At 55.5% G+C, this 57,671-nt stretch carries 40 protein-coding genes and 1 rRNA gene (1 of these 41 running past the window's edge); 26 read left to right on the top strand and 15 right to left on the bottom strand.

Features of this window, described 5'->3' with window-relative positions; translation table 11 throughout:
- The 4 genes from nuoD to JT718_RS07085 all read right to left on the bottom strand — a co-directional run.
- Positions 1–885 carry the 5' portion of an NADH dehydrogenase (quinone) subunit D gene (nuoD, locus tag JT718_RS07100; RefSeq protein WP_205501543.1) on the bottom strand. Its footprint begins 330 nt before the window's first position, so only the first 885 of its 1,215 coding nucleotides appear in the window; the start codon lies at positions 883–885; its stop codon lies beyond the left edge, outside the window.
- A gap of 72 nt (positions 886–957) precedes the next feature.
- Complete coding sequence (locus tag JT718_RS07095) at positions 958–1,464, bottom strand: NADH-quinone oxidoreductase subunit C (protein WP_205501542.1); 507 nt, start codon at positions 1,462–1,464, stop codon at positions 958–960.
- A gap of 3 nt (positions 1,465–1,467) precedes the next feature.
- Positions 1,468–2,022 (bottom strand): NADH-quinone oxidoreductase subunit B, encoded by a 555-nt coding sequence (locus tag JT718_RS07090; RefSeq protein ID WP_205501541.1) that lies wholly within the window; start codon positions 2,020–2,022, stop codon positions 1,468–1,470.
- Positions 2,023–2,124: 102 nt separating this feature from the next.
- Positions 2,125–2,508 carry an NADH-quinone oxidoreductase subunit A gene (locus JT718_RS07085; protein WP_205501540.1) on the bottom strand — a complete coding sequence of 128 codons (384 nt, stop codon included), beginning with the start codon at positions 2,506–2,508 and terminating at the stop codon, positions 2,125–2,127.
- 475 nt (positions 2,509–2,983) lie between these two features.
- Here JT718_RS07085 and JT718_RS07080 point away from each other — a divergent pair, with 475 nt between their 5' ends.
- From JT718_RS07080 to mscL, 9 genes are all read left to right on the top strand, one after another.
- Positions 2,984–3,535: a hypothetical protein gene (locus JT718_RS07080; protein ID WP_205501539.1), complete on the top strand. Its 552-nt coding sequence runs from the start codon at positions 2,984–2,986 to the stop codon at positions 3,533–3,535.
- A gap of 130 nt (positions 3,536–3,665) precedes the next feature.
- Positions 3,666–4,112, top strand: coding sequence for a nucleoside deaminase (locus JT718_RS07075; protein ID WP_317195492.1), 447 nt, complete (start codon positions 3,666–3,668; stop codon positions 4,110–4,112).
- Between the two features lie 78 nt (positions 4,113–4,190).
- The gene (locus JT718_RS07070; RefSeq protein WP_205501538.1) at positions 4,191–4,802 is read left to right on the top strand and encodes a superoxide dismutase; all 612 of its coding nucleotides are present in this window, start codon (positions 4,191–4,193) and stop codon (positions 4,800–4,802) included.
- Between the two features lie 572 nt (positions 4,803–5,374).
- Complete coding sequence (locus JT718_RS07065) at positions 5,375–7,810, top strand: DUF2339 domain-containing protein (protein WP_240336979.1); 2,436 nt, start codon at positions 5,375–5,377, stop codon at positions 7,808–7,810.
- Positions 7,800–9,044: a hypothetical protein gene (locus tag JT718_RS07060; protein WP_205501537.1), complete on the top strand. Its 1,245-nt coding sequence runs from the start codon at positions 7,800–7,802 to the stop codon at positions 9,042–9,044. Before JT718_RS07065 ends, JT718_RS07060 begins: the two co-directional genes overlap by 11 nt.
- A 6-nt stretch (positions 9,045–9,050) precedes the next feature.
- The gene (locus tag JT718_RS07055; RefSeq protein WP_205501536.1) at positions 9,051–9,725 is read left to right on the top strand and encodes a hypothetical protein; all 675 of its coding nucleotides are present in this window, start codon (positions 9,051–9,053) and stop codon (positions 9,723–9,725) included.
- A 174-nt stretch (positions 9,726–9,899) separates the two neighbouring features.
- On the top strand, positions 9,900–13,028 hold the full coding sequence (locus JT718_RS07050) for a VPS10 domain-containing protein (RefSeq protein ID WP_205501725.1): 3,129 nt from the start codon (positions 9,900–9,902) through the stop codon (positions 13,026–13,028).
- 167 nt (positions 13,029–13,195) lie between these two features.
- Complete coding sequence (locus JT718_RS07045; RefSeq protein ID WP_205501535.1) at positions 13,196–14,737, top strand: N-acetylmuramoyl-L-alanine amidase; 1,542 nt, start codon at positions 13,196–13,198, stop codon at positions 14,735–14,737.
- A 290-nt stretch (positions 14,738–15,027) separates the two neighbouring features.
- On the top strand, positions 15,028–15,447 hold the full coding sequence (mscL, locus tag JT718_RS07040) for a large-conductance mechanosensitive channel protein MscL (RefSeq protein ID WP_205501534.1): 420 nt from the start codon (positions 15,028–15,030) through the stop codon (positions 15,445–15,447).
- Positions 15,448–15,540: 93 nt separating this feature from the next.
- On the opposite strand, the gene rlmN is transcribed toward mscL, so the two are convergent.
- The 3 genes from rlmN to JT718_RS07025 all read right to left on the bottom strand — a co-directional run bounded on the left by rlmN (position 15,541) and on the right by JT718_RS07025 (position 18,650).
- Positions 15,541–16,623, bottom strand: a complete 1,083-nt coding sequence (gene rlmN, locus JT718_RS07035) for a dual-specificity RNA methyltransferase RlmN (protein WP_205501533.1) — start codon at positions 16,621–16,623, stop codon at positions 15,541–15,543.
- Positions 16,624–16,644: 21 nt separating this feature from the next.
- The gene (locus JT718_RS07030) at positions 16,645–17,073 is read right to left on the bottom strand and encodes an acyl-CoA thioesterase (protein WP_205501532.1); all 429 of its coding nucleotides are present in this window, start codon (positions 17,071–17,073) and stop codon (positions 16,645–16,647) included.
- 161 nt (positions 17,074–17,234) lie between these two features.
- A complete protein-coding gene (locus tag JT718_RS07025; protein WP_205501531.1) occupies positions 17,235–18,650 on the bottom strand; it encodes a T9SS type A sorting domain-containing protein in 1,416 nt (471 codons plus the stop codon).
- A gap of 295 nt (positions 18,651–18,945) precedes the next feature.
- Here JT718_RS07025 and JT718_RS07020 point away from each other — a divergent pair, with 295 nt between their 5' ends.
- On the top strand, positions 18,946–19,854 hold the full coding sequence (locus tag JT718_RS07020; protein WP_205501530.1) for a S66 peptidase family protein: 909 nt from the start codon (positions 18,946–18,948) through the stop codon (positions 19,852–19,854).
- A gap of 81 nt (positions 19,855–19,935) precedes the next feature.
- Here JT718_RS07020 and JT718_RS07015 read toward each other — a convergent pair whose 3' ends face one another.
- The 3 genes from JT718_RS07015 to JT718_RS07005 form a co-directional block, all read right to left on the bottom strand.
- Positions 19,936–20,949, bottom strand: a complete 1,014-nt coding sequence (locus tag JT718_RS07015; protein ID WP_205501529.1) for a M28 family peptidase — start codon at positions 20,947–20,949, stop codon at positions 19,936–19,938.
- Positions 20,939–22,432, bottom strand: coding sequence for a cysteine--tRNA ligase (cysS, locus tag JT718_RS07010; RefSeq protein ID WP_205501528.1), 1,494 nt, complete (start codon positions 22,430–22,432; stop codon positions 20,939–20,941). Before cysS ends, JT718_RS07015 begins: the two co-directional genes overlap by 11 nt.
- Positions 22,433–23,097: 665 nt before the next feature.
- Positions 23,098–24,201, bottom strand: a complete 1,104-nt coding sequence (locus JT718_RS07005; protein WP_205501527.1) for an endonuclease/exonuclease/phosphatase family protein — start codon at positions 24,199–24,201, stop codon at positions 23,098–23,100.
- A 237-nt stretch (positions 24,202–24,438) separates the two neighbouring features.
- Here JT718_RS07005 and JT718_RS20710 point away from each other — a divergent pair, with 237 nt between their 5' ends.
- The 9 genes from JT718_RS20710 to JT718_RS06960 all read left to right on the top strand — a co-directional run bounded on the left by JT718_RS20710 (position 24,439) and on the right by JT718_RS06960 (position 40,335).
- Positions 24,439–24,798 (top strand): Sec-independent protein translocase subunit TatA/TatB, encoded by a 360-nt coding sequence (locus JT718_RS20710; RefSeq protein ID WP_205501526.1) that lies wholly within the window; start codon positions 24,439–24,441, stop codon positions 24,796–24,798.
- A 3-nt stretch (positions 24,799–24,801) separates the two neighbouring features.
- Positions 24,802–26,238 (top strand): Asp-tRNA(Asn)/Glu-tRNA(Gln) amidotransferase subunit GatA, encoded by a 1,437-nt coding sequence (gatA, locus tag JT718_RS06995; RefSeq protein WP_205501525.1) that lies wholly within the window; start codon positions 24,802–24,804, stop codon positions 26,236–26,238.
- Entirely contained in the window at positions 26,238–27,797 is a 1,560-nt protein-coding gene (locus JT718_RS06990) for a lytic transglycosylase domain-containing protein (protein WP_205501524.1), read from the top strand. Before gatA ends, JT718_RS06990 begins: the two co-directional genes overlap by 1 nt.
- A 220-nt stretch (positions 27,798–28,017) precedes the next feature.
- Positions 28,018–30,288, top strand: coding sequence for an NADP-dependent malic enzyme (locus tag JT718_RS06985; RefSeq protein WP_205501523.1), 2,271 nt, complete (start codon positions 28,018–28,020; stop codon positions 30,286–30,288).
- A 160-nt stretch (positions 30,289–30,448) separates the two neighbouring features.
- A complete protein-coding gene (gene ruvA / locus JT718_RS06980) occupies positions 30,449–31,039 on the top strand; it encodes a Holliday junction branch migration protein RuvA (protein ID WP_205501522.1) in 591 nt (196 codons plus the stop codon).
- 75 nt (positions 31,040–31,114) lie between these two features.
- The gene (gene sov, locus JT718_RS06975; RefSeq protein ID WP_205501521.1) at positions 31,115–38,194 is read left to right on the top strand and encodes a T9SS outer membrane translocon Sov/SprA; all 7,080 of its coding nucleotides are present in this window, start codon (positions 31,115–31,117) and stop codon (positions 38,192–38,194) included.
- Positions 38,195–38,252: 58 nt separating this feature from the next.
- Entirely contained in the window at positions 38,253–38,633 is a 381-nt protein-coding gene (gene gcvH, locus JT718_RS06970) for a glycine cleavage system protein GcvH (protein WP_205501520.1), read from the top strand.
- 7 nt (positions 38,634–38,640) lie between these two features.
- Positions 38,641–39,021 (top strand): VanZ family protein, encoded by a 381-nt coding sequence (locus JT718_RS06965; protein ID WP_205501519.1) that lies wholly within the window; start codon positions 38,641–38,643, stop codon positions 39,019–39,021.
- A 36-nt stretch (positions 39,022–39,057) separates the two neighbouring features.
- Positions 39,058–40,335: a M28 family metallopeptidase gene (locus tag JT718_RS06960; protein WP_205501518.1), complete on the top strand. Its 1,278-nt coding sequence runs from the start codon at positions 39,058–39,060 to the stop codon at positions 40,333–40,335.
- A 432-nt stretch (positions 40,336–40,767) separates the two neighbouring features.
- On the opposite strand, the gene JT718_RS06955 is transcribed toward JT718_RS06960, so the two are convergent.
- Both JT718_RS06955 and JT718_RS06950 read right to left on the bottom strand, forming a co-directional pair.
- Positions 40,768–42,879, bottom strand: a complete 2,112-nt coding sequence (locus JT718_RS06955; protein WP_205501517.1) for a T9SS-dependent choice-of-anchor J family protein — start codon at positions 42,877–42,879, stop codon at positions 40,768–40,770.
- Positions 42,880–42,933: 54 nt separating this feature from the next.
- Positions 42,934–43,818 carry a YicC/YloC family endoribonuclease gene (locus JT718_RS06950; RefSeq protein WP_205501516.1) on the bottom strand — a complete coding sequence of 295 codons (885 nt, stop codon included), beginning with the start codon at positions 43,816–43,818 and terminating at the stop codon, positions 42,934–42,936.
- Positions 43,819–43,926: 108 nt separating this feature from the next.
- Between JT718_RS06950 and purQ the strand changes: the two genes are divergently transcribed.
- Positions 43,927–44,619 carry a phosphoribosylformylglycinamidine synthase subunit PurQ gene (gene purQ / locus JT718_RS06945; RefSeq protein ID WP_205501515.1) on the top strand — a complete coding sequence of 231 codons (693 nt, stop codon included), beginning with the start codon at positions 43,927–43,929 and terminating at the stop codon, positions 44,617–44,619.
- 243 nt (positions 44,620–44,862) lie between these two features.
- On the opposite strand, the gene JT718_RS06940 is transcribed toward purQ, so the two are convergent.
- Positions 44,863–48,078: a hypothetical protein gene (locus tag JT718_RS06940; protein ID WP_240336976.1), complete on the bottom strand. Its 3,216-nt coding sequence runs from the start codon at positions 48,076–48,078 to the stop codon at positions 44,863–44,865.
- A complete protein-coding gene (locus tag JT718_RS20470) occupies positions 48,075–49,151 on the bottom strand; it encodes an NAD(P)/FAD-dependent oxidoreductase (RefSeq protein WP_240336975.1) in 1,077 nt (358 codons plus the stop codon). Before JT718_RS20470 ends, JT718_RS06940 begins: the two co-directional genes overlap by 4 nt.
- A 65-nt stretch (positions 49,152–49,216) precedes the next feature.
- Between JT718_RS20470 and JT718_RS06935 the strand changes: the two genes are divergently transcribed.
- From JT718_RS06935 to JT718_RS06910, 6 genes are all read left to right on the top strand, one after another.
- On the top strand, positions 49,217–49,867 hold the full coding sequence (locus JT718_RS06935) for an MBL fold metallo-hydrolase (RefSeq protein ID WP_205501514.1): 651 nt from the start codon (positions 49,217–49,219) through the stop codon (positions 49,865–49,867).
- 40 nt (positions 49,868–49,907) lie between these two features.
- Positions 49,908–50,609 carry a CDP-diacylglycerol--serine O-phosphatidyltransferase gene (gene pssA / locus JT718_RS06930; RefSeq protein ID WP_205501513.1) on the top strand — a complete coding sequence of 234 codons (702 nt, stop codon included), beginning with the start codon at positions 49,908–49,910 and terminating at the stop codon, positions 50,607–50,609.
- Entirely contained in the window at positions 50,606–50,857 is a 252-nt protein-coding gene (gene purS / locus JT718_RS06925) for a phosphoribosylformylglycinamidine synthase subunit PurS (protein ID WP_205501512.1), read from the top strand. The genes pssA and purS overlap by 4 nt, the downstream gene beginning before the upstream one ends.
- A 91-nt stretch (positions 50,858–50,948) precedes the next feature.
- Positions 50,949–54,803, top strand: a complete 3,855-nt coding sequence (porU, locus tag JT718_RS06920) for a type IX secretion system sortase PorU (RefSeq protein ID WP_205501511.1) — start codon at positions 50,949–50,951, stop codon at positions 54,801–54,803.
- A 27-nt stretch (positions 54,804–54,830) separates the two neighbouring features.
- Positions 54,831–55,997: a type IX secretion system outer membrane channel protein PorV gene (porV, locus tag JT718_RS06915; RefSeq protein ID WP_205501510.1), complete on the top strand. Its 1,167-nt coding sequence runs from the start codon at positions 54,831–54,833 to the stop codon at positions 55,995–55,997.
- Between the two features lie 7 nt (positions 55,998–56,004).
- Entirely contained in the window at positions 56,005–57,291 is a 1,287-nt protein-coding gene (locus tag JT718_RS06910; RefSeq protein WP_205501509.1) for a M16 family metallopeptidase, read from the top strand.
- A gap of 281 nt (positions 57,292–57,572) precedes the next feature.
- On the opposite strand, the gene rrf is transcribed toward JT718_RS06910, so the two are convergent.
- Positions 57,573–57,671: ribosomal RNA gene (gene rrf, locus JT718_RS06905) — 5S ribosomal RNA — on the bottom strand; the annotation flags it as partial.

Genomic DNA, 57,671 nt, shown 5'->3' with positions numbered 1-57,671 from the left:
ACCTTCGGGCAGGTTGTCAATGGCCTGCTGCACGATGCGTAAGCTTTGCCAGATCTCCTCGTTGCGCACCATGAAACGGTCATACGTGTCGCCCTTGGTGCCTACCGGAATCTCAAAGTCGAAGTCCTGGTAAGAGGAGTAAGGGTTCATGACGCGCACGTCATAGTCTACGCCAGCGGCTCTCAGGTTAGGGCCGGTGAAGCCGTAGTTCAAAGCACGCTCAGCGGTGATAGGCCCAACGCCTTCCACGCGGTCAATGAAGATGCGGTTACGGTTGAACATGGTCTCAAACTCCTGCATTACTTTAGGGAAGTCGCGCAGAAAGTCTTTGATTTTCTGGATGGCCGAAGGAGACAGATCGCGTTCCATGCCGCCTACTCTACCCATGTTGGTAGTTAAGCGGGCACCGCAGATCTCTTCATAGATATCGTAGATTTTCTCACGTTCCTGGAAAACGTACAAGAAACCGGAGAAAGCTCCGGTATCCACGCCCAGGATGGAGTTACAGATCAGGTGGTCGGCAATACGGGCCAGTTCCATCACAATCACCCGGATGTATTCGGCACGCTTGGGAACCGTCACGCCCAACAATTTCTCCACTGTCATCCACCAGCCCATGTTGTTGATGGGCGAGGAGCAGTAGTTCATGCGGTCTGTGAGCGGGGTGATCTGGTAGAAGTTACGGCGCTCCGCAATTTTCTCGAAGGCGCGGTGGATATACCCAATGGTGGGCACGCCCGATACGATCTTCTCGCCATCCATTTGCAGGATGTTCTGGAAGATGCCGTGCGTGGCGGGGTGCGTGGGACCTAAGTTCAGGGTGGTTAACTCCTGAATGAAGGTATCCGTGGTATTTATCTCAGTGGTTTGTTTGGCTAACTCCATCTTGGCGCTTAAAAGTAAGCAGAAACGCCGGCGGCCTTGCCCGTAAAGCAAAGCCGTTGGCGTTTCCCGTGTTTATCTTCCGAAGAAGGTATTGATCTTGTCTTCGCGGGTCTGGTCTTCCAGCGGGAACTCCTTGCGCATTGGGAACACTTCCATCTCCTCCACATTGAGAATGCGGATAAGGTTAGGATGGCCTTCAAAGCGGATTCCGTAGAAGTCCCAGGTCTCACGCTCCATCCAGTTGGCCGTCGCGTACAGGTTGGTGGCCGTTGGCAACACGGCATCGTCTTCTGGGAAGAAGATTTTGATGCGTAGCCTGATGTTGTTCACCAGACTGTGTACGTGGTAAATCACCCCTAACTCCTGACCTTTGTTGTCTGGGTAATGAATCCCGCACATAGTGGTCAGGAACTGCATCTGCAGCACCTCATCGTCATAGAGGGCCTGCAGCATGGGAATGATGTTCTCCCGGGTGGTGGTAACGGTGACAAGCCCGTAAGGCTCCTGGATATCGAACACCTGATCACCAAACTTCTCCTGAAGCCGTTGAATCAGCAGTTCGTTCGTAATGTCGGCCATGCCTTATTTAATGTTGTAAGAAGCTAATAGTTCCTGATACTCCGGTGAGTTCCGGCGACGCAGCGATTCGTTTTCGGCCAGGTCTTGGATGCGCATCAAGCCTTGCAGAATCTGCTCTGGGCGGGGCGGGCAACCGGGCACGTACACGTCTACCGGCACTACGCGGTCAATTCCCTGCAGCACGCTGTAAGAGTCAAAGATACCGCCGCTGGTAGCGCAGGCACCCACGGCCATTACCCAGCGCGGCTCGGCCATCTGCTCATACACCTGTTTTACTACCGGACCCATTTTCTTGGCAATGGTACCCATCACCATCAGCAAATCGGCCTGGCGGGGCGAGAAGCTGGGGCGCTCAGACCCGAAGCGGGAGATGTCATAGTGCGCACCCATGGTGGCCATGTACTCAATACCGCAGCAAGAGGTGGCAAACGGCAACGGCCACAAGGAGTGCTTGCGGGCCAGACCTACTACTTTCTCAAAAGAAGTGGCAAAAAAGCCAGCACCTTCCATGCCCTCAGGGGCCTCCACCAGTTGAATATCGCTTTTGTTATCGCTCATGTTGGTTTTCGCTTTGTTTTCAGAAAAACAGGCCAGAATCAGCCTCTTCCTGAACACATTACCGCTTGTAAAAGTTTGCCGTTTTGGCGGCGAAGTACAATTCTACTCCCACTTAAGAACCCCTTTCCGGATCACGTAGTAGAACCCGGTCAAAAGTAGTCCCATGAAGAGCAGCATCCAGATAAAGCCATCTATGCCCAGGGCCCGGAAGTTCACCGCCCAAGGGTACAGGAAGATCACTTCCACGTCAAACAACACGAACAGAATGGCAATCAGGAAATACTTGATGGAGATGGGGGTACGGGCATCACCTTTCGACTCAATACCACACTCCCAGGAGGCATTTTTCACCTTGCTTTTGCGTTTGGGGCCAATGAGGTGGGTCACCACCATAGAGAACACCACAAAACCCAGGGCCGCCGCAAACTGAATCACAATAGGCAGGTAATCGCTGGGCAAGTATTGTGCAGGGGCAGTTGTTTCCATAGAAATTAAAGATTTGGGACAAAATTAGGCAACTCTACCTAACATTCAAACTAAAAAGCAGATTGCCGGACGTTTGCATTATCCTGGGTAGCCGCTCTCTGCTCAAACGAACAACCGTTCTGCTTATTTTACAAATTCTACGCTATGCAAACGTTTATTTTTAAATTAGTAGAAATTTATTAGGCATTTTGGTAATAATTCGTAACATTTAAATACTAATGCAGTTGAGTAGTAAAATTACACTCAATCAAGCGGAAGGTTGTTCCCTCCAACCTTGCCCCTTGAATTAGTTTAAAGTAAGTTTTCTTCACTGTGATAAAAGCCCTGCTATTTTAGCTGGGCTTTTTCCGTTTACCGGATCACTTGGAAAACACAGGCGCTCCCCTACCTTTGCACCCTGCCGGAACCAATCGGCCCGTTTTTTGCATTGAGCCGACGAGAGAGAACAGACCTTTCCTTTTAAGTATACTACCCAATGAAACCCAAGTACTCTATTGCGTTCCTGCTGCCGCTCCTGTTTCTGCTGGCTTTTGCGCCAAAGCTGAAGAAAGTAACCGTGGCCAAGAACGTGACGCTTTCCATTCCGCAGAACTTTGAAGTGATGCCCGATGACGGGATCGCCCGCGAATACCCCGCGGCCCGTAAACCGTTGGGCGTGTTCACCAGCCCCGACGGAAACGTGGACATCAGCGTAAACCAGCGCCCCAGCACCTTCCCCGCCGACGACATTACCATTCTGCTGCCGTTCTACAAGGCGTCTATCCAGCGGATGTTCACCGAGGTGCAGTTCCTGCGCGAGGAAAAGCAGACTATCAACGGCCGCGATTTCCTGGTGTATGAGTTTGTCTCCACCGTGCGCGATGAGCGCCGCAACAGCAACATGGCACCCGTGCGCAAGTACACGCTCATCCAGTACACGTTCCTGAAAGACCAAATGCTCATCTTCAGCTTCAACGCGCCGGTGCAACTGCAGAAAGACTGGCAGGAAACTGCCCGCGCAGTGATGGCCAGCGCCACCGTGAAATAACTTTTATCAGATTAAGATTGCCTTTGTTTCGGGCCTGTTTTCCAGAAAACAGGCCCGAAACCTTTTCTACCCAACCACAGAATAAGGACGGCAGTAAACAATTGTCGGCCTTTTCTTTTAACTTCATCCTGTGCTAAGCATCCATTCAGACGAACATTTCATGCGCGAGGCCTACAAGCAAGCGCTTTACGCCCTGGAAGAAGGCGAAATTCCAATTGGCGCCGTGGTGGTGTGCCAAAACAAAATCATTGCGCGCGCCTACAACCAGACCGAGAAACTGAACGACGTGACGGCCCACGCCGAGATGCTCGCCTTCACTGCCGCCGCCAACCATTTAGGCAACAAATACCTGCACGACTGCACCTTGTATGTAACCGTGGAACCCTGCGTCATGTGCGCCGGCGCCAGCTACTGGAGCCAGTTAAAGCGCATTGTCTACGCCACCAATGACGAGAAACGCGGCTACCGCCGAACCGGCGTGAACCTGCTGCATCCCAAGACCGAGCTGGTGACCGGCATCATGGCCCATGAGTGCGCGCAATTGATGACTGAGTTTTTCCGGGCGAAAAGAATTTAATCTTAACTTTGGCGCGTTCCGGGCAGTATGTATGTAGGAACAGCAATTGTATCTTCTAACCTAAAATCGAATAAAACTATGGCATTTGAACTTCCGCAACTTCCGTATGCGTACGATGCGCTGGAGCCGCACATCGACCGTCAGACCATGGAAATCCACCATACCAAGCACCACCAGGCCTATCTGACCAACCTGAACAACGCCATTGCCGGCTCTGAGAAAGAAGGTCAGTCTATAGAGGAGATCCTGCGCGATGCGGCCAAAACTCCGGCTATCCGTAACAACGGCGGCGGGTACTACAACCACAACCTGTTCTGGACCATCCTGAGCCCGAACGGCGGCGGAAATCCAACCGGCCCGGTAGCTGAGGCGATTGACAAAGCGTTCGGTTCGTATGACGCGTTCAAAGAAGAGTTCACCAAAGCCGCTACTACGCGTTTCGGGTCTGGCTGGGCCTGGCTGTGCGCCCTGGAAGGCGGCAACGTAGCCATCTGCTCTACCCAAAACCAGGACAACCCATTGATGGAAGGTGTTGACACGTGCGGCGGCGTTCCAATTCTGGGTCTGGACGTATGGGAGCACGCCTACTATCTGAAATACCAGAACCGCAGACCAGAGTACATCTCTGCGTTCTTCAACGTTATCAACTGGGATGAAGTAAACCGCCGCTACGCAGAAGCCAACGGTTAATCCTGTAAAGATTTCAAATCTGCCGAAAGGGTCTCGCTGTTACGGGTGAGGCCCTTTTTTATGAGCAGGATTTTCTGGATTTGAAGGATTTTCAGGATTGCTGGTTGTTGATTGTTGATTGTTGATTGTTGTACAAATCTTAAAAGCGCTGGCGCGAGTTTGCAACTCGTGCCTACAGATGATGGGTAGTCTCCTGACTACCCTCGCTGCCCCGCAGCGAAATAAGCATTGCTGATTTACTATGGCGCGGAAGTTACTTCCGTGACTTGCGAGATTGATGAAAGTCACGGAAGTAACTTCCGCGCCATACAAAGGGTTATAGCTGAGCACCCTACTTTCCAAAGCCGGTGATGCGACCACTATGATGCGAACTGTGTCCATGGCTATCGCAGCCGGAACTATGGCCGGGGCCGCCATCAACAAAGAATTGATTGAGGAGCGTTTTTAGGTTGTTTTCATAAAACCAGGCCAAATACAACCCGAGGGACATTCTCTAAACCCTTCCAAGAACAAGCCACTCACTATTTTACAAGATAATTTGTAATATAGAGCCTACACAATAACTGGGCTCTATGGAGGTATTTCTGCTTTTGGTGTTGGTGGTACTGGCAATCTGGTTTGGCACCCGAATCTCCAACCACTTGCAGCAGCACCGCCGCGACATGCAGGAAGTGCGGGATGAACTCACCCGCTTGCGGGAACAGGTTAGCAGGTCTACGGTTCGTCCGCCTATTGATGCCGCCGAAGCCGCCGCTCGCCGGGATGTCGCTACCCTATCTGCCCCAGCTCCTGAGCCGGCCAAAGCTCAGTCTACGCCTCCTCCGGTGGTGCCTGATACCAAACCTGTGGAGGCTCCAACTTCATTCCCGATACCTGAGCCTGTTCCGGTGGCCGCCTTCACTTCTGCGGCAGAATCACCGTCTTTTCAGGAAAAAGCCTCCAAAACACCTTCTTTCTTCTCGCGCAAGCTGGATTGGGAGAAATTCATTGGCGAGAACCTCATCAACAAGCTGGGGATTGCCATTCTGGTGCTGGGCATCGGGTTCTTCGTGAAATACGCCATTGACCAGGATTGGATCAACGAAGTGGGCCGGGTAGCCATTGGGTTGCTGGCGGGCGGGGCCTTGATGGGCGTGGCGCATTGGTTACGGAAAGAATACAAAGCCTTCAGTTCGGTGCTGATTGGCGGCGGCATGGCCGTGCTGTACTTCACTATTGCCATCGCGTTTCATGAGTACCAAATTTTCAGCCAGACGGTGGCGTTTGTGCTAATGGTAGTTATTACGGGCTTCACCATTTTCCTGTCCATTGCCTATGACCGCATGGAACTGGCGGTGCTGGCGCTGATTGGTGGTTTCGGGAGTCCGTTCATGGTGAGCACCGGCGAGGGCAATTACATAGTGCTGTTCGTGTTTATTCTGCTGCTGAACGTGGGCATTCTGGTGCTGGCGTACTTCAAGAAGTGGAACCTGCTCAACTTCATCGCCTACGTGTTCACCATCATTCTGTACGGCGGCTGGTTCAGCACCCGGGTGGTAGAGACTCCCAATGCGCCGTACGCCGGAGCCCTGGTTTTCGCCACGCTGTTTTACCTGGTGTTTTTCCTGATGAACATCATTTACAACGTAAAGGAGCGACGGAAATTCACAGGCATGGAGATCATGATGCTGCTGAGCAACACGTTTCTGTACTACGGCGTGGGCATGTACGTGATGTCTCAGGTTGCCGGGGGAAGCTATCGGGGTCTGTTCACCATTTTGCTGGGGGTGTTCAATTTCGCGTTTGCGTTTGGCTTGTACCGCAGCAACCGCGTAGACCGCAACCTGGTGTACCTGCTCATTGGCCTGGTGCTTACCTTCCTGAGTTTATCAGCACCCATTCAGCTGGAGGGCAACTATATCACCCTTTTCTGGGCGTTAGAGGCAGTGCTTTTGCTGTGGCTCTCGCAACGGTCGGGCATTCAGCTGATGAAATATGCCTCAGTGCTGGTACTGGCCTTGATGCTGGGCAGCCTGATGATGGATTGGCTGGATTATTCTATCGCCCGCGAAGGACTGCCGCTGCTGATCAACAAGCTGTTTATTACCGGAATAGTATCTGTGGCCGCACTGGCAGGTACCTGGAGCCTCCTGAGCCGCGAACTGCCAACCGATGTTCAGGCACCAAACAGGTTCTTCCAGATTTACCGAACATTGGTGGGCATCGCCTTGGTGCTGTTTCTGTACCTAGTGCTTTTACTGGAACTGCAGCACCAACTGGCGCATTCCACTTTAAGCGGAGATGTACAGGTGCTGGCAATAGGCTTTTACCATTACCTGTTCTTACTGGGTCTGCTCTGGTGGAGTGGCCGTCTGGTCAACCCCATTTACACCCGCATTGCCATGGTTTTATCTGTAGTGGCGCTGTTGGGGTACATGACCAATCTGCAGACTTCTACCACCTACATCCGCAACGGTTATCTGTTTAACGGCACCCAGACGTTAGGAGCGTTTCTGTTCCATTATCTGCCGCTGTTGAACTTGCTGGTTTTACTAGCGGCAACGCTCAAGAAGGTGCAGCAACAGTACGGCTTTACCAGCCTGATAGGAAAACTCAGTTTGTGGGCGGCGAGTGCGGCAGGCGTGTTCTTGTTCAGTTATGAGCTGGAACATCTCTGGTTGCTGGCCTCCCACCCTTCCGCAGCAGAACACTATGAGACACTGCGCCACGTGCGCAAAATCGGGTATCCTATCTTGTGGGGCGTGACCTCGTTTGGGCTCATGATGGTGGGCATGTCCCGGAAAATCAAAACCCTCCGGATCATTTCCCTTAGCCTGTTCTTCCTTACACTGCTCAAGCTCTTCCTGTTTGATGTGCGCGATATGACCGAAGGAGGCAAGATTGCCGCTTTCATCTGCCTGGGCCTGCTCCTGCTGGTGATTTCCTTTATGTACCAAAAACTGAAAAACCTGATTCTGGAGGGAGACACCACCCCTACAGATCAGGCCCCGTTAGCCCATGAAGAGTAAGCTTTTTCTCCTAGCTCTTGGCTGGCTGCTGGCCTTTCAGCCCACCTGGGCGCAGGACTTTGCGTGGCAGACCCAACTGGCTCCGGTGGCACAACCAGGCTATTACCGCATTCTGCTTTCCCCTCGGGTGGTGGGCCACTCCCAACCTAATCAGGAAGACATCCGGCTCTTTGACACGAAAGGGCAGGCTGTGCCGTACCTGTTGCGCACCGAGGTGCCTGTGCAGTACCGCACGTTGTTCAAGCCGTACCAGATTTTGCGTTACACCCGCCAGCCGGGTGGCATTTCTGAGTTGCTGGTGCACAATCCGCAGAAGCGTGCCATCAACAACATCAGCCTGCTCATTGGCAATGCCGAGGTCCGCAAGCAGGTTTCTTTGAGCGGGAGCGATGATCAGCAGAACTGGTATGTACTCAAAGAACAGGACCTGCTCTATGCCATCAGGAACACCCAGAAAACCGCCGAGGTAAAGCTGCTGGACTTCCCGTTAAGCAACTACCAATATTTCCGGCTCCAGCTCAACGATTCCACCAGCGCCCCGCTCAACATCTTGAAAGCCGGTTACTATGACACCTACTCAGAGGCCGGCAAGTACACGCGTATTCCGGTCCAGTCTTTCAGCCGGGTAGACAGCACCGAGAACCACACCACGTATCTGCGGCTGAGGTTCGGGCAACCGGTGTACCCAGAGCAGATAGCATTTTACATCTCGGCGCCTGCTTTGTACCATCGGCCGGGGCAAGTTGTGTTGGGCGAACAACAAGGCCATGAGCGCCGCAGAAAGCGAAGAAAGCGCGCCAGAATGGAAGAAACTTCAGTCCCACTACTGCTGCATTCCAATGCGCCTGCGGTGCTGGACCTGCCCCGCCAGAAAGTGGAAGCCTTAACCATTCAGATTGAAAACGCAGATAACCCGCCGCTTACCATTGACTCTGTGCGGGTGTTACAGCTCAACCGGTATCTGGTAGCTGAATTGGCACCCAATCAAACGTACACGTTGAAATTCGGGAGCGAGAAGCTGACTGCGCCTGAGTATGACCTGCAGTTTTTCCAGGACAGCATTCCGCAGAACATTCCCGTGGTGGAGACCAGGCAAATCCAATCATTGCAGGCAGAAAAGAAACCGTCTCCCCGCAGCTCTACCATTCTGATCTGGGCCGCTATTGCGCTTCTGGCGGTGGGGTTGGGTTACATGACCGTGCGTTTATTGCGTGATATGGAGAAAAAAGGCTGAAAACAGATGGGCAAGGCAGTTACGTTTCTTTTCATTTTCTGCTTATACTCCATCGTTACAGTAGGACAAGAGCAGCTTATTACCATTTGCCAGGACGATGCTTATCCGCTGCAGAAACCTTTACGCCATTTCATAGCAAAGCAGAAAAACGAAATAAAGCTGAAACCAGGACTTCGCTTGTTAGATGTGATAATCAGGAACGGTACGTTTGATTCGCTTCAGGTAAGCCCAGTGGAGGATTACAGATACTACATCACCCCTAAAACAGCAGGCGAGGTAGTAATTGTAACGGTTTACACCTTTCGTGAGAATGGGAAAAACGTTGTCTCAACTAAAACAAGCGCATTCCAGGCCATTGAGCCCCCATTGGTTGAAGCAAAGCTGCTGCAAGACAACTTCGCCCAAAAGCAAACAATTGAGTTTGCTTTGCTTGATAAAAGAACGGGGAAGCACTTGTCAAACAGGTACCGTATCGGTCGGTATTTTGATGTAGAGGTCTATGATGAACTGGGCAAACTAGTAGACAGAGCCCCCATGCAATCAGTTACTGTTATTTCACTGGCTCCTTTTCCAGATCCGGTTAATGTAAAAGCAGGATATACTATCAAGTTCACTTTCCCCATCAGAGATTTTAAAACTGGAATTCTTTTCTCATCAAAGGAAGTGGTGTACAAACTGTAACAGATCGTTTTCAGGCAGTTTTCATGAAAACAACCTGAAAATGCGTAGCCCACCTTCCTGAAATTTTCAGTAGCTTACTGCTTCTATTCCTAAACACAAAGCAAACAAACCAGCATGCAAACACCTTTACCACAACGGTTCGTCCGGCGGTGGCTTCCCCTGCTTTTAGGCGGAATGACGCTTTTGGCGCCGCTTTCCGGAGAGGCCCAGAAAAAATCAACTCCCAAGGCTTCCAGAAATAAAAAGGCCGTTCAGGACCCTTACCCGGCCAAGTTGTACAACGGGCTTACCTGGCGTTCCATCGGGCCCTACCGCGGGGGGCGCTCAGCCACCGTGACCGGGGTGCCGGGCAAGCCTAACCTGTACTATTTCGGAAGTACCGGCGGGGGCGTATGGCGCACCAAAGACGGCGGTTCCAGTTGGGAGAACATCTCAGACAAGTTCTTCGGGGGCTCCATTGGGGCGGTAGCGGTGAGCGAGGCAGACCCTAACGTGATCTACGTGGGCGAAGGAGAGAAAACCGTGCGGGGCAACGTGTCTTCGGGTTTTGGGATGTGGAAGTCGGTGGATGCGGGGCAAACCTGGCAGCACATCGGCTTGAAGGATTCCAAGCATATTACGCGCGTACGCATTCACCCCAAGAACCCTGATCTGGTGTATGCGGCAGCCCTGGGAAACCTCTACGCACCGAATGACATGCGCGGCGTGTACCGCTCCAAAGACGGGGGCAAAACCTGGGAACGCGTGCTGTTTGTGAACAACGAGGTGGGCATGGTGGACCTCATCCTGGATCCGGTAAACCCGAGGCACCTGTACGCCACCTCCTGGCGGGTACAGCGCACGCCCTACAGCCTTTCCAGCGGCGGTCCTGGCTCCGGCATCTGGAAAAGCACCGACGGCGGCGACACCTGGAAAGAGATTTCCCGCAACAACGGTCTGCCCAAAGGCACGCTGGGCATTATTGGCATCACGGTGTCGCCGGTGAATAACCAGCGCGTGTGGGCCTTAGTGGAAGCCGAGAACGGAGGCTTATTCCGCTCAGAGGACGGAGGTCAGAACTGGACCAAGGTGAACGATGACCGCAGCCTGCGCCAACGGGCCTGGTACTACACCCGCGTCTACGCCGATCCGCAGAATGAAGAAGGCGTGTACGTGCTCAACGTAGGCCACCACTACTCCACCGACGGCGGCCGCACCTTCAAATCCATCCGGACCCAGCACTCTGACCACCACGACCTCTGGATTTCCCCGGAAGATTCCAAGCGCATGATCATTGCCGATGACGGCGGGGCCCAGGTGAGCTTTGACGGCGGTGAGAACTGGAGCACCATGGACAACCAGCCCACCGGCCAGTTCTACCGCGTAGTCACGGATAACGCGTTCCCGTACCGCATCTACGGAGCGCAGCAAGACAACAGCGCCATCCGAATCGCGCACCGCACCACCGGCCGCAGCATTGGTATGCATGACTGGGAAGAAACCGCGGGTTCTGAAAGCGCGCACCTGGCCGTAAATCCTAAAGACCCGGATGTGGTATACGGCGGCAACTACGGCGGTTTCCTGGGCCGCATAGACCATAAAACCGGTTTTGAGCGCACCATCAATGTGTGGCCAGACAACCCCATGGGGCACGGCGCAGAGGGCATGAAGTACCGCTTCCAGTGGAACTTCCCTATCTTCTTCTCGCCGCACAACGCCAACCGTCTGTACACCACCTCCAACCACGTACACGTCACCACCAATGAAGGTCAGAGTTGGGAAGTCATCAGCCCGGATCTGACGCGTAATGACAAGTCTAAATTAGGCCCTTCGGGCGGACCCATCACCAAAGACAACACCAGCGTGGAGTATTACGGCACCATCTTCGCGGCCATGGAATCTCCCGCCGAGGAAGGCGTGATCTGGACCGGTTCAGACGATGGCCTGGTACACGTAACCCGCGACGGAGGCAAGACCTGGACCAACGTAACGCCCAAGGTGTTGCCCGAGTGGAGCATGATCAACAGCGTAGACCCGCACCCTACGCAGAAAGGCGTGATGTACATGGCGGCTACCTTGTACAAGACCGGCGATTTTCAGCCCCTGCTGTTCAAAACCGCAGATTACGGCAAAACCTGGACTAAAATCACCACCGGTATCCCGGCCCACCATTTTACCCGTGTGGTGCGCGTAGACCCTAAACGCCCAGGCTTGCTGTACGCCGGTACAGAGTATGGCATGTATGTCTCGTTCAACGATGGGGCTTCGTGGCAGCCCTTCCAGATGAACCTGCCGCTGGTGTCCATCACCGATCTCACTATCAAAAACGACAATCTCATTGCCGCCACCCAGGGCCGGGGCTTCTGGATCATAGATGACCTTACGCCCTTGCACCAACTCACGCCTCAAGTGGCCAGCAGCAAGTTCCACCTGTACAAGCCCATGCCCTCTTACAAACTGGCAGGCGGTAATTCGGCTAATACCAAGTTTGAGGGCCAGAACCATCCTGGCGGCGTAATGGTACACTTCTACCTGCCGCAGGCCCCGGATACCGCCACTACCGTTTCTCTGGAGATTTTGCAGAAAGACGGCAAATTGATCAGGAAGTACGAGAACAAAGCCAAAGACCCCACGAACAAACTGGAGGTAAAAGAAGGCATGAACCGGTTTGTCTGGAACATGCTGTACCCAGAAGCCTCTCGGTTTGAAGGCATGATTCTGTGGGGCGGCGGTACGCAGGGACCTAAAGCCGTGCCGGGTACCTACAAAGCCCGCCTTACGCTGAACGGCCAGCCGCAGGAAACCGAGTTCGAGATCTTGCCCGATCCCCGCAGCCAGACTCCGCTCGCCGATCTGCAGGCGCAACATGATTTCCTGATCTCGGTGCGTGACAAACTCACCCAGACGCACGACGCCATCGGTAAAATCAGGGAGGCCCGTACGCAGATCAACAGCGTGACCGCCCGTTTTCAAGACCGCGAAGACATGAAAGACGTGCTGGAAGCCGCCAAGGCGATGAACAAAAAGATGACCGAGGTGGAGGAAACCCTGTACCAGACCAAAAACCGCAGCGGCCAGGATCCTCTGAACTTCCCCATCAGGTTGAACAACAAACTGGCGAATCTGGCCTCGCAGGCATCAGTGGGGGATTTCCGGCCTACGGACCAGATGTACGCGTTCCAGAAAGAAGTAACCGCCCAGATAGACGAGCAACTTCAGAAACTGAACCAGGTATTCACCACCGATCTGCCAGCCCTGAACCAACTCATCCGGAGCAAGAACGTGGATGCCATCATGTTTAAGGAAAAGAAAGCGGCTCAGTAACTCACCTTACCGCAATCCCTAAAAAGAGCGTCCCGCTGCCACTCTGGCGTGGAACGCTTCTTTTTAGGTCTGTTTCTCCAAAAACAGCCCTAAAACAGGATATCGGCGCGTGCATTTGGCGCATACATAGCAGAAGCAGTATATTGGCAGACCGACAAACTCCCCTTATGAAACACTTGTTCCCCCTGTTGGTGCTTGGGCTTTTAGGCCAGGCAGCCACCGCACAAAATACCCCGGTCCGGAAACCTGTCTCCACCAAAGCCGTTGCCGCCCCGGCCACCGACTCCATCAAAGTGGACTACGTGCGCACCGAACCTAACGCCGACCTCTGGCTCCTGCCCGGCGACCGCCTGAATGTGCGGGTAAAGACCAGCCCCGGGCTGAAAGTAAGCCTCTGGAACCAGCACCCGCTGCAGGAACTGCCTGCCGGGCAGAACAAAGGCGAGGCCGGCCTGTACGTGGGCTCCTACATTGTGCAACCCGGCGACAAGTTGCCGCACCAATCCCTGCAGGTCTTGGTAGACGACACCACCACGGCGCTGGCTCCCGCTACCCACGCCAGCACCACTCAACTTACCATCCTTAACCCGGCCCAGCCCCTCTACGGCCTTACCCAGGGCAACATGCCGTACATGAACTATGGCCTGGGTACCGACCGGCTGGGCGGCGCCAAAATAGGCTACCTTGATTCTCTGGTGCGCGTGCAGATCACCGGCAAAGTGGGCCGCGACTACCGTATCAGGCTGTCCAATACCCTAAACGCCTACATTCCGGTGCAACAGGTAAAACTGGAAGGCCCCAACACCTTTACCGGCGAAAGCCTCACCAGCTCCTGGACCGTGAGTGGCGAAGATGCCAACGGCAAGTATGACTTTGTGCGGGTAGCGGTGGGCCAGCGCCTGCCCTTTACCTCTTACATGGACGTAGACCCCGCCCGCATTGTGGTGGACGTGTACGGGGCCGTGTCCAACACCAACTGGATGACCATTCACCGCTCGCTGCGCGAAGTCAGGAACGTGCAGTACCAGCAGGTTGCCTCAGACGTGTACCGCGTGATCATTGACCTCAAGCATCCGCAGCCGTGGGGCTACAGCGTAGGTTACCAGGGCAACACGTTGGTAGTGAAAGTAAAGCGCCAACCCGAGAAACTGAAACTGAAGCACCTCACCATCGCCGTAGACGCCGGCCACGGCGGCACCAACGTGGGCACCAAGGGCAAGACCGGCATTCCGGAAAAGGAAATCACCCTGCAAATTGCCAAGTTGCTGCAAAAGGAACTGCAGCAGAAAAACGTGAACGTGGTCATGACCCGCGAGGCCGATGTGACGCTGGACAACTCAGAGCGCATCCGGCGGTTGAAGGAGGCGCAACCAGACCTGCTGGTGAGCATCCACGTGAACTCCTCGGGCCGGGCCGAAGTACAGGGCACCAGTACCTATTACCGCCACGTGGCGTTCAGGCCACTCTCCCAGGCCCTGTACGAGGAAGTCCTGAAGCTGGACCTGAAGGAGTTTGGCAACATTGGCGGCTTCAACTTTGCCCTGAACGCCCCCACCGAGTACCCCAACGCGCTGGTAGAAACCGCCTTCGCCTCCAACCCCGAAGACGAGCAGAAACTCATCAACCCCGCCTTTCAGGAAGACATGGCCAGGCAGATCAGAAAAGGAATTGAGCGCTTCCTGAAGGAAACCAGAAAACGCCGAGACTAGCCGGTTCTCTGTACGCGAGCCTCCCTCCTCGTTTTAGGCCTGAAAAGCGCAAAACGCCTCAAGAACGGCCAGTTACTGCCACTTTCCATTGCGGCAGGAACTGGCCGTTCTTCGCTTCAAACCAGTTCCAAACCTCTCGCCTTGCTAGTGGGAGCCCCTCGGGCAACAGCCCTTGTAACCAGCGCGTTGCAGCCAAGATTCAGTAAACTACTATATATAGATTATCGTATAGAAGGAAACTCGGTCCAGGAAGTACCTGGGAAGGAGTTGTCCAACTATATGGTATACTTATGGCTGTTTTGAAAGAGTTCAAGGAGTTTGCCATGCGTGGCAATGTGGTAGATTTAGCGGTTGGGGTGGTGATTGGCGCCGCCTTCGGGAATATTGTCACCTCTCTGGTGAATGACATTATCATGCCTCCCCTGGGCCTTGTGGTGGGCGGCAATCATTTCAAAGACCTCAAGTTGGTCTTGCGTGAGAACGTGCTGGGGGCAGACGGCAAGGTGGCCGATGTTACCCTCAACTACGGAGCATTCTTGCAGAACGTCTTTGACTTCCTGATTGTGGCCCTGGCCATCTTTGCGGTGGTGAAGCTCATTAATAAGCTGAAGCGCAAAAAGGCCGAGGCTCCTGAGGTACCGCCGGCTCCTACCAAGGAAGAAGTGCTGCTCACCGAGATCAGAGACGCCCTGCGGAGCCGCAACGTGTAGCCTCCTGGTTTCGCTCTCATTTCCTGAAAACCCGCCTAAAACAGAAAAGCCACCCCATGGGGTGGCTTTTGCGGTCTGTTTCTGTCTTTGAAACTAATTGCTCTCTTTTTTGTCTTTGATGGCCAACTGCCCGCAGGCGGCGTCAATGTCTTTGCCCCGGCTGCGGCGCACGTTCACCTGCACGCCTCGGTCTGCCAGGTAGCGCATGAAGGGCTCCAGGCGGTCATCCTCTGACTTCTGGAACAACCCGCCTTCAATGGGATTGTACTCAATGATGTTTACCTTGCAGGGGATAATCTTGGAGAACTGTAGCAGTTCCTGCGCATCCTCGGGGTTGTCATTGAAGTGGCTGAGCAAGATGTACTCATAGGTCACCTTGCGGCCGGTTTTCTGGTGGTAGTACACCAGCGCCTCTTTCAATGCCGCCAACGAGTTGGTCTCGTTGATGGGCATGATCTCGTTGCGTTTGGTGTCATTGGCAGCGTGCAAGCTCAGGGCCAGGTTGGCTTTGATGCCGTCATCGGCCATTTTCTTGATCATCTTGGCGATACCGGCAGTACTTACCGTAATGCGGCGGGCGGCCATGTTCAGGCCATCGGGCGCGGTGATGCGCTCAATAGACTTCATCACGTTGGCGTAGTTCAGCAACGGCTCGCCCATGCCCATGTACACGATGTTGGTCAGCGCCCTGCCATAATGCTGCTCGGCCTGTTCCTTGATGCGCACTACCTGGTCATAGATCTCATCGGCGTTGAGGTTGCGGATGCGGTCCATCTTGCCGGTGGCGCAGAAAGAGCACGTCAACGAGCAACCCACCTGGCTGGAAACGCAGGCGGTCATGCGCTTTGGGTGCGGGATGAGCACGCCTTCTACGATGTTGCCGTCATACAGCCGAAACGTTGATTTTATGGTGTAGTCATCGCTGCGTTGGCTGGTGTTCACTTCCACGCTGTTGATGGTGAAGGAACGCTCCAGTTTCTCGCGCAGCGGCAGACTGATGTTGTTCATCTCTGAAAATGAGGTAGCCGTCAGTTTCCAGATCCACTCGTAGACCTGTTTGGCGCGGAACGGCTTCTCCCCGTTTTCCGTCATCCAGGCCTTTAGTTGGTCCAAAGACAGTTTCCGGATGTCCTGCCGGTTCAGAATGGCTATATCTGGGATCAATGTGGTACTCATACTACAAAGGTACAAATAATCTTACGCTTTAGTTTCCAGCCGCTCCAGTGCTTCCGGCGGAATGGTCTGCAATTTCCGGGCGCGGTAATCAAAGCAGAGCATGCCGGTTTTGGCGTGGGCTATTTCCTTGCCGTTTTGGGTAGAAAGGCGGTAAACCAGGTCAAAGCCGTACTTGCTGAACTCGGTGGGTTGCACCTGCACGGTGAGCACATCGCCGTAGAAGCCTTCGCCTTTGTAGACAATGCCCACGTCACTCATAATCAGCCCGGCCCCGGCAAAGTCCATTTCTGAATAGCCGTGCTGGTTGAGGAACCTGACCCGGGCTTCGTGCAAGAGACTCAGCAGAGCGTCGTTGCCCAAGTGGTTGCCGTAGTTCAGGTCGGTGATCCGGATGGGCAGTTCGGTCTGGAAAGAGAATTGGTCGGGGAGGTCTATTTTGATGCGGGCCACTTTACAATTGGGAATTAGAATTGAGAATCTAGGTAACAAAGATAAAGAGGCGGAGGGGTTTGGGGGCGTTTTGAGCCTGTTTTTCAGGAAAGGCCCTAAAAACGTAGCCCCGGCTCTTAGACAAGGCCGGGGCTACGTTTTTAGAATGAAGCGCGGTTTTCTTACAGCTTCACTATTTTTTGGGTGCGTACCCCTGCTTTGGAGTGCAGTTTTAAGATGTACGTACCGGCGGGTAGGGAAGAGATATCTACGGCTTCGCCCTCCAGCGCTTTGGTAAGCGTGGTGTTGAACACGGTCTGCCCGGCAAGGCTTACTACTTCTACTGAGGCTCCTGCGGCTTTCTCCAGTTTCACGGTGAATTTACCAGAAACCGGGTTAGGGTACACCAGGCCTGCCAGTTGGTTCAACTCCTCTTTGGAGGAAAGCACATTCTGGTAGTTGCTGTACACCCAGCGCTCAAAGTTCTGATACGTCCCTTTGGTAGGGCTGTCTTCATCATTATCAAAGCTCTGGCTGATGGTCTGGGTTAAATCACCGTTGCTGGCATAAGTATGGGTAGACTTGTGCCCCAAATCAATTTCCCACCGGTTGTTTCTCCAGCTTTCCTCTTCTGTAAGAGTAGTGTTACCATGCTGGTCATTTACTACACGGTAGCGGTAATCATTTACCCAGGCGTTGTTCTCCCACTCCTCGCCAATCTCGGTGTACCCGCCATTTTCCTGAAACGTAGTGCTGAATCTGCTTTCACTTACCCAAGCGCCGTTCTGCCATTCCTGTTCAGTGGCGCCTGCCAGGTACCAGTTCAGCCAATTTCCCTGGTCTGTATTGGGTGCATCATGCCATACCAGGTTGATTTCCCGATCTGTGTTCACCCAGGCGTTTCCGCTCCACTCCTGCTCAGTGACCGCAGTGGGGCGGGTGCTTCCGTTGGCATACTCAATCATGGTTTTGTCTGTATTTACCCAAACGTTCCCTTCTTTCTCTGACTCCACAATCTCAATAGGGTTACCAGCCGAGTTGTAGGTGTACACTTCTTTGGTAGTTCTGCGCTCCCCGTTCCATACCTCTTCGTACACGGTCTCAGTGATTCGGTTGTTCACGTAGGTGTAGGTCGTGTTGTATTCAGAAAAGAGGAGCCACCGGCCGTCTTCCCAGTAGTATTGCGCCCACCGGGTCTCATTGTTGTGGTCATCATACTCGCTCACTATCCGGGAGAAGTTGCTGTTACTGGCCTCAGTAACGGCATCTTCCACCAAGATTCCGGCCCCGTTGTAAGTGTAGGTGTGGTTGTAGGCCAATTGCCAGCTGTTGGAAGGGACATCCCAGTAGGAGTGCTGGGCATTGCGGGGCCTTCTTGCGGTCTCGCCGTCGCGCAGGATTTGCGGGCCTCGGTTAGCCAGCACCTGCCGAAGGTTCCTGGCAGTAACCCCGGCTTTTCTGGCCTTGGCCTCAGGGGCATTGTGGCGTTTGCCCTGCGCCATGCTGGTTAAGGCTAACCCCAGAAAGAGTAAGCCCAGCACCAGGGCTTTGTGCCAGGTATTTTCCTTTTGTTTCTTGTGGTAGTAGTTGTTTGCCATAGAGTATAAGTAAGGGGTTGTTTCTTGTTTTTAAATAATTTAGGGGAACTACAAAGCTAACCCTTTTCCAAGGAGAGGTACAATACCTAGTTTTATGTATAATCTTTACCCATCAATATAGGATAATAAAATTATTTATCAAATCCGGGCCTCGGCTCAATCTGTTCTGTTTCACCTGTTTGGGGGAGCCCAGCCGTTTGCCTCAGGAAAATTATTCCTGCACCAGACCTGGCGCGCGCGAAGGGCCCTTAGAAAGGATTGCCTACCTTTGCGCCCTGTTCACACCACCACACCCATGACCATACCCGCCCTGCAAAAAGGAGATACCGTAGGCATTGTTTGCCTGGCCCGTAAAGTAAGCCTGGAGGAGATTGAAGCCGGCGTTGCCCTGCTGGAAGCCTGGGGTTTACGCGTGGTGCTGGGCCAGAGCGTGGGCGCGCAGGACGGCTACCTGGGCGGCCCCGACCCGCTGAGGACCACCGATTTCCAGCAGATGCTGGACAACCCCCAGATCAAGGCCATTTTCTCGGCTAGGGGAGGCTACGGCACCACCCGCATCCTGGACCAGATTAATTTCAGCGGTTTCCTGAAGAACCCTAAGTGGGTGGTGGGCTTCAGTGATGTGACGGCCCTGCTCTGCCATCTGCACCGGCAGGGCGTGGAAAGCATCCATGGCACCATGCCGCTGCTCATGAACCAACCCGGCTCTGCCGAGGCAGACGAGTCGCTGCGCAAAATCCTCTTTGGCGAGGACCAGTCCTACTCCCTGCCGCCCCATGCGCTGAACGTGCCCGGCCAGGCCACGGGCCCGTTGGTAGGGGGCAACCTCATTCTGCTGGACACCATCACCGGCACCGCCTCAGACCCAGACTATACCGGCAAGATCCTGTTCCTGGAAGACGTGGGCGAGTACTACTACAACATTGACCGGGTCTTGGTGCACCAGCGTCGCCTGGGAAGGCTGGAAAAACTGGCCGGCCTGGTAGTGGGCCAGTTCTCTGACATGAACGACACGGCCGTGCCCTTCGGGAAAGATGTACACCAGATCATTCTGGAGCACTGCGGCGGTTACGGGTACCCCATCTGCTTTGATTTCCCGGTGGGCCATGTGCCCCTGAACCTGGCGCTGGTGGTAGGCCGCCAGGCCACGCTGCAGGTCTCCCCGGCGGGTGTTTCCCTGGCGTACACTCAATCTCCTGCCTAAGCTACTTCCAAGAGATAAAAAGAAAAGGGCCGTTTCCCGGCTCTTTCCCGGAAAACGGCCCTGAAACAGGGATGCTGCGCCCTATTGCTCGTGCATGACCACGTGCAGCACCGTCTGGCCAACGGCTTTGAGGGTGTTGCGGTCAATGATGTCCATGTTATCGGTGTGCCGGTGGTGGTACGGTCCGAAGAACCCATCGGGGCTGGTGGGGTCATACGCCACAATGTCAATCATGCGGATGTTGGCGTGCTGGATCACGTAGGTATGGTCATCAGTAATGCCCGGGCTCTCCTGAAACGGGAAGTAGTCTGAATATCCAATCTGGTTGGCCGTGCGCCATACTTTCTCCACCACATCGCCGGCATAGGTACGGCTGGTCTCTTCCTGCGCAAACCGGGCCCCCTTGGCCCCCACCATGTCCAGCAGAATGCCGTAATGCGCGGTGTAGCCTTTGGGCATGAGGTTCTTGCCCCAGTACTGCGAGCCCAGGCACCACGTGTCGGGGATGTACTCCCCGGCGTTGTCGGGCTGGCCGTAGTCTTCGCCGTCAAACAGCATCAGGTCTACGCCCAGGTTCTGCGCCAGCGGATTCGCCTGCAGTTGCCGCGCAATCTCCAGCAGCACGGCCACACCGCTGGCCCCGTCATTGGCCCCGTCAATGGGTTTGGTGGGGTTAGCGGGGTCTTTGTCGGCCAGGTGGCGGGTGTCCCAGTGGGCGGCCAGCAAGATCCGCTTGTTGGCGGCCGGGTTGTACTGCGCCATGATGTTGCGCAGTTCAAGGGTGGTTCCGTTATAGGCCTTGGCCGTGAAAGGCTGCACCAGCACGTTGGCTCCGTACCCCTTCAGGGTACTGATGAGGTAGTCGCCGCAGGCCCGGTGCGCCGGCGTGTTGGGCACTCTGGGGCCGAAAGCCACCTGTTTGGCCACAAACTGGTACGCCGAGTCGGCGTTGAAGGCCGGCACGGTTACGTTGGCGGCTGGGGCGGCAGGTTGCTCTGTGGCGGTGGCCGTTTCGGGGTTCTTTTTCTTGTCGCAGGCCGGAAAGCCGGCGGCCAGTAGCAGGCCCAAGGCCAGAACTTTCATGTTATTCTTCATAAGCCCAGTCAATGCCGGTTTTCATGTCTTTGATCACAATGCCCTGCCCTTTGAGCTGGGCCCTGATCACGTCTACCCTGGCGTAATCTTTGGTTTCTTTGGCCTCTTTGTAAAAGCCCAGCACCACGTTCAGCAGCTCCTGGGCATCGGCGGTTTGCTCTACTTTGAGGCCCAGCACGTCTAACACCAGGGCGCGGTACTGGGTGCGCATCTGCTCAAAGGTCTCCTCAGAGATGGTCTCCAGCTTGAAGCCGCCGGTGTGCATGCTGTTGATTTTCTTGAGCAGGTTGAACAGCGCGGCAATGGATTTGGCGGTGTTCAGGTCATCGTTCAAGGGCACAAACAGCTCGGCGGTCAGCTTCTTGATCTCCTCCTCGGCTTTCGCGTCTACCGCATCCGTTCCGGCGGGGTAGTTCAACTGGTCCAGGATGCGCAGGCCGTTCATCACCTTGAGGTAGCCTTTACGCGCGGCCTGCAAGCCTTCATTGCTGAAGTCCAGGGTGCTGCGGTAGTGGGCCTGCAGAATGAAGAAGCGCACCGTCATGGGCGAATACGCCTGCTGCAGCGCCTCGTGGGTACCTGTAAAGAACTCGCCCAGCGTGATAAAATTGCCCAGCGACTTGCCCATCTTCTTGCCGTTGATGGTGATGAGGTTGTTGTGCACCCAGAAACGCGCCGCATCGGTGTGGTTGTGGCTGGCCTGGCTCTGCGCAATCTCGCACTCGTGGTGCGGGAACATCAGGTCCAGTCCGCCTCCGTGGATGTCAAACTGCTTGCCCAGGTACTTGCGGCTCATGGCCGAGCACTCCAGATGCCAGCCCGGGAATCCTTCTGACCACGGCGAGGGCCAGCGCATGATGTGCGTGGGCGAGGCCTTCTTCCACAGCGCGAAATCCAGGGGCGAGCGTTTCTCTTCCTGTCCTTCCAGGTTGTCGCGGGTGTTGGACAGCAAATCCTCAATCACGCGGCCCGACAGCTTGCCGTAGTTGTGCTGCTGGTTGTAGGCCGGCACATCAAAATAGATAGACCCGTTGGACTCATACGCCAGGCCGTTTTCCAGAATCTCCTTGATCATCTCTATCTGCTCAATGATGTGGCCCGAGGCGCGGGGCTCAATATCAGGCGGCAGCACATTGAGGCGGGCCATGTCCTGGTGGAAGCTATTGGTATACTTCTCCACCACTTCCATAGGCTCTAACTGCGCGGCTTTGGCTAGTTTCTGGATTTTATCTTCGCCTGAGTCGGCATCATTCTGCAGGTGGCCCACATCGGTGATGTTGCGTACATACCGCACGTTATAGCCCAGGTACTGCAGGTAGCGGCGCATCACGTCAAAGGTGATGTACGGCCGGGCGTGGCCCAGGTGGGCATCGCCGTACACGGTAGGTCCGCAGACGTATAAGCCTACAAAGGGGCTGTGCAGGGGCACGAACTGTTCTTTGGTGCGGGTGAGGGTATTATATAAAGACAATGGGTGGTTCATGCGGCAAAATTATAAAACTTACTGGTACTTCTTGTACTGGCAATAAGTTCGCCCGGCGAAGTAGTTTTTCTTTCTTGCTCCGGAAGTTGTTGCGTTTGGCGGCTGTTTTCTGGAAAACTGCTTTAAATCCCGAGGTACATTTTTGGGGTTTGCTTTGCGGATGCTGGCATTGGTGCTGATTTGCTTTGTGGATGCTGGTTTGCTTTTGCTGGCGTTTCTGCCGCTTGTCTATGGACTTATGAATTTCTGTGCTTTCGCTGGCGTGGGGCCGTTTGTCTATGGATTTGTGGGCGGCTCATTGCATAGCTGGCCTCCGTGCGCTCACGGCCGCGGGGCCCCGTCTTCCGCCTTCGCGCTGTGCTCTCTCGCCTGGCCCTCAGGCCTGCCGCATGCGCGGCACCGGGTCGAGCGCTAGGCGCTCAAGCGAAAGACTGAAATTGGGGAAAGAGCTAGAAGCAGTGACGGTGCTGGGAGAATTGCAATGCTTGTCAGCAAGGCGTACTCCCCTCCTGGGAGGGGCAGGGGTGGGTTCACATTCCTTATGGTTCAAGTCTGTGACTTGGACCTATCATTGGGCAAGTCTGTGACTTGCGTGTGATGAAGACCACGAACCAGTTTTAAGGCTGTTTTCAAGAAAAAGGCCCAAAAACCGCAAGAGGTGGCTTTTACTCGTCTGGGGTTGAAGAAGAGGGCAGCACGTAGGTGGCTTCCAGGGGGAAATGGTCGGTGAACTGGATTTGGGGGAGCACGTCAAACCGGAGCAGTTGCAGGCGCTCGCTGTAAAACTGGTTGTCAATGCGGATGGGGAGTTTGCCGTTGTAGGTGACCCCGAAGCCCCGGCCCCCTTCCTCAAAGGCGTTGAGCAGCTCGCCCCGGAGTTGCTGGTAGGTGTAGGAACTGGGCAGGTCGTTGAGGTCACCGCAGAGCAGCACCGGATAGGCGCTTTCCCTGATGTGCGCCAGGAGCCGCTTTACCTGGTGGCTGCGGGCAATGAAGCCGCCCTTCAGGCGGCGGGCAATGGTGCGGCCCTTGGTTTTCAACCCAGCCTCGCTCTGCACCGCTTCCTCCATGTCTTTCTGCTCAATGGCCATTGACTCCAGGTGCATGTTGTAGACCCGCAGCGTGTCTTTGGAGGGCAGCTTTACATCCACAAAGATGACCTGGTTTTTGGTGGGCGAGTCAAAGGCCACGCGGCCCTTGTGCACAATAGGAAAACGGGAAAAAATAGCCAGCCCGAACTCGGCGCCAATGCTGTTGGTGAGCGCCTTGCCCACGTAAATCTGGCGCTTCTGCTCCTTGCCCACCCGCTGGCGGCTGTCCCAGGTTTTGTCGCCTTTCTCGTTGTAGAACTCCTGCAGGCAAAGAATGTCGGCGGGGTGCTCGGCTACCCATTGCATTTCGGCTTCGGGTAGGTTTGGGTCATCGGCGTGCAGGTGCTTGTACACGTTGAACACGCGCACGTTGTAGCTCAGGACCCTGATGCGCTGCTCCTCGGGCTCGGGGTCTGCGTCTGGGGTGTTGAGCGTGAAGTAGCGGGTGTGCTGGTTCCAGAAAACAATGATCAGCAACAGCGGCCCCAGGGCCCACACCGGGCGTTGCCACAGCCAGAGCAGCAGCAGGATTGCGTTCATCAGCAGCGCCCCCGGCAAAGACATGGCCACAAAGCCGGCGGGCCAGAACGCATGGGGCGGCACGTACTGGCAGGCCACTCCCAGCAGGAGCCAAAGCGTGGACAACGACGTGAGAAAAGACAGAAACTTCCGGAGCACGAAGAAAAAAATTAAACGCAGAAGTAAACCTACGCAAAAAACCGCAGGCTGCTGCAAAAACGTAGGTTATTGCTCTTTTAAAGCCATTTTACCAGAAAGGACCCAAAACAGAACCGTCTGGCACACCCGGGTTTTAAAATACCAGGCGGGCTGGCCCGTTTTAAACTTGCTCCAATGTGCCAAGTAATTGGAAATTATACCCTAATTTTACACTCTTAACACCTTATTAGTAGAACTATGTTGTTATCCAGCTTATTATTTATCGGCAACTTAGGAACCGGCGAAATCATCGCCCTTTTGGTGATCGTGCTGCTGTTGTTCGGCGCCAAGCGTATTCCAGACCTGGCCCGCGGCCTGGGCAGAGGCATTCGCGAGTTCAAAGACGCCACCAAAGAGATCAAGAACGACATTGAGAATGCCTCCAATGATGACCGGTATTCCAATAACCAGAACAGAAACAATTATAACAACGGCCCTGGCTACAACCAACCCGGGAACGGTTATAACAATAACAATTACAACAACGGCAACGCGCCTTACAACAACGCGCCCAACGCCAACCCCAACCCAACTACTCCTAACAACCCCAACGTTTAATACATGCGCTATACATCCCTTGACGCTATCCGCGAGGAGATAGGCCGAGGCGCACTCTCTTGCCGCCAACTGGTGGAGCACTACCTGCAGAACATTGCCGCCAAACGCCACCTCAACGCGTTTCTGGAAGTGTTTGAAGAGGAAGCCCTTCGGCAAGCCGAAGAAGTGGATGCCAAACTACAAGCCGGTACCGCCGGCAAACTGGCCGGAATGGTGATTGGCATCAAAGACGTGCTGGCCTATGAGGGCCACGCGCTGCAGGCATCCAGCCAAATCCTGAACGGTTTCAAATCCCTGTACACCGCCACCGCCGTGCAGCGCCTGCTGGCCCAGGACGCCATTATCATTGGCCGCCAGAACTGCGACGAGTTTGCCATGGGTGGCTCCAACGAGAATTCCGCTTTTGGTCCGGCCCTCAATGAAATAGACAACACCCGCGTGCCGGGTGGCTCGTCGGGCGGTTCTGCCGTGGCCGTACAGGCCGATCTTTGCCTGGCCTCCATTGGCTCAGACACTGGTGGTTCCGTGCGCCAGCCCGCGGCCTATTGCGGAGTGATCGGCGTAAAACCCACCTATTCGCGCATTTCGCGCTACGGCCTCATCGCCTATGCCTCTTCCTTTGACCAGATTGGCGTGATCACGCAAAGCGTGGAAGACGCCGCTCTGCTGCTGGAAGTAATGGCCGGGGCCGATGAGTTTGACAGCACCGTGAGCCAGCGCCCAGTTCCTGCCTACAGCCAGAACCTGGCGTTTGACCGTCCCGTCCGCATTGGGTTCATCCGCGACTCTTTTGAGAGCCCGGGCCTGAACCAGGAGGTGAAGGCCGCCGTGCAGGGCGTGCTGGATGGGCTGCAGGCCCAGGGCCACACCGTTGAGGCCGTAGAGTTCCCGTTCCTGGACTACATTGTGCCTACCTACTACATTCTTACCACCGCCGAGGCCAGCTCTAACCTGGGCCGCTATGACGGCGTGCGGTACGGTTTCCGGAGCGAGAACGCCACCGACCTGGCCTCTATGTACAAGAAGACCCGGGCCGAGGGCTTTGGCAAGGAAGTGCAGCGCCGCATCCTGCTGGGCACCTTCGTGCTGAGCGCCGACTACTATGACGCTTATTACACCAAGGCACAGCAGGTACGCCGCCTGATCAAGGAGAAAACCGATGAGCTCCTGAGCCAATTTGATTTTCTGATCCTGCCTACCACCCCCACCACCGCTTTTAAGATTGGGGAAAATACCAAAGACCCGCTGGCCATGTACCTGGAGGATATTTACACGGTGCAGGCAAACCTGGCGGGCATTCCGGCTATCTCGTTACCCATTGGGCAAGACGCCGCAGGGCTCCCCATTGGGGTGCAGCTGATGACCAAAGCTTTTGGCGAAGAACAGCTACTGGCCTTCTCCAAACAACTGATGAACCATCAACCACAAGTAAACGCCTAATGCGCAAAACTACCCTTCTTACCGGCCTTGTACTTACATTGGGCCTGGGCTCTGCGGCGCAGGCCCAGCAAACCACCCCACTGGCCCAGCCAGTGATGCAAGTAACAGACGCTACCAAGGTACTCGCAGACACCGTTGAGTTTATTCCGGTAGAAACCGATGAGCTCATTCAAGACCGCCTCAGCTGTCTGGAACAGGAGATACCGTTGGAGTTCAACAAGCAGGTAAGAGGGTTGATTGACTACTTCACCATCCGGAACCGTAAGTACACCCGGCGCGTGCTGGAGCGGCAGCCGCTGTACTTCCCCATGTTTGAGAAGTACCTGGCCAAGCACAACATGCCCGATGAACTGAAGTACCTGGCGGTGGTAGAGTCGGCGTTGCTGCCCAAGGCGGTTTCCTCGGCCAAGGCCGTTGGGTTGTGGCAGTTCATGGACTTCACCGGCCGCGATTTCCGCCTGGTGCAGAACCATTACCTGGATGAGCGCATGGACCCCGAGAAGTCTACCGAGGCGGCCTGCAAGTTCCTGAAGCAGCTGTACCGCATGTTCGGGAGCTGGGAGATGGCCTTGGCGGCCTATAACTGCGGTCCGGGCAACGTACGGAAAGCCATCACGCGCTCGGGCGGCAAAAAGACGTTTTGGGGCATTTATCCGTATTTGCCCAAAGAAACGCGCGCCTACGTGCCGTCCTTCACGGCCCTGGTGTACGCCATGAACCACGCCGCCGACCACAACATCCACCCGGCCAACCCGCAGTACCCCATCGCGGCAGACACCCTGCTCATCAGCCAGCCGGTAGACCTGAAACTGCTGGCCGTGCAACTGAACCTGGCCGAAGACGAGATCATCAACCTGAACCCGGCCCTCAAGCTCAAGCACATTCCGGAGAACGTGGCCAACTTCCCGCTGCGCATTCCGGCCATGGCCCGTCCTAGGCTGGAGGAAAACCGGCTGGCCATCCTGGACTCGGCCCGCTACAAGGCGCCGGCCAGGGTAAAACTGCCGGTATCGCAGTCCCCGGCCACCATGATGGCGAAAGCCGAAGTGGCGGCCCCCGACAGCTCGGTGAAAACTTTCTACACCGTACGCCGCAACGACAATCTTTCCAAGATTGCCAAGGAGCAGAACGTGACGGTAGAGCAACTCAAGGCCTGGAACAGGCTCTCGGGCAATACGCTCATGGCCAACCAGAAGCTGGTGGTGTTTAAGCCGGAGACCAAGGAGCCACAGGACTTGAAGCAGAAAGAAGCCCCGGCTACCGAGGCTACCCTGCTGGCCTCTGCCGAGGAAGCTACGGCCACCCACAAGGCAGCCGGCCCTAACGCCGAGAACCTGGCAAGGGAAAACGCCGCTACCGCTTCACTGGCATCGGCTAAAAAAGGCACCGCCAAGAAGGCCACCGTGGAGAAACCGCAGACCATTCACCAGGTACAGCCCGGCGATACGCTCTGGAACATTTCCAGACGCTACAACAACGTGAGCGTGGAGCAGCTCAGGAAAGCCAACAAGCTGAAAGGCGACGAACTGAAACCCGGCATGAAGCTGATTGTAGGCTAATGCGGGCATGAAACTTACCATAGCATCCTTGGCTTAGGCCCGGGATGCTTTTTGTTTTTCCGGTGTTTTCGCCACAACAGCCCTAAAACAGGGCAGCGTTTTGGGGCGCAGGTTGGCGAATGGGGAAAAACTTGGCAAACTTTGTACTTACAAACCGCCCGGCGGCAAGTGCCTGCGGGGCGGCAAACTAGTGTAGCATACAACACCTGAATAGAAGAACATGATTAAGATTAACAAGGAAGACGCGCTGAATTATCACAGCCAGGGACAACCGGGCAAGATAGAGGTGGTGCCCACCAAAATGGTAAGTACCCAGATGGACTTAGCGCTGGCGTATTCCCCAGGCGTGGCAGAGCCTTGTAAAGAGATTGCCGCCAACAAAGAAGACGTATACAAGTACACCGCCAAGGGCAACCTGGTGGGGGTAATCTCCAACGGAACCGCCGTGCTGGGCCTGGGCAACATAGGCCCCGAGGCCTCCAAGCCCGTGATGGAAGGGAAAGGCGTTTTGTTCAAGAAGTTCGCGGGCATTGACGTGTTTGACATTGAAATCGACTCCACCGACCCCGAGGAGTTCGTGAAGATTGTGAAGTCTTTGGAGCCCACGTTTGGCGGCATTAACCTGGAAGACATCAAAGCCCCTGAGAGCTTCAAAATTGAGAATGCCCTGCGCGAGCAGATGAACATCCCACTCATGCACGATGACCAGCACGGCACCGCCATTATCTCCAGCGCCGCCCTGCTCAATGGTCTGGAACTGGTAGGCAAAGACATCAGCAAGATCCAGATGGTGATCAACGGGGCCGGGGCCGCCGCCATCGCCTGTGCCAAGCTGTACCTGGAACTGGGTGTGAGCATTGACAACATTGTCATGTTTGACAAAGACGGCATCATTAACCCAGAGCGCAACGACCTGGACATTTACCGCGCCCAGTTTGTGACCACCCGCAAGATTACCACCCTGGCCGAGGCCATGGAAGGCGCCGACGTGTTTGTGGGCCTGAGCGCCGGCAACGTGCTGGCCCCCGAACTGGTGAAATTGATGGCCCCTAACCCCATCATCTTCGCGCTGGCCAACCCAGACCCCGAGATTGCCTACGAGACCGCCATGGCCACCCGCGACGATTTGATCATGGCCACCGGCCGCTCAGACCATCCTAACCAGGTGAACAACGTGCTGGGCTTCCCTTACATCTTCCGGGGTGCCCTGGACGTGCGGGCCACCGAGATCAACGAAGCCATGAAGCTGGCCGCCGTGTACGCCCTGGCCGACCTGGCCAAGGAAGGCGTTCCGGACATCGTGCACAAAGCGTACGGCGACAACACCATTGCTTTCGGGCGCACGTACCTCATCCCCAAGCCGCTGGACCCACGCCTGATCACCACCGTGAGCCCGGCCGTGGCCAAAGCCGCCATGGAGTCTGGCGTGGCGCGTCAGCCTATCACCAATTGGGAGCGCTACCATCAGGAGCTGCAGGCCCGTATTGGCATTGACCAGAAGCTGATGAACCGCATCCTGACCCAAGCCCGCAAAAACCCCAAGACCGTGGTGTTTGCCGAGGCCGACCACTACAAGATCCTGAAGGCGGCCCAGACCGTGCTGGAGCAGAAACTGGCCTACCCTATCCTGCTGGGTGAGCGCGCCCGCATCCAGGAAATGATTGCCGAGTACAACATGGACCTGACCGGCAGCGTGATCATTGACCCGCGGGAAGAGGATGCCAAGTGCGAGAAGTTTGCCCACCTGCTCTACGAGAAGCGCAAGCGCAAGGGCCTTACCCTGTTTGACTGCCGCAAGCTGGTGCGCAACCGCAACTACTTCGGCTGTATGATGGTGGAGACCGGCGAGGCCGATGCGCTCATCTCTGGTCTTACCCGCGAGTACTCCTCTACCATTAAACCGGCTCTGCACGTGATTGGCGTGGAAGAAGGAGTGAACAAGGTGGCGGGCATGTACATCATCCAGAACAAGAAGGAGCCTTACTTCTTCTCAGACACCACTGTAAACCTGCAGCCTACCGCCGAAGAGTTGGTAGACATCATTGGCCTCACGGCCCGTTACGTGCGGTTCTTTGACCGTGAGCCCCGCATGGCGGTGCTGTCTTACTCCAACTTCGGGTCCAGCTCCGGGCAGGTACCTACCAAGACCCGCGAGGCCACCCGCCTGGCCAAGCTGCGCTACCCAGACCTGCTCATTGACGGCGAGATGCAGGCCAACACCGCCTTGAACCCAGAGTTGCTGCGCGAGCACTATCCATTCAGCGAGCTGGCCAAAGACGGGGCCAACACCCTTATTTTCCCGGGGCTGGCGGCCGGTAACATGGCGTACAAACTTTTGCAGGAAATTGGCGGGGCCGAGGCCATTGGCCCTATCCTGATGGGCATGCGCAAACCGGTGCATATCTTGCAGTTAGGCTCGTCGGTGCGGGAGATCATCAACATGGTGGCCATTGCCGTGGTAGATGCCCAGACCTGTAAGGCCAAACTCTAGCCGGTAAGGCTGCGTAGTGGGCTGCATGACCCACGCAGCGTCCAATTTTTTCCTTACCATCTTTCTATTCTGTTTTAAGCCTATTTTCCTGGGAAAAGGCTTAAAACAGAATTTTTACTTATATTATTAACCTGTTTTCACCCTTTATTCCGCTGGTCACATGATCGCATATTTAGACGGCCGCCTGGCCCAGAAAGACCCCACTTTTGTGATTATAGACGTGGGGGGCGTGGGCTATGAGCTTCGGATTTCGCTGAACACGTACGGCCAACTGCCCGAGGGAGAGCGCTGCCGCCTGTACACGCACCTGCACATCAAGGAAGATGCGCACACGCTGTACGGGTTTGCCACCCCCGCTGAGAAAAGCGCTTTTCTGCATTTGATTTCCATTTCGGGCGTGGGCCCCAACACCGGGCTCATGATTCTTTCTTCTTTGACCGTGCAGGAGGTGCAGCAGGCCATTGTGCGCGAAGACGTGCGCACCATTCAGCAGGTGAAGGGCATTGGGGCCAAAACGGCCCAGCGGATTATACTGGAGCTGCGCGATAAATTCCGGAAAGGCCTGGGCGCCGACTCCGTAAATGTGTCATTCGGCACACACAATACCTCCCGGGAGGAGGCGTTATCTGCTTTGGTGACATTAGGTTTTGCGAAGAATGTAGCCGAGAAAACCTTAGATACGATCATCAAGCGGGAGGGCACAGGCCTGACCGTGGAAGAAATGATTAAGTTCGCTTTGAAGTCATCTTAAGTAACTTCCCCATTATTTGTGTTTTACAAACGAAAGCCTCACATTCTAGCAGCCACAGTAGGGTTGGTGTCGTTGATGGCTTGGCTTACCCAAGCCGAGCCCAGTAATTTTTCCATGGCTGGGGTGCACACCGCTGCCATGGCGTTGCCTGAAGAAGAGACCCAGGACACAATCAAGAACCAGGGGTACATTCCCTCCAGACGCCCCAAGCTGATCTTTGATGACCGGCGGGGCGATCCTTTCTCTAACCGCACCACGTTGTCGCCGCTCATTCTGCCGCTGCCCAAAAACGTGGAGCTGGAGGTGGTGCCCGATGACAGTTTAAAGCGTTTCCAGATCACGGAGCAGATTGGCGGGTATGATTACCGCGATCCCAGCACCATGACCTTTGAGGAGTACTCCCGCTACCAGCAGCAAAAAGCCATCAGGGACTACTGGCGCACCAAATCGGCCAGCCTGGACGAGCAGAACCCCGCCGCACCCAGTCGCCGCCTGGTGCCTACCATTGACATAGGCGGCCGCACCTTTGACCGCCTGTTCGGGGGCAACACCATTGACATCAGGCCCAACGGTCTGGCCACCCTTAAGTTTGGGGCACTCTTCAACAAGAACGAGAACCCGGCCATTCCGCTGCGCCAGCAGAGCATTGGCGACTTTGAGTTTGACCAGAGCATCGCCCTCAACATTGACGGCCGCATTGGCGAGAAAATGCGCATCACCGCCAACTGGGACACCAAGGCCAACTTTGACTTTGAGAACAACCTCAAGCTGGAGTACACCGGCTACCCAGAGGAAATCATCCAGAAGATTGAGGCCGGTAACGTAAGCCTTCCGCTCAACAACTCGCTTATCCAGGGCGGGCAGAACCTGTTTGGTCTCAAGGCCCAGTTACAGCTAGGGAAACTCTCGGTGACGGCTATTGCCGCCAATCAGCGCGGGAGCATTGACGCGGTAGACATCCAGAATGGGGCCCAGAACCGCCACTTTGAGATCCGCGCCGATGAGTATGACCGTGACCGCCACTTCTTCCTGGCCCAGTTCTTCCGCGACCGGTATGATCAGGCCCTGCGCAGCCTGCCGCTGGTAAATTCCGGCATTGTGGTGCGCCGCCTGGAAGTGTACATCACCAATGACAACCGCTCCACGCAGAACCTCAGAAACGTGGTGGCCCTCATGGATTTGGGCGAGCCCAATCCTTACCGCTCTCAGTTCAGTAACAACTTACCAGCGGGCGCCGGGGCGGGCAACGGGCAGAACAACCTCTACGGCCGGCTCCAGGTCCGGAACAACACGCAGGTAGACAATTTCCTGGAAGGCCTGGGCCTGCAGAAAACCGTTGACTTTGAGCACGTGCGCGCCCGCCGCCTGGATCAGACCGAGTACAAGTTCAACCCGCAGTTGGGGTACATCTCGCTCAATGCCGCCCTGTTGCCGGAGCAGGTGTTGGGCGTGGCGTTTGAGTACACCCTCAATGGCCGCACCTACAAAGTGGGCGAACTGCAGGAAGACTACCAGAACGTGCCCGAAGACCAGGTAATCTTCCTGAAGCTGCTCAGGGCCACCAACCCGGCCTTGAACCTGCCTACCTGGGACCTGATGATGAAGAACGTCTACGCCCTCAACGCCAACCAGATTGAGCGCCAGAACTTTCAACTGAATCTGGTGTACAAAGACGATGCTACGGGCGGCGACCTCACCAGCTTCCAGGACGAGTCCAGACTGAAAGGGATTCCCTTGATTCAGGTGTTCAACCTGGACAACGTGAACACCAATAATGACCCGCCGCGCGACGGTAACTTTGACTTCCTCTCCGGCATTACCATTGACCCCGAGACCGGCCGCATTTACTTCCCGCAGGTAGAGCCGTTTGGGTCGTACCTGCGCTCCAGGTTCACGCCGGGGTCTGAGGACCAGTACATCAACAAATATATTTTCCAGGAACTGTATGACTCCATTGTGACCGATGCGCAGCAGTTCTCGCAGAAAAACAAATACTTCATCCAGGGCCGCTACCAGGCTTCCAGCACCGATGAGATTACCCTGCCCGGCATCCGGATTGCCGAAGGCTCCGTAGCGGTGTACTCCGGCGGAACCCGCCTGGTAGAAGGGCAGGATTATCAGGTGTTCTATGACCTCGGCCGCGTGAAGATCCTGAACCCGGCTTACCTCAATACCGCCAGCAACCTGCGCATCACCTACGAGAAAGCCGACATCCTAAGCGTACAGCCCCGCACCTTGCTGGGCGCGCGCTTTGACTACAAGGTAGACAATGACCTTATTCTGGGGGCCACAGTCCTGCACCAGGGCGAGCGGCCGTTCATCCAGCGGGTGAACATTGGCGATGAGCCCAGCAACAACACCATTTACGGCTTTGACGTCAACTACCGCCGCGACTCCCGGCTCCTCACCCGCCTCACCGACAAGCTTCCGTTCCTGCAGACCAAGGAAACGTCTACCATCACCCTGGGAGCTGAGGTAGCGCAGCTGGTGCCGCAGAAGACCAAGTTTGAGGGCGAAGACGGGGTGTCGTACATAGATGACTTTGAGAACGCCAAAACGCCTTACTCCCTGGGCGGCTTTAACACCAACGCCTGGCGTTTAGCGGCCACGCCTGCGCCCCTGGCCAACGGTACCACCGGCCTGGCCAACGCCTACAACCGGGCAAAACTGGCTTGGTACACCATTGACCAGATATACTACACCGCCAACAACCTGCGCCCGGGCAACATCTCCCGGGAAGAGCTGGAGAACCATTACGTACGCGGGGTCCAGCGGCGCGAAATCTTCCCCAACCGTGACCCGGAGACCAACAACACCTTTGAGTACACGTTTGACCTGGCCTACTACCCCAGGGAGCGGGGCCAGTACAACTACAACCCCAACATCAACAATGACGGGCGCTTCCTCAACAATGACCCGCGCAGCAACTGGGCGGGTATTAGCCGGGAGATTTCCTTTGACAACAACTTTGATAACGCCAACATTGAGTACCTGGAGTTCTGGATGCTGGACCCCTTCATCAAAGGGCAGCGCGGCCGGGGGGTAATCACCGGGCTGGATGATGCCCAAAACAGCCAGGACGAGAACGGGAGGCTGGTTTTCAACCTGGGGAATATCTCTGAAGACCTGCTCAAAGACCAGCGCTACCAGTTTGAGAACGGCCTGCCCACCGACGGCAACCTGCAGGCCACTGAGCCTACCGCGTGGGGCCGCGTGACCCGCAACCAGTTCCTGACCGATGCCTTTGACAGCGAGCCCGGCTCCCGCCAATTCCAGGACATAGGCTTGGACGGCTTGAACGACAGCGATGAGCGCGCTTTCTTCCAGGGCATCTACAGCACTCTGGCCGACCCTTCGGCCGATAACTTCCGCCACCACCTGGACGGCGCGTATGACGCTGACAACGTAGGCGTGCTGGGCCGCTACAAGAACTTCAACGGCATGGAAGGCAATTCGCCGGTGAACAGCAATCTTTCTTCCAACGCCTTCCCAGACAAAGAAGACCTGAATAAAGACAACGTCATCAGTGATACTGAGCAGTACTACGAGTACGGCATTGACCTGCGCCCCAGCCGCCTGAACGTGGGAGACAACTACATTGTAGACAAAGTTGACTCTGTAGACGCCAACGGCAACCGGGTGAGTTGGTACCAGTTCCGGATTCCGGTAAGAAAGCCCACCGGCAACGTGAACAACATGCAGGGCTTTAAATCCATCCGGTTCATGCGGATGTACATGACCCAGTTTGCGCAGCCGGTGGTGTTACGCTTCGTGCAGATGCAGTTTGTGTCTAACCAGTGGCGTACGTACAATTCCATCCTGTCTAACGGGGCTCCTTGCGTGGGCGACTGCGACTCAGACGCCAGCTCATTTGAGGTGTCCTCGGTGAGCATTGAGGAAAACGGGGAGGTAGACGCGGGCACCATTCCGTACGTGGTGCCGCCGGGAGTGGAACGCCAGCGCGACTACTCCTCGGCCAACAACCGCCGCCAGAACGAGCAGTCCTTGCAGCTGTGCGTGGAGAACCTGAGGGACTCGTTCAGCAAAGCGGTGTACAAGAACGTGTCGCAGGACATGCTTATCTACAAGCGCCTGAAAATGTACATCCACGCCCAGAGCGCCAGCGGTACCCAGGATAATGAGGTGAACGCCTTCATCAGAATAGGGACCGACTTTACCCAGAACTACTATGAGTTCTCCATTCCGCTGAAGATGACGCCGCCGGGCAGCCGTGACCCGTACCAAATCTGGAACGAGCAGAACTTCATTGACGTGGCCTTTGACGAGTTTGTGCGCCTGAAGTCAAGACGGAACCAGGCCAACTGGCCCCTGAACCAGGTTTTCTCCGAAGCCCGCGAAGACGGCAAAGTATTCCGGGTGATTGGTAACCCAGACTTCAGTGACGTGCAAAGCCTGATGCTGGGTCTGGAGAACCCGGCCACCCCGGACAAAGCGTCGCATTCGGTATGTATGTGGGCCAACGAGCTGCGCGTGTCAGACTTTGACCGCACTGCTGGCTGGGCCGCTACGGCGCGGGCCAACGTGAAACTGGCCGACTTCGCCAACATCACGGCCACCGGCTCTTACACCACCGTAGGCTTTGGTGGCATTCAGCAGCGCGCCTCGCAGCGGGCCCGTGAAACCACCGGCCAGTTTGACATTACCGCCAACGTGGCCGCCGAGAAGCTGCTGCCGGCAAAGCTGGGGCTGGTGATTCCGTTGTCGGTGCAGTATGGGACCACCATCAGTGAGCCGCGCTTTGACCCACTGGACCGCGATACCGAGCTGGACCTCTCGCTGGAGAAATTTGAGGAAGGCACGGAACGCGACAATTACCGCAAGGAAGTCGTCAGTCAGACCACCACCAAGAGCGTGAACCTGCTCAACGTGCGCAAAGAGAAAACAGATCCAGAGGCAAAGAGCCGCCTGTATGACATAGAGAACCTGTCGTTCTCCTATGCCTACACAGAGGTGCTGCACACCGACATCTCTACCGACCGGAACTACTCCAAGACGTACAACGGGGGCATTGCCTATAACTACAACAACACGCCCAAGAGCTATACGCCGTTTGCCGAGGTGAAAGCCTTCCAGTCGCCGTACCTGCGGTGGCTAAAGGACTTCAACTTCTCGCTGGCGCCTAGCCGCATCTCGGTGCGGGCAGACCTGGACCGCCGGTACAATGAAACGTTCCTGCAGGGCCGTACCTCGCCGTACAGCCTGCCAGACACCGCCGGTTTCCTGCCTACTTTCCAGAAATCGTTCTTCTTCAACCGCATCTATGACGTGAAGTGGGACCTGACCAAGAGCCTTTCCCTGGACTATACCGCCACCAACCGGGCAGTGGTAGACGAGCCGAACGGACGTATTAACGAGGAAGTAGACTCCCTGCGCTGGAAGAACGACGAGATCTGGCACAACCTGCGCCGCTTTGGCCGTAACACCAACTTTAACCAGGTCATTGCTTTCACCTACCGCCTGCCGCTGGATAAATTCCCGCTCACCGACTGGGTTTCTGCCGATGCGCGCTACCAGGCGGGCTTTACCTGGACCTCGGCCTCTACCGCCCTTAGCCGCAACGACACGCTGCAGTTGGGAAACACTATTGAGAACAGCACCGAAACCAGCGTGAGCGGTAAATTGGATCTGGTACGCCTCTACAACAAGGTGAAATTCCTGAAAGCCGCCAATGAGGCCTCGCCGCAACCAAGCGTACGGCAGCAGCCCATCAGGGCCAACGGGCAAGTGGCCGCAGATACCACCCAACAGCGGGAGATGAAGGTTTTGAAAGGCATCCTGCGGGCCCTGATGTCGGCCAGGTCAGTGAACTTTACCTATGCCCGCACCGAAGGCACCTTGCTGCCCGGCTTCCTGCCCACGGCCCAGAACTTCGGGCTAGCCGATGGCTTTGGCGCTCCGGGGCTGGACTTTGTGTTAGGCAAGCAGTATGAACTACATGATCTCTTTGACCGGGCTAACCGCGAGGGCTGGTATACTGATAGCAGCCAGTACCTGAACACGCCGCTCAGCTCACTGAAGTCGGTGAACCTCACGGCCCGCGCCACCATAGAGCCCTTCCGCAACTTCATCATCACCCTGGACGGGGCCATGAACAAGTCTGAGATTGACGAGGTGTTCTACCGCCGGGACTCGGCCCTGGTGGTGCAGCGGCAAAACCCGTTCACCACGGGCTCTTACCGGATTTCCTTCATCTCGGTGAAAACCATGTTTGAATCGGGCTCGGGCAACAGCTCGGCGGCGTTTGAGAACTTCATCCGCAACCGGGCGGCCATTGCCGACCGGTTGAACGCCGCCAACTCGGGCCCCGGGGTGTACGCGCTGAACTCCCAGGATGTGTTAATTCCGGCGTTCCTGCACGCGTACCAGGGCAAGGACGTGAACGGGTTCAAAGCCAAGCCCACCAAGCCGTTTGATGCCATTCCGCTGCCTAACTGGAACGTGGTCTACAACGGGTTGTCTACGCTGCCGTTCTTCCAGCAGTACTTCAGCTCGTTTACCCTGAACCACGCCTACCAGTCTACGTACACGGTGGCCAACTTCAGCACGGCGCTGGACTACAGCTTTGAGCCGCAGGGCTTCCCAGACCGGGCTAACGAGCAGGGCGAGGTGATCCCGTACTACATTGTGAGCCAGGTGGCCATCACTGAGAGCATGTCGCCGCTCATCGGGATCAACTTCCGCACCAAGGGGCAGATCACCGGCCGCCTGGAGTACAAGACCCAGCGCAACCTGCTGCTGAACATGACCAACGCACAGGTAACCGAGAACGGCATCAAAGACATTGTGGTTGGTTTGGGCTACAGCGCCACCAACTTTAAGCTGCCGTTCAAGATTGGGGGCAAGCGTACGCTGGAGAACGAACTGACCATGCGCCTTGACTTCACCATCCGGGACAATGAAACCATTCAGCGCACTATAGCGGTAGACACCAACGGCAACGAGTACCAGAACAACCTGACCACCGCGGGTGCCTTGCAGGTGCAGATCAGGCCTACCATTGACTACGTGGTGAGCCAGCGCCTGAACCTGCAGTTCTATTACACCCAGAACATCAATGACCCCAAGGTGGCCAACGCGTTCCGGAACACCGTTACCGAGGGCGGGGTGCAGCTGCGGTTCAGTTTATCTGACTAGCGCTTGTAACACCAACCAAAAAGAATGTATTTTTGAACAAATTTTAACCTAATAACCTATGAACTTCCCTGAGGAGCTGAAATACACCAAAGACCACGAGTGGGTGCGCATTGAAGGCGATGTAGCGTATGTGGGCATTACTGATTTCGCGCAGCGCGAGCTGGGTGACATTGTGTACGTAGACATTGACACCCTTGACAAAGACGTGGCCCAAGAAGAAGTATTTGGCACCGTAGAGGCGGTAAAGACCGTTTCTGACCTGTTTAGCCCATTGTCTGGCCAAGTACTGGAAATCAACGAGAAACTGGACGGCAGCCCCGAACTGGTGAACTCTGATCCCTACGGCGATGGCTGGATGATTAAGATGTCTATTGGCAACCAAGCCGAAGTAGCCGAGCTGTTAACGGCCGATGCGTACCGCGAACTGGTAGGCGCGTAACCGCGATATGGCAGTGCGTTTCCTTCATTATGCACTGGCGCTGGGGTGGGCAGTAGTTATTCTGGTACTGACCCTGCTGCCCCCCCAAGCGTTTCCCACCGGTCCAGACTGGGACCTTCTCTCCTTTGATTCCCTGGTACACGCCCTGCTCTTCGGGGTTCAGTTGGTACTCCTTCTCTTTGGGTTTCTGCGCGACCCTTCCGTACGGCTTGGCAAACGGCTTCTCTTTAGCGCTTTCCTGTTGGTTGTTTTCTTTGGCATTCTGGTGGAGGTACTGCAAGGCTCCATGGGCCTGGGCCGCATGGCCGATCCGGGGGATGCCCTCAGCAACACCATTGGCTGCGTGCTGGGCCTGGGTGCCTGGTCTTTGTATTCCCGCCGTTTTTAGGCTATTTTCAGGAAATCAGACCTAAAACCTGCCCGTATGCCCCGGCTGTTTCGGCGTTACGCCTGTCTCTTTCTGCTTCTCCTTTGCCTTACCGGCCATGCCCAGGACCTGGCGCGGGTGCGGCAAACCATTGCCACCCTTTCCTCCCCCGCCCTGCACGGCCGCGGATACGCCTTCAAGGGCGACAGTCTGGCGGCCCGGTTCCTGCAGCAGGAGTTTGCCGCCATAGGCTTGCGGTCCTTCACCCCTCAGTACCTGCAAACCTTCACCCTGCCCATCAACATTCTGGACAACCGGCTAAGCCTGGCCGTAGACGGCAAAGCGCTAAAGCCGGGTGTGGACTTCCTGGCCCACGGCGCCACGGGAGCCGGCCAGGGCGAAGGCAGAGTGTATGACATTGACACCCTCATTTTACAGGACGTGGACGTAGCCCAGCAGTTCCTGACCAACAACCTGCGCAACAAGGTGCTGGTGGTGCACCAACGCCACTTTGAGCAACTGCTGTCATTGCCAGAACCGTTTCAGCCGCAGTTGCGGAACGTGGTGGGCGTGATTGTCAGGCAGAAAGGTCCCAAGCTGATGGGTACGGTGCGCAGCGAGCAGTTGCCTTTTCCGGTGCTGGAGGTTCTGGAGAAAGCCTGGCCCCCTCACGCCAAAAAGGTGCGTTTTACGGTGGATGCCCGTCTGGAGCCGGCCTACAGAAGCCAGAACGTGATTGGGTTTATTCCCGGCAAGATCAAGCCAGATTCCTTTGTGGTCATCACCGCCCACTATGACCACCTGGGCCACCAGGGCAAAGACCTTTATTTCCCCGGGGCGCATGACAACGCCAGCGGCACCGCCATGCTGCTGGAACTGGCCCGCCACTACGCGCAACCGCAAAACACGCCAGATTACTCCATTGCCTTTATGGCTTTCGCGGGCGAAGAGGCCGGCCTGGTGGGTTCGCGTTACTATACTGAGCATCCGCTGTTTCCCCTGGGAAAGATCAAATTCCTGCTGAACCTTGATCTGATGAGCACCGGTGAGGAAGGCTTGATGGTGGTGAACGGCAGTGTCTTCCCGAAACAGTTTCAGCTGCTGCAGCAATTGAACCAGCAGCACCAGTTTCTGCCGCAGATCAGGAGCCGGGGCAAGGCCGCCAACTCAGACCACTACTTCTTCTCAGAAAAAGGCGTGCCCGCTTTCTTCTTCTACACGCTGGGCGGCACCACCACCGAGTACCACCACCCCAACGACCAACCAGAGACGCTCCCGCTCACTAAATTCAAAGAAGTCATGGCGTTGATAGGAGACTTCATCAAAGCGCTGTGATCTCTTTCTCTGTTTCAGGCCTCTTTTTCAAAAATCAGGTTGGAAACGTTTGGTTAGGTTAGCGGGTGGAGATGAGGGCTTTTGGTGAGATGGGCCTTAATCTGAAACTTGGACTTAACTGCAGGAACCCACCCCTATCCCTCCGAGGAGGGGAATTCCGCTAAACCGTGTTGGGGCTATATTGCAGAAAATAGGCTAAAAACATAGGACATTCACATAACGCTCTCACATTTTACAATCAGACTACTTAAAACCAGACTACGTTTGCTGAAAGATTCCCCTCCTGGGAGGGGTAGGGGTGGGTTCACGTAATCCACGGCTTTATCAAAGGTCCTTCCTCAGAAACCAAACCATTTCCCAATATAAAGCCCCGGTAGCTTCCTCTGCATCAGGAAACTACCGGGGCTTCTTACTTGTAACTTTTCCCTCAGACTACTGCAGAAGCATCACCCTACGCACTACCGTGCCTTTATCGGTTTGTAGTTTGAGGAAGTAGATGCCGTTGGCCTGGGCCTGGAGGGTAATCTGCAAAGACTGACCTCTGGCGTGTCTGGGCTGCGGCACCTCCTGGAGTACTTTCCCCACGGCATCGCACACCTGCAGGCTGATGATGCTCGCCTCGGGCGAGGAGATTACCACGGTGCCGGTAGTGGGGTTAGGAGAAACCTGCACGGCCTGCTGGGCCCGCTCCTCTTCGGCCCCCAGGGGAACGCCGTCTACTTTCACGTCATCCAGGTAAAGGTTGTTTTCATAGTCGGTGACGTGCCTGAATTTAAGCAGCACCGTTTTGCCCGTGGCAACGCCCGCCAGGTCTACCGTTTCCTGGCGCCACTGGGAGGCCGTGGGCACAAACTCATCGTCGGTGAAATACGGGGTAGCCGTGGTGAGGGCCTGGCCGGCCTTGCTGTAAATACGCTGGTACGTGGCACCGCAGTTGGTAGACGCCCACACCTCCAGGGTATCTGAGTAGCCAGCCTCTGACAACAGTGAATAAGCCAGCTGGAACGTAAGTTTTGGTTGGCTTCGGCTGGTAAGGTCAAGCGGGGGCAGCACCAGCTCGTCTACCAGGCCATTGGCCGTATAATGGATGTTCTCCATGAACGCCGAGGCGCTTCCGGCTTTGGCGGCCGTTTGGGTGCGTCTCCAGGTAAGGTCCTGGTCTGGGTTGTTCAGGGCCCAACCCGCCGGCGGGAAAACGGCGTCCTCAAACCCTTCCTGCAACGGCAGGCTGGTTCCCTGCACCTGGAAGGCGGCGGTAACTACGTCATTGGCAGCATCTCCGTCTGCGGTGGCGTTGTTTCTTGTCACCACCGAGAAGGTAATGGCATGCGCCCCGGCCACGGCACTCAGGTCAGGCATGGTAACGGTGGTGCTCTGGAAAGAAGCCAGGGAACCGGTCCAGGTGAAGGTTTGGGCGGGCCCGTTATCTACCCTGTACTGGATCTGGGCAGAGGTGAGCGTCTGGCTGCCCCGGTTGCGCAGCACCACCGCAGGCGTGAAACCGGTAGTGCACAGCACCCGGGCCGGGGAGTTTACCTGTAGCAGGGCGGCGTCCAGGTCTGGTACTTGTACGGCCGTACAGCCGGGTGAGGTAAGCAGGCCCGGGCGGTACAGGGCAAGCGTGCGCTGCATCACGTTTTTCTGGCCCGTGGTGAACAGGTTCATGCAGACATCATCGGTGTAGTCCATGTAGTTCATGAACATATCGCTGGTGTTGCTGCAGCTGGCGTGGGGGTAACTGGGGCAGCCGGTGTTCTCTTCTTCCTGGGTGGGGGTGTCGGCCACAAAGTCATCGCCGCAGGCCTCGTCGCCCCAGATGTGGAAGAGGTTGAGCCAGTGGCCCACCTCGTGGGTGGCGGTGCGCCCCAGGTTGAAGGGAGCGGTGGCCGTGCCGGTGGTACCGAAGTACCGGTAGTCAATCACCACCCCATCAGTATGGGCGAAGCCCGAGTTAGGGAACTGCGCGTAGCCCAGCACTTCCTCATTATCAGAAAAACGCACCACCCAAAGGTTCAGGTACTGGCTGGTATTCCAGGCATCTTTTCCGCCGGCGGCGCTGTACTTCATGGAGTCATCCAGCTTGAAGCTGGTTTTGCTGGTTTGCGTGCGGGTGATGCCGGTGGTAGGCTCCCCGTCGGGGGTGCGCTGGGCCAGGCAGAACTGAATCTCGGCATCGGCGGCCACGCCCTTGAATGCGGCGGGCGTTTTGCCGGCATCGGTGTTCAGGCGGCGGAAGTCTTTGTTGAGCACCGCAATCTGGGACTGGATCTGGGCGTCTGAGATGTTCTGTGCGGCCCGGTTGTACAGCACGTGCACCACCACCGGAATGGTCACCACCTGCCCCAGCGGGGCATTGTCGCGCGCGTTCTTGACACTGGTGGCGCTTGCCGCTTTGGCTTGCTGCTGCAGTTGCCCCCGCAGGTTGGGCTTTAGCCGCTCCAGTTGCTTCACGTGCTGCATGGTGCCGCAGGAACGGGTCTGGCCCATGGTGTGCTGCATCCCCAAAATCAGGCAGAAAAGGGCGGCCAGTAATCTAGAAGGCATATACTATGCGCGTTATAAGGGTATTTTTGGGAAAACAGGCAAAAAACGGAGGGCCTACAGAATGTTGTTGAGCTGCTCTTTGATCTTCTCCAACTCTTCCTTCATTTCTACCACCAGGTGCTGGATGGTGGCGTCATTGGCTTTGGAACCGATGGTATTGATTTCACGGCCAATCTCCTGCGAGATGAACGCCAGTTTCTTGCCGGTTGGTTCAGGCAGGTACACGGTCTCAGTGAAATAGTGCAGGTGGTTGATCAGGCGCACTTTCTCCTCGGCAATGTCCAGCTTCTCAATGTAGTAGATCATCTCCTGCTCAAACCGGTTCTGGTTGAAGGCCTCGGCCGAGCTGATCTCCTGCAGGTGCCCCTGGATGCGCTGCCTGATCTGCTCTACCCGGGTAGGGTCATGCTTGTCTACCTCGGCCAGCAGGATTCTGATGCGGTCAATGTAAGAGACAATCTCAGACGTGAGCGCCTTGCCCTCGTCTGCCCTGAACGTGTTGAAGTTGTTAATGGCCTGCTGCAGCAAAGGGGCTACCTGCTCCCAGGCCACTTCCTCCTGCTTCACGTCATCGGTGGCTTCGGTCAGTAGCACGTCGGGCATGTGCAGGGCCAACCGGAACAGGTCCGGCGACTGGGCGTTGAGGGCTCCGGCGGCCTGCTCCAGTTCCTGGTAGTATTGCTTGAGCAGCTCAAGGTTGATCTTGCTGCGGGTGGCCCCCGATTTATTCTTGTTTACCTCAATGGTGAGATTGATCTTGCCCCTGACCAGGCTTTTGCTGATGAGGTTGCGGATTTCAAGTTCTTTGTCAGACAAGCTGCGGGGAATCCGCAGGTTCAGATCCATGGACTTTGAGTTAAGCGACTTCAGCTCAATGCTGATCGTGTGGGTGTCGGTCTCTACGTGGGCAGACCCAAACCCCGTCATGGATAATAACATAGGAGTGCTGTAAAATGATAAAAAGTAAAATTATAAAAAAAGCGGCACTCTCTCTATCTTAGAGCCCGTTACCTAAGAACCCTTGGGTATTTTCTTTATCTTTGCACCATGAAATTTGGAGTTGTCGTTTTCCCGGGGTCCAACTGTGACCAAGATGTCATTGATGCCTTGCAACACACCACACAGCAGGAAGTTGTACGGCTTTGGCACAAAGACCATGATTTGCAGAACTGTGACTTCATAGTCCTGCCAGGAGGTTTCTCTTACGGAGACTATCTGCGCTCTGGCGCTATTGCCCGTTTCTCTCCCATTATGCAGGAAGTGGTGAAATTCGCCAATTCCGGCGGGTATGTGTGGGGCATCTGCAACGGGTTCCAGATCCTGACCGAGGCCGGCCTGCTGCCGGGAGCCCTGCTGCGCAACACCAGCCAGCAGTTCATCTGCCAGAACGTGTACATCACGCCTGAGCACACAGACCTGTTGCCTACCGCTCTGCTGGAGCCCGGCAAAGCCTACCAGATTCCCATTGCCCACGGCGAAGGCCGCTACTACGCCGACACTGACACCCTGAAGCAACTGGAAGACAACGGCCAGATCATGTTCCGCTATTGCGATGCCAACGGCCAGGTAACCGAGGTCTGCAACTGCAACGGCAGCATCCTCAACATTGCCGGGGTGAGCAACAAGAACAAGAACGTGTTTGGCATGATGCCACACCCAGAAAGAGCCGTTGACCCAGACCTGAACAACACCGATGGCCGCCTTATGTTTGAGTCACTCCTACAGGCTGTTCAGGCATAGTCCACCCCCTGATAGTGAAATGATACCACAAAGCCTCCCGTAACAAGGAGGCTTTTTTTATGCCTCCGCCCGAAGCACCTGGCAGGCAGGCCCAGAAACAAGCTATCTTCTTAGCGTGAACCCAAGCTTGGTGCCCTGAAAATAAAACAGCCCGCCTTCTGGTGAGAAGGCGGGCTGTTTTAAGGATGTTTTTCAGGAAACAGGCCTAAAACCTGCAGGGTGTTGAGTTTTCAGATGATACTCCTAGAAATCATACCCCATGGAGAAGTAGAACTTAGGTCCTTCGCGCCGCAGGTCCTTTTCGCCCCAGGCTACGTCAAACCGGCCATAAACGCCCAGTAAGGTGGTGCGGGCACCCAGACCGTAGCCGTACATGAACGGGTTGCGGAAGTTACGAACCACCACCTCAAACGGACGGCGGGGCACCGGCTGGGTGTTCACCGAGTTGTCGTCGCTGAACGGGTTTCCGCTGTTGTAGGCGGTGCCGGCGTCAAAGAAGCCCACCAGCTGCAGGTTGCGGAAGAAGCCCGAGTTGATAGGACCCTCAAACAGGTACTGGAACAGGGGCAAGCGCAGTTCTGAGTTCCAGAGCACGTACCGGCTGCCGTTGCGGGCATTGTAGTTAAACCCGCGCAGGGGCGTGGAGAAATCAAGGTAGAAAAAGTCTGCCGGGGTAGAATTGCCCTCGTACACGGCCAGGCTGTCTTCCTGGGCACCAATCCAGTTGTTCACCCCGCCCAGCAGGTACTTCTTGGGCGAAGGCCCGAACGAGTGGCCGTAGCTCAAGCGGTTGGCCCACACAAACTCGCGGTGAATCTTCTGGTAGTGCCGCAGGTCAACGTAGAACTTGCCAAAGCCGTCTTCCTTGTTGTTGAGGCCGTACATGCGGGTAATTCCCACCTTCATGCGGGTTCCTTCGCGCATGTTCATGCCCGTCACCACCGACTTGTCGTACACCAGTTCCCCTCCTATGCCGGCGAAGTTCATGACCAGGTCTGGCTCAGAGAAGTTCTCAATCACAGTGTACCTAATGTTGGAGAACCGGGGCAGCACTTTCACGCTGAAGGCATTGGTGAGCGGGTAGCTGAAGGCCGGCAGCACCTCATGTTTCCCCAGCCGGCGGATGGCCCCGTTGCTGGTGAGGTACACGCTTTGTTTCTGGTAGCCCACGCGGTAATCGTATCGGTTCTTCAGGTTAGAGTACTCGGCGTAGAAGTTGGTGGTCTGCAGATCAGTGAGGGCGAACACCCCGCCCCTGATGCGGTAATCCTCAAAGAGATCGGCCATGCCCACCTCCATCACAAACCCGAAGCCCAGCAACGGATCTGCGTAGATAGAGGTGATGAGGTTGTTCACCCCAAACCGCAGGTCGTAGGGCTTAGGGTAGTTGAGCACCAGGGAATCTGGCTGGTTCATGGCCAGAATGGTTCGTTGCCGGGTTGGAGCGGGCTGTGTTCTGGCCGGGGCCTGGGCAGGCGCTGCGGTGCTATCTGGGGCCGTAACGCTGTCGGTGGCCTGGGTTAGCTGCAGGGCCGCCAGAGAGTCTGCCGCCGCCTTGGCCTTGAGGGCCGCCGCTATGCGGGCGTTTTCCTGCTGAATCCGGCGTTGCAGGTGCGCCTCCAGGGTTTCCTGGCGTTTGGTTTTGAAACCGGCCTGCGCCACCGCCCCCAGCGTGGAGTTAGGATACCAGTACAGGAACTCCTTGGCTTTGTCATTGGCCACGAACGTAAGGTTACCGGTACGCGGATTGTAGTCAAAGGCTTTGATATTCTGCCGGAAATCAGTGACGCGGTTGATGACGCCGGTCTTGATGTTGTGCCGGTACAGCGACCGGATGCCGGTCTCCTCACCCACGTACATGATCTCCTCCTCTGAGAGCCCGATGGGCATGCCCTCATTGGACGGCGTGTAGGTGAGTTGCCAGAACCGGCTCTGGGTGTTCTCAGAGTCGTAGAGGTACACATCATAGTTGTTGGTCACGGCCCCAAACTTGCCTCGGCTGGCCTGCAGCGAGTCGGCGTGCCGGTTAGAGCTGAACACAATGCGGTTGCCCGGTCCGGGCAGGAAGGCTGGCTCCAGGTCGTCAAAGATGTCGTTGGTGAGTTGCCGTACAATGCGGCCGCCTCGGTACAGGAACAGATCACTCTGGCCGTCTTTTACGGCGCTGAGCACCATAAACTGCCCATCGTCTGAGAAGTCAAACCCCGTGATCTGGCTGTAGGTGCTGAAGTTGAGCACGTTGTTGGTCTTGCCCAGCAGCGCTTTGATGGTGGCCACCCCCGGTATGTAGCGTTGGCTGGCCGGTTGCAGCTTCACCTGCAGTTTGCCCCGCCGTACATCTGAGATACCCAGCTGGTTTTCTGAGCGCCAGGTAAGCAGCGGCACGGTGCGGTCTACTTCCTGGTGGGGCATTTTGTAGCCGCCCCGATACACAATGCGCTGGCTTCGGCCGGCCAGGTCGCGCACGTACACTTTGTAGGCACCCCGGTCATAGATCACGTAGGCCAGCCGCTGCCCGCTGGGACTCAACGACGGCTGCGAGTACAGGAAATTGCGCGCGTTGGATTTCTTGATCTTGTTCTCTTTGCTGGGCGAGGGCAAGGTGCCTTCGGCAAAGGTGTTCATTTGCGTGTAGAAGGCGAACCACTCGCGCATGAAGCGCTTGTACGGCATGTTCAGGCTGCTGGCAATGCCCACCTCAATATCACGCGTGATGCGGGTAAGATTGAGGATGTTCTGGATGGCGGTGGGGCCATGCCGCTCGGTGATGTAGTTCCAGATGGCTTGCCCGGTCACGCGCTGGTTGCGCGCAAACAGAGGGTCTGAGCGTTTTCCGCCCGTTTTCTGGATAATGTCGCGCACGTAGTCGTCCATTTCCACGCTCCAGCCTTCGGCCAGGTAGGCCGCCGCCCCAGACACAAACCACTCGGGTAGCCGCAGCAAGTAATTGCTCTGGATTACTTCCTTGAGGCTGCCCCCGTACATCATGTCTGAGAGGAGCAGCTCAGAGATGCGGTAGGTCATCTGGCGCTTCAGCTCGGTCTGCGACCCCTCAAAGGCCACCTCAATCTTGCTTTTCACAAACAAGGCATCGTTGCCGCCCTTGTAGGGGTCGTCAATGAGGCCAATGTTGCTCTGCTTCATGTCAGAGACCGAGTTGTAGAGGATAATGGTGATCTTGGAGTAAGGATAGTACCCAATGAGGGAAGTGATTCTTTTCAGTTCCTTCTCGGCGTGCTCGGCGGCGTGGCGGGCCAGTTCCCGGCCGTCCTGCGCATAATAGACGTTGAAGTTCTGCGTGCTGTAGTACTGCCAGATAAACCGCTTGTACTGGATGCGGTTCTGCCCGAAGTCATCTGGGGCGGTGGCCTGCCCCATGGTTACGGCGGGCGCCCCTACCCCCAGGAGCAACAACAGTAACCGGCAAGCATGTAAGAAGCGAGTAGAGAGTTGACTCATGTGTTTGACGTAGATGCTGAAAACAATGATTGATACCGGGCAATATCCACCTCGGGCCATAACAGCGCCTCCTGCTCCAAAGCCGCTATAAACTGCTGCGCCAGCAAAGGAGCCATCAGCACCCCTTTAGAGCCCATGCCGTTGAAGATAGCCACCTGCCGGTGCACCGGGTGCAGCCCCACCAGGGGTTTGCGGTCCCGCACGGCGGGCCTGATGCCTACATACTGCGCCGTCACGGTAAACGGTTTCTTCAGAATGTCCTGGGTCTTAGAAGTAAGCTCTTCCCTGGCCTCCTGCGTTGGCTGCTCATTCACTTCGCGCCAGTTGTACGTGGCCCCTATGCGGTATTGAGATTGTCCTAAAGGCACAACGTAAACTGCTTTATTATAGATATATGGCGCCTCAAAATCTGGCACATTTATGTCTAAAATCTCGCCTTTGTTCAACGAGAAAGGCAACCAGGAGAAAAATGGGTTCTGGGCGCCCCGGGCACCTTCGCAGAAGATGATCTTTCTGGCCTGCACCCCTTGGTACCGAACCCCTTCTGGCAGCAACTCTACCTGTGCAAGGTCAAAGGCATCCAGGCGCAGCAGGCCGCGCTGCTGCAGGTCTTCCTCGCGCCGCTGCAGAAAGGTCCGCAGGGCCACGTACCCACCCTGCTGGATCAGCAAGCCGCCCAATTCCTGATGAACGTATTCAGAGGGGGGGAGTTGCAGATGCGTGGTTTCAATATAACCATCCCAAGCGGAATTTGTGCTTTTGCCCATCCAGTTATTTTGCTCCTCGGGGGTGGAGAAGAGTTTGAGGATAGGTTTGCGGTGAAACAGCGGCGTCTGGTACCGCGCCTCCATCTCCTGGTAGAACGCGGCGGCGGCGGGCAGAAACGCGTCTACCTGCCAGCTTTTGGCGAATCGCTTGCCCGCTACGGGGTTTATAAGCCCGGCGGCTACGCGGGAGGCGGCGTTGGCTTTGGGCACATCAAACACCAGGACCGTTTTCCCGCTCTTTTCCAGAAAACAGGTCAGAATCGCGCCGGCCAGGCCGTGCCCTACTACCAGATAATCATAATTCATGCCCCAAGGTACAGCTTGTGCCGCTGAAATCTGTAACTTAGAGCCTGCAAAAAAGAGATCGTTTCATGTCTGCCACTGGTCTGCACCTAAAAAGCTTCACGTTCAATCCCTTCTCAGAAAACACCTACGTGCTCTATGACCACACCAAAGAGTGCGTGGTCATTGACCCCGGCTGCGCCGATAGACAGGAGCAACAGGAGCTACAGGGGTTCATTGAAGCGCAGGGCCTGAAAGTGGTAAGACTCCTGAACACCCACTGCCACATTGACCACGTGCTGGGCAACCAGTTTGTGGCTACTACCTACGGGGTTCCGCTGGAGATCCATGAAGCCGACCTGTCGGTGCTGCGCGCCGTGCCCACCTATTCTGCCGCCTACGGATTTCCGCAGTACCAGGAGGTTTTGCCCCAGAAATTCCTGAAAGAGGGCGAAAACGTCGCCTTCGGTGAAACCGAACTGGAGGTCTTGTTCACGCCGGGCCACGCCCCGGGGCACGTGGTGTTCTATCACCCAGCCAGCAAGCACCTGGTGGGCGGCGACGTGCTCTTCCACCGCAGCATTGGCCGAACCGATTTGCCCGGCGGCGACTATGCCACGCTCCTCCAGAGCATCAGAACCAAGTTATTCACCCTGCCAGATGACGTGACCGTGCATCCGGGCCATGGCCCCTCCACCACCATTGGGGAAGAAAAAGCCAGCAATCCGTTTTTAGGCTGAAAGACCCAAAACAGCCCGGAAACAGATTTTTACCTGAGACATGAAGAAAAACATTCCCAACTTTATTACCTGCCTTAACCTTCTCTGCGGTTGCCTTGCCATTGTTTCTGTGTTCCAGCAAGAGCTGGTAACGGCCGCTTACCTGGTGGTGCTGGCCGCCGCTCTGGACTTCCTGGACGGCATGGTGGCCCGCCTGCTGCACACCTACTCAGAAATAGGCAAACAGCTGGACTCCCTGGCCGACATGGTCTCTTTTGGCGTGCTGCCCGGGGCCATGATGACCCAGTTGCTCCGGCAGACTATTGAGGCCGGTAACAGTGGCCTGCCCAGCTACGTGGCGTACGCCGGTTTTATCATCACCATTTTCTCGGCGCTGCGCCTGGCCAAGTTCAACATAGACACGCGGCAGACCTCTTCCTTTATTGGGGTGCCTACGCCAGCCTGCACCTTGTTTGTGATCTCGCTGCCGCTCATTTTGTCCAATGATGACTTTGGCCTGTCTGGGGTGATTCTCAACCCGTTTGTGCTGCTGGGCATCACCCTGCTTTTCTCTTACCTGCTGGTGGCCGAGCTGCCCCTGTTTGCGCTTAAATTCAAGAACTTTGCCTGGAAAGGAAACCAAATCAGGTTTATTTTCATGGGACTTTCGGTTCTTTTATTTGCGGGGCTTAACTTTACCGCAATTCCGTTGAACATTGCACTTTACGTTATTTTATCGCTTTTTAAACCTTCTACTTTATGAAATTCACCGCCGAAATTGATATCATGCCCCATGCTGAATTGTTGGATCCACAAGGCAAGGCCGTGATGTTGGGTTTGGAACATTTAGGCTTGCAGCAGGTGTCTGATGTAAGAATTGGCAAGCACATACGTTTAGAGTTAGAGGCCCAGGACGAGACCGCGGCCGCCCAGAAAGTAGAAGAGGCCTGTAAGAAATTACTGGCCAACATGATCATGGAATCTTTTTCTTACCGTCTCACAGCCAAGTAGAATCTAACCATACCGGTTTCGGCCCCTTGACCAGGGGCTGAACTCTAGGAGAGAGGGACTGTGTTGCGGCGTAGCCACTATACCCGCGTACATGCAACTTGTAAGAAAGCTTCTTCTGGCGGCAGGCTTTTGGCTAACGGCAGCTACCGCCTGGGCACAAACGCAGGAAACCCGCTCCATTCTGTGGCGGGCGGTCCCTTCTGTTCCTTCCGCAGGCGCTTCTGCCTCCGCCGCCATCCCGGCATTTGAGGAAGCGGCTTACCTAGACCGTGAGGAGATCCCGTACTACATCCTCTCCATCCCCAACGCCCAGGTATCTTCCTTTGAGTTTACGCACCTGGAGTTTAAGCCCCTTACGGAGGCAGAATTGCGCGTTTTTCCTAAAAAGGCCCTGAAAACGGAACTGCAGCCCCGCATCAGCGCGGGTACGGCCAACCGGGTGCCGCACTCGGTAGTTGCCTTTCAGCCGTTCAGATTAAACCCGCAGACCGGTCAGCCTGAGAAACTCGTTTCCTTCAGTTACCGCTACAGCACTAACAGCAACGCCCGCAAAGGTCCCGGCCAGGCTTCGGGGCGCCGTACCTACGCCACGCGCTCGGTGCTGGCCTCCGGCGATTGGTACAAGATAGGCGTTCCGGCCACAGGCATGTACAAACTAGACCGGGCGGCGCTGCAAGCCATGGGGCTCAATGTACAGTCCCTTAACCCCAGAAACCTGCGGCTGTTTGGCAACGGCGGCAAAATGCTCCCGCAGGCGAACGCCGCCCCCCGGGCAGATGATCTGGTGGAGAATGCCATTTGGGTAGAAGGCGAGCAAGACGGCAGCTTTGACACCAATGATTATCTGTTGTTTTACGGCGAGGGCCCGCATACCTGGGCCCCCAATCCGGTGCCCGGGCAATCGCCTTTTGTGCATTCCTTCAATCTGTACACAGACACTACTTACTATTATCTAACGGTGGGCCCTTCGGCGGGCCTGAGGGTGAGTCCGCAGGCTTCTCCCACGGGCGCATTCCCGGTGCTCACCTCCTTTGATGAGCGCTGGTTCCATGAGGTAGACCTTAGAAACATGGTCAACTCGGGGCGGGAGTGGTACGGCGAGGAGTTCAACGCCATTGCGCTGCAGCAGGCGTTTTCTATTGCCGCCACAGACCTGGTGCCCAACAGTACCGTACAGGTTACCTCGGCCGTAATGGCCAATTCCCCTGAGGCCAGTTCGTTTACCGTGCGGCTCAACAACACGGTCTTGGGTACCCATTCCATTAGTGGCCGAGGCTCTTTTAACTACCACCCGGAGGGTGTGAACCACGTGCTCCATTTCTCGCCGGCGCTCAATACGTTGGCCTATGCCAATGAACTGAACCTCTCCTACACGTACCACCCAGGCGGCAGCTCTTCTGCCGCGGGCTATTTAAATTACTTTACCGTTTCGACGCAGCGGCAGTTGAAGCTGTATGGCAACCAGACCAGCTTTAGAGCACTGGCCAGCGTGCAACACCCGGTAAGCACCTACCAGATCGGCGGCGCGGCCGCTGACGTACAGGTGTGGGACGTGACAGACCCGCTAAAGCCCACCAGGCAACTGGCTACTGTTAGTAACGGTACCGCCACTTTCTCCGCCAACAGCCAGCAACTGCGGGAGTATGTCGCGTTTCAGGGCACCACTTTCGCCGCACCCGTTTTCTTGGGCAAGTTACCTAACCAGAACCTGCACAGCCTGAACCTGAACAGCGAGTTAGACATAGTGGTCATCACTCCGCCGGCTTTCGCGGCCCAGGCGCAGCGCTTCGCCAACCACCGGCGTACCGCTACCGGGCTAGAGGTGGAAGTGGTTCTGCTTCCCATGGTTTATGACGAGTTCTCTTCCGGAAAGCAGGACATTACGGCCCTGCGCGATTTCCTGAAGATGCTCCACCAGCGCAGCAACAAACAAGGCGATGACCTGCTGCAGGTGGTGCTGCTAGGCGATGCCTCCTTTGACCCTAAACGCCGCCTGCAGCAGAACACCAACTTTGTGCCCATTTACCAGTCGCGCCAGTCCCTGGATCCTATCCTGTCTTATTCCTCAGATGATTACATTGGTTTCCTGGACGACGAGGAAGGGGAATGGTCTGAGCTAGACTTTTCCCTGGCCCACCGGCTAGATGTGGGCATTGGCCGCCTCCCGGTAAAAACCAGCGCTGAAGCCGATCTGCTCATTGATAAGATTATCCGCTACGAGAGTGACCAAACCCTGGGGAACTGGCGGAAACGCCTGATTTTCCTGGCCGACGATGGTGACTCCAATGAGCACCTGAATGATGCCGATTACCTAGCCGAGTTTGTGGAGCGGAACCACTCGGCCTATCTGTCTCAAAAGCTTTACCTGGACCTGTATCCCCAGATCTCGGTTCCAAACGGGCAGCGTTCTCCCGAAACCAACCAGGCCCTGAGGGAAAACATAGAGAAAGGCGCTTTGGTCACCAATTACACGGGCCACGGCAACGCCCTCAGCCTGGCAGACGAGCAGATCTTAACCATCAGCGAGATCCAGGGCTGGAATAATGCCAACAAACTCACCTTCTTCCTGACCGCAACCTGTGAGTTTGGCCGGTACGATGACCCTAGACGCAATTCCGGAGCCGAGACGGCTTTGTTTCACCCGGAGGGAGGGGCCGTTGGATTGTTAACCACCACCCGACCGGTTTACTCAGACGGCAACCGCGCCCTCAACACCAACTTCTTCAACTTCCTGTTTCAGCCGCTGGCGAATGGCGCCATGCCCACGCTAGGCGTTTTGACCAACAAAACCAAAAACGCGAGCTTATTCGGGGTAAACAACCGCAACTTCGCCCTGCTGGGAGACCCCTCCATGACCTTGGCTTACCCTAACCTGGAAGTAGTTCTCTCTAAACTGAACGGCAAGCCGCTCACTGCTTCCACCACCGACACGCTGAAAGCGCTCTCTACCGTTAAGCTGGAAGGGTTCGTCAGGAACAGCCAGCAGCAAGTAGCTTCCCAGTTTCAGGGCCAGGTGCATATCACTGTTTATGACAAGCGCACTAGCCTTACCACCCTGGGCGACCAGAACGCTAAACGGCAAGTCCTGAGCAGAAACAACGTGCTCTATGATGGGTTGGCCTCAGTTAAGAACGGGGCGTTTGAGGTAACCCTGGTGGTTCCCAAAGACATCAATTACCAGGTTGGCGATGGTAGTATCCATCTGTACGCCTCATCTGCCACGCTGGACGCCCACGGAGCCACGCCTATTCCTGTGGGAGGAGCCAATTCCAGCGTTTTAGCCGACAATACCCCGCCCCAACTGCAGCTATTCATGAATGATGAATCGTTCATCTCTGGGGGCCTTACCGGGGCAGAGGCCACTTTGCTCGCCCACTTGTATGACGATAATGGCATTAACACGGCCGGGGCAGGCATTGGCCATGAGATTTCGGCCATTCTTGACGAAAACACCTCCAATCCAATCATCCTGAATGAATTCTACACCGCTGATGTGGATTCTTACCAATCAGGGAAAGTGCGGTACGCCCTGAAGAACCTGGCTTTAGGCCCCCATACGCTCTCCCTGAAAGCCTGGGACACCCACAACAACTCCAGCATCACTAAAATTGAGTTTATTGTAGCCTCTTCAGAGAAGTTAGCCCTGGACCATGTCTACAACATTCCTAACCCTTTCCTGAACAAGACTACCTTCCACTTTGACCATAACCGTCCGGGCCAGGAGCTGGATATACTAATTCAGATTTTTACCGTATCAGGTAAATTGGTCAAGTCTCTGCACGCTTTTGGAGACGGAAGCACGCACTTTTCTGACCTTACCTGGGATGGCCGCGACGAGAGCAATGATATTTTAGCCAAAGGCGTATATATATACAAAGTGAATGTTCGTTCACGTCAAGACGGGGCTAGTACATCTCGTTATGAAAAGTTAGTTTTACTTAAATAATATACCAGATCCTACAACTTCTACCGCATGAAATGCACCTTCTTCCGATCGTCGATCCTTGCTCTTTTCTTTGTTTCCGCAGCGGGGCTTTCTGCTGAGGCACAAACCACTATTGGGCAGAGCACTGAATATCGTCCCATCACCACAGCAGTCCCGTTCCTGTCTGTTACTCCTGATGCCCGTTCAGCGGGTTTGGGCGATGCCGGGGTGGCGATTTCCCCAGACGCTAATTCCATCTATTGGAACTCAGCCAAACTGGGTTTTATAGAAGAAGATCTGGGTCTCTCCCTGTCGTACACGCCCTGGCTGTCTAAGATTGTCAATGACATGTCATTGAGCCAGCTTTCGGCCCATAAGAAAGTAACCCCTAACTCCTCGCTTGCTCTTTCTTTGCTTTACTTTGATCTGGGCGAGTTGAATTTTACCGATGCAGCGGGTCACCCTATCCAGAACTTTAACCCTAAGGAGTATGCTATTAGCTTGGCGTACGGGCAGCGTTTGAGCGAGAACCTGAGCTTAGGCGTGGGGGCCAGGTTTATCCACTCCAACCTATCTGGTAACGTGAACGTCTCTGGCAATAATCTTGGGGAATCACAGCCGGGTAATTCAGTGGCCGTAGATTTAGGCATCTACTACACCAAAGACCTGGCCATTGGCGGCAAAAACTACAATCTGGCTTTAGGCGGAAATGTGTCCAACGTAGGCGGCAAGATTTCTTATACCACCGCGGGCAGAAAGGATTTCTTGCCTACCAACCTGCGCCTAGGAACGGCGTTCACCATGGAGCTGGACCCTTATAACAAAATCACCTTGGCAATTGACGGGAACAAACTACTAGTGCCCTACACCCGCCCAGATGATCCTGCGGCGAATGACCAGACCAACGTATTCTCCGGAATCTTCAAATCTTTCACTGATGCACCAGGCGGGGGCAGCGAAGAACTAAAAGAGATTACGGTTTCAACCGGCTTAGAGTACTGGTATGACAATATGTTTGCCGCCCGTGCCGGCTACTTCTTTGAAAACGAACTCAAGGGAGGCCGCAAGTACTTTACCATGGGCTTGGGTATCCGCTACCAGAAATTTGGGGTAGATGCAGCATACCTGATCCCTAATGAACAAAACAATCCGTTAGCCCAGACGCTTCGTTTCTCACTCCACTTCAGATTAGACGGAGCTGAAGGTGCTGAATAATTTTTCTATGTCCCTTAACCGTTCCCAAGCCCCTGCCGTTGCAGAGCTTACAACTGATTTGTCTATCACGCCCGAGGTGGTTTCTACCCCCTCAGGCGCTCGCTTGCATATTTTTCAGAACAATATTCAACCCGTCACCCGAATAGAGTTTGTCTTTCAGGCGGGCAAGTGGTACCAGCCCAAAGCTGGCGTGGCTTCTTTAACAGCCAAAATGCTGAAGGAGGGCACGCAATCCTATACGGCAAAGCAAATTGCCGACATGGTGGATTACTACGGTGCCTCTCTGGAAGTAAACCATGGATTTGACAGAGCCACGGTAACCCTATACTGCCTGTCTAAGTTTGTGCCTACCCTTCTGCCGCTGGCGTTTGAAGTCATATACCATCCCAGTTTCCCAGAGGCCGAACTTAGTCTGATGAAGCAGCGGGTTATACAGACCCTTTCAGTAGACAAACAGAAGAATAGTTACCTGGCTACGGAAGCCTTCACCACCGCCATTTATGGTCAGCAGCATCCGTATGCAACTCTTATTACGGCAGAAGAAATAGAGGCTATTACTGTAGATGATCTGGTAAACTTCCATAAAGAAGCATATACCTTCTCTACTGCCGAGGTGTTTGTAACCGGTGACGTTACGCCCGCTGACATAGAGCGACTTCGCACAGGTATAAAGGCAGAGAGTAGCTCTAATAAAGTTGGCCTTTCTGTTCCTGCTTCTGAACCCAAGACGGGGGTTCAGGTAGAAAGGACAGCAAATGAAATGCAGGCATCTATACGCGTAGGGAAACCCAGTCTTAGACCCTCACACCATGACTACCCAGCCCTTTACCTGCTGAACCATATTTTCGGGGGGTACTTTGGGGCCAGGCTCATGAAGAATATCAGGGAAGACAAGGGATTCACCTATGGCATCTATTCATCGCTCACGCATAAGGAGCAAAATTCTTTATTCACCATTGGTACTGACATCAAAGGAGACAAAGTAAATGAGACATTGGAAGAAATTTCTAAGGAAATGGCGACTCTGAGAAATGAACCCATCCCAGCAGAAGAGTTAGAGACTGCTAAAAAGCACCTTTCTGGTAAATTCCTGTCTGATCACGCCACCATTTTTGACAAAATGGATAGGTACAGATCTAATACTCTCCTAGGATTACCAACTACCTTTTACACTGATTTATTACAACAAATTCAGCTTCTATCTGCAGAGCAGCTACAAGAGGTAGCAAATAAATACTTTGTTGATGCTGATTTAATCAAAATTGTGACTGGAGGAGTGAATAAGCAGGAATAGAATAAGATTTCCAAATAAAAAGAGAGGCCCACCTGCCATGGCAGGTGGGCCTCTCTTTTGGTGTCTGCTTATAACTCTGCGGTTGCTCCAAGGTGAGGAGAACAGGCCTGAGGTACCGCAGCCGTGGTTGACGCTGTTCCCCAAGAGCTAGAAGTGAGGGGCAAGCCAAGGCCGAAAAAGGTATAGCACCCTGATGAATAAAGTTCCCTCTCTCATCCCCCCCTGTAGAACGCGGACGCCCACCGCTGCGTTTGTTGCAGGGTGGGCGTGCGTTAGTGGGGGGTTGGCGGCGACCTACTCTCCCGCGTGTGACCGCAGTACCATCGGCTCGGCGGGGCTTAACTTCTCTGTTCGGAATGGGAAGAGGTGGACACCCGCGA

Source organism: Rufibacter psychrotolerans, assembly GCF_016924645.1.
Classification (GTDB): domain Bacteria; phylum Bacteroidota; class Bacteroidia; order Cytophagales; family Hymenobacteraceae; genus Nibribacter; species Nibribacter psychrotolerans.
The sequence above is the reverse complement of the archived record's forward strand: the minus strand, read 5'-3'. Positions and strand labels throughout refer to the sequence as shown.

What these genes read in the sequence shown, in the direction of transcription:
- JT718_RS07095 (WP_205501542.1), bottom strand. Translation starts at nt 1,464, where the DNA reads ATGGCCGACATTACGAACGAACTGCTGATTCAACGGCTTCAGGAGAAG.
- JT718_RS07090 (WP_205501541.1), bottom strand. Translation starts at nt 2,022, where the DNA reads ATGAGCGATAACAAAAGCGATATTCAACTGGTGGAGGCCCCTGAGGGC.
- JT718_RS07085 (WP_205501540.1), bottom strand. Translation starts at nt 2,508, where the DNA reads ATGGAAACAACTGCCCCTGCACAATACTTGCCCAGCGATTACCTGCCT.
- JT718_RS07080 (WP_205501539.1), top strand. Translation starts at nt 2,984, where the DNA reads ATGAAACCCAAGTACTCTATTGCGTTCCTGCTGCCGCTCCTGTTTCTG.
- JT718_RS07070 (WP_205501538.1), top strand. Translation starts at nt 4,191, where the DNA reads ATGGCATTTGAACTTCCGCAACTTCCGTATGCGTACGATGCGCTGGAG.
- JT718_RS07065 (WP_240336979.1), top strand. Translation starts at nt 5,375, where the DNA reads ATGGAGGTATTTCTGCTTTTGGTGTTGGTGGTACTGGCAATCTGGTTT.
- JT718_RS07060 (WP_205501537.1), top strand. Translation starts at nt 7,800, where the DNA reads ATGAAGAGTAAGCTTTTTCTCCTAGCTCTTGGCTGGCTGCTGGCCTTT.
- JT718_RS07055 (WP_205501536.1), top strand. Translation starts at nt 9,051, where the DNA reads ATGGGCAAGGCAGTTACGTTTCTTTTCATTTTCTGCTTATACTCCATC.
- JT718_RS07050 (WP_205501725.1), top strand. Translation starts at nt 9,900, where the DNA reads ATGACGCTTTTGGCGCCGCTTTCCGGAGAGGCCCAGAAAAAATCAACT.
- JT718_RS07045 (WP_205501535.1), top strand. Translation starts at nt 13,196, where the DNA reads ATGAAACACTTGTTCCCCCTGTTGGTGCTTGGGCTTTTAGGCCAGGCA.
- mscL (WP_205501534.1), top strand. Translation starts at nt 15,028, where the DNA reads ATGGCTGTTTTGAAAGAGTTCAAGGAGTTTGCCATGCGTGGCAATGTG.
- rlmN (WP_205501533.1), bottom strand. Translation starts at nt 16,623, where the DNA reads ATGAGTACCACATTGATCCCAGATATAGCCATTCTGAACCGGCAGGAC.
- JT718_RS07025 (WP_205501531.1), bottom strand. Translation starts at nt 18,650, where the DNA reads ATGGCAAACAACTACTACCACAAGAAACAAAAGGAAAATACCTGGCAC.
- JT718_RS07020 (WP_205501530.1), top strand. Translation starts at nt 18,946, where the DNA reads ATGACCATACCCGCCCTGCAAAAAGGAGATACCGTAGGCATTGTTTGC.
- JT718_RS07015 (WP_205501529.1), bottom strand. Translation starts at nt 20,949, where the DNA reads ATGAAGAATAACATGAAAGTTCTGGCCTTGGGCCTGCTACTGGCCGCC.
- cysS (WP_205501528.1), bottom strand. Translation starts at nt 22,432, where the DNA reads ATGAACCACCCATTGTCTTTATATAATACCCTCACCCGCACCAAAGAA.
- JT718_RS20710 (WP_205501526.1), top strand. Translation starts at nt 24,439, where the DNA reads ATGTTGTTATCCAGCTTATTATTTATCGGCAACTTAGGAACCGGCGAA.
- gatA (WP_205501525.1), top strand. Translation starts at nt 24,802, where the DNA reads ATGCGCTATACATCCCTTGACGCTATCCGCGAGGAGATAGGCCGAGGC.
- JT718_RS06990 (WP_205501524.1), top strand. Translation starts at nt 26,238, where the DNA reads ATGCGCAAAACTACCCTTCTTACCGGCCTTGTACTTACATTGGGCCTG.
- JT718_RS06985 (WP_205501523.1), top strand. Translation starts at nt 28,018, where the DNA reads ATGATTAAGATTAACAAGGAAGACGCGCTGAATTATCACAGCCAGGGA.
- ruvA (WP_205501522.1), top strand. Translation starts at nt 30,449, where the DNA reads ATGATCGCATATTTAGACGGCCGCCTGGCCCAGAAAGACCCCACTTTT.
- sov (WP_205501521.1), top strand. Translation starts at nt 31,115, where the DNA reads ATGGCTTGGCTTACCCAAGCCGAGCCCAGTAATTTTTCCATGGCTGGG.
- gcvH (WP_205501520.1), top strand. Translation starts at nt 38,253, where the DNA reads ATGAACTTCCCTGAGGAGCTGAAATACACCAAAGACCACGAGTGGGTG.
- JT718_RS06965 (WP_205501519.1), top strand. Translation starts at nt 38,641, where the DNA reads ATGGCAGTGCGTTTCCTTCATTATGCACTGGCGCTGGGGTGGGCAGTA.
- JT718_RS06960 (WP_205501518.1), top strand. Translation starts at nt 39,058, where the DNA reads ATGCCCCGGCTGTTTCGGCGTTACGCCTGTCTCTTTCTGCTTCTCCTT.
- JT718_RS06955 (WP_205501517.1), bottom strand. Translation starts at nt 42,879, where the DNA reads ATGCCTTCTAGATTACTGGCCGCCCTTTTCTGCCTGATTTTGGGGATG.
- JT718_RS06950 (WP_205501516.1), bottom strand. Translation starts at nt 43,818, where the DNA reads ATGTTATTATCCATGACGGGGTTTGGGTCTGCCCACGTAGAGACCGAC.
- purQ (WP_205501515.1), top strand. Translation starts at nt 43,927, where the DNA reads ATGAAATTTGGAGTTGTCGTTTTCCCGGGGTCCAACTGTGACCAAGAT.
- JT718_RS06940 (WP_240336976.1), bottom strand. Translation starts at nt 48,078, where the DNA reads ATGAGTCAACTCTCTACTCGCTTCTTACATGCTTGCCGGTTACTGTTG.
- JT718_RS20470 (WP_240336975.1), bottom strand. Translation starts at nt 49,151, where the DNA reads ATGAATTATGATTATCTGGTAGTAGGGCACGGCCTGGCCGGCGCGATT.
- JT718_RS06935 (WP_205501514.1), top strand. Translation starts at nt 49,217, where the DNA reads ATGTCTGCCACTGGTCTGCACCTAAAAAGCTTCACGTTCAATCCCTTC.
- pssA (WP_205501513.1), top strand. Translation starts at nt 49,908, where the DNA reads ATGAAGAAAAACATTCCCAACTTTATTACCTGCCTTAACCTTCTCTGC.
- purS (WP_205501512.1), top strand. Translation starts at nt 50,606, where the DNA reads ATGAAATTCACCGCCGAAATTGATATCATGCCCCATGCTGAATTGTTG.
- porU (WP_205501511.1), top strand. Translation starts at nt 50,949, where the DNA reads ATGCAACTTGTAAGAAAGCTTCTTCTGGCGGCAGGCTTTTGGCTAACG.
- porV (WP_205501510.1), top strand. Translation starts at nt 54,831, where the DNA reads ATGAAATGCACCTTCTTCCGATCGTCGATCCTTGCTCTTTTCTTTGTT.
- JT718_RS06910 (WP_205501509.1), top strand. Translation starts at nt 56,005, where the DNA reads ATGTCCCTTAACCGTTCCCAAGCCCCTGCCGTTGCAGAGCTTACAACT.